The 57,339-nt window shown below is 67.7% G+C and carries 55 protein-coding genes (1 of these 55 running past the window's edge); 32 read left to right on the forward strand and 23 right to left on the reverse strand.

All coding sequences use genetic code 11. The features are described from left to right. The 6 genes from RH90_RS10605 to RH90_RS10630 form a co-directional block, all read right to left on the reverse strand. The coding region (locus tag RH90_RS10605; RefSeq protein ID WP_010185595.1) for a Fur family transcriptional regulator at positions 1-422 on the reverse strand (422 nt) is incomplete at its 3' end. A gap of 111 nt (positions 423-533) precedes the next feature. After that, positions 534-956 carry a MucR family transcriptional regulator gene (locus RH90_RS10610; RefSeq protein ID WP_029625227.1) on the reverse strand — a complete coding sequence of 141 codons (423 nt, stop codon included), beginning with the start codon at positions 954-956 and terminating at the stop codon, positions 534-536. Positions 957-1,063: 107 nt separating this feature from the next. Next, entirely contained in the window at positions 1,064-1,537 is a 474-nt protein-coding gene (locus tag RH90_RS10615) for a GNAT family N-acetyltransferase (protein ID WP_010185598.1), read from the reverse strand. Further along, on the reverse strand, positions 1,534-2,157 hold the full coding sequence (tsaB, locus tag RH90_RS10620; RefSeq protein WP_010185599.1) for a tRNA (adenosine(37)-N6)-threonylcarbamoyltransferase complex dimerization subunit type 1 TsaB: 624 nt from the start codon (positions 2,155-2,157) through the stop codon (positions 1,534-1,536). Before tsaB ends, RH90_RS10615 begins: the two co-directional genes overlap by 4 nt. A gap of 5 nt (positions 2,158-2,162) precedes the next feature. Next, positions 2,163-2,750 carry a malonic semialdehyde reductase gene (locus RH90_RS10625; protein ID WP_010185603.1) on the reverse strand — a complete coding sequence of 196 codons (588 nt, stop codon included), beginning with the start codon at positions 2,748-2,750 and terminating at the stop codon, positions 2,163-2,165. A gap of 2 nt (positions 2,751-2,752) precedes the next feature. Next, positions 2,753-3,325, reverse strand: a complete 573-nt coding sequence (locus tag RH90_RS10630; RefSeq protein ID WP_010185604.1) for a NifU family protein — start codon at positions 3,323-3,325, stop codon at positions 2,753-2,755. A gap of 107 nt (positions 3,326-3,432) precedes the next feature. Here RH90_RS10630 and RH90_RS10635 point away from each other — a divergent pair, with 107 nt between their 5' ends. Both RH90_RS10635 and RH90_RS22080 read left to right on the forward strand, forming a co-directional pair. Beyond that, positions 3,433-6,342, forward strand: a complete 2,910-nt coding sequence (locus RH90_RS10635; protein WP_037493339.1) for a M16 family metallopeptidase — start codon at positions 3,433-3,435, stop codon at positions 6,340-6,342. A gap of 1,916 nt (positions 6,343-8,258) precedes the next feature. Then, entirely contained in the window at positions 8,259-9,989 is a 1,731-nt protein-coding gene (locus RH90_RS22080; protein WP_010185609.1) for an ABC transporter ATP-binding protein, read from the forward strand. 12 nt (positions 9,990-10,001) lie between these two features. Here the strand turns inward: RH90_RS22080 and RH90_RS10645 are convergent, their stop codons facing one another. After that, positions 10,002-10,472: a lasso peptide biosynthesis B2 protein gene (locus RH90_RS10645; RefSeq protein WP_010185610.1), complete on the reverse strand. Its 471-nt coding sequence runs from the start codon at positions 10,470-10,472 to the stop codon at positions 10,002-10,004. Between the two features lie 277 nt (positions 10,473-10,749). On the opposite strand from RH90_RS10645, the gene RH90_RS10650 reads away from it, so the two are divergent. The 3 genes from RH90_RS10650 (at position 10,750) to RH90_RS10660 (ending at position 13,377) form a co-directional block, all read left to right on the forward strand. Beyond that, entirely contained in the window at positions 10,750-11,940 is a 1,191-nt protein-coding gene (locus tag RH90_RS10650) for a Nif11-like leader peptide family natural product precursor (protein WP_010185611.1), read from the forward strand. Positions 11,941-12,111: 171 nt separating this feature from the next. Further along, on the forward strand, positions 12,112-12,699 hold the full coding sequence (locus RH90_RS10655; RefSeq protein ID WP_010185612.1) for a phage tail protein: 588 nt from the start codon (positions 12,112-12,114) through the stop codon (positions 12,697-12,699). A 90-nt stretch (positions 12,700-12,789) separates the two neighbouring features. Continuing rightward, positions 12,790-13,377, forward strand: coding sequence for a phage tail protein (locus RH90_RS10660; RefSeq protein WP_010185613.1), 588 nt, complete (start codon positions 12,790-12,792; stop codon positions 13,375-13,377). 42 nt (positions 13,378-13,419) lie between these two features. Here RH90_RS10660 and RH90_RS10665 read toward each other — a convergent pair whose 3' ends face one another. The 3 genes from RH90_RS10665 to RH90_RS23415 form a co-directional block, all read right to left on the reverse strand. Beyond that, positions 13,420-13,734, reverse strand: a complete 315-nt coding sequence (locus tag RH90_RS10665) for a DUF6916 family protein (protein WP_010185614.1) — start codon at positions 13,732-13,734, stop codon at positions 13,420-13,422. 77 nt (positions 13,735-13,811) lie between these two features. Continuing rightward, positions 13,812-15,563, reverse strand: coding sequence for an asparagine synthase-related protein (locus tag RH90_RS10670; RefSeq protein ID WP_010185615.1), 1,752 nt, complete (start codon positions 15,561-15,563; stop codon positions 13,812-13,814). A gap of 88 nt (positions 15,564-15,651) precedes the next feature. Then, positions 15,652-15,876, reverse strand: a complete 225-nt coding sequence (locus RH90_RS23415) for a hypothetical protein (protein WP_157134568.1) — start codon at positions 15,874-15,876, stop codon at positions 15,652-15,654. 21 nt (positions 15,877-15,897) lie between these two features. Between RH90_RS23415 and RH90_RS10675 the strand changes: the two genes are divergently transcribed. From RH90_RS10675 to RH90_RS24260, 4 genes are read left to right on the forward strand one after another with little or no spacing between them, the layout of a single operon-like run. Then, positions 15,898-17,139, forward strand: coding sequence for a putative 2OG-Fe(II) oxygenase (locus tag RH90_RS10675; protein ID WP_010185616.1), 1,242 nt, complete (start codon positions 15,898-15,900; stop codon positions 17,137-17,139). Continuing rightward, on the forward strand, positions 17,136-17,987 hold the full coding sequence (locus tag RH90_RS10680) for a hypothetical protein (protein ID WP_010185617.1): 852 nt from the start codon (positions 17,136-17,138) through the stop codon (positions 17,985-17,987). Before RH90_RS10675 ends, RH90_RS10680 begins: the two co-directional genes overlap by 4 nt. Then, the gene (locus tag RH90_RS10685) at positions 17,984-18,253 is read left to right on the forward strand and encodes a PqqD family protein (RefSeq protein ID WP_010185619.1); all 270 of its coding nucleotides are present in this window, start codon (positions 17,984-17,986) and stop codon (positions 18,251-18,253) included. Before RH90_RS10680 ends, RH90_RS10685 begins: the two co-directional genes overlap by 4 nt. Before the next feature lie 16 nt (positions 18,254-18,269). Further along, positions 18,270-19,187 (forward strand): HPr kinase/phosphorylase, encoded by a 918-nt coding sequence (locus RH90_RS24260; RefSeq protein ID WP_010185620.1) that lies wholly within the window; start codon positions 18,270-18,272, stop codon positions 19,185-19,187. Positions 19,188-19,241: 54 nt separating this feature from the next. On the opposite strand, the gene RH90_RS23420 is transcribed toward RH90_RS24260, so the two are convergent. Then, the gene (locus RH90_RS23420; protein ID WP_157134569.1) at positions 19,242-19,382 is read right to left on the reverse strand and encodes a hypothetical protein; all 141 of its coding nucleotides are present in this window, start codon (positions 19,380-19,382) and stop codon (positions 19,242-19,244) included. Positions 19,383-19,876: 494 nt separating this feature from the next. Here RH90_RS23420 and RH90_RS10695 point away from each other — a divergent pair, with 494 nt between their 5' ends. After that, a complete protein-coding gene (locus tag RH90_RS10695; protein ID WP_010185622.1) occupies positions 19,877-20,950 on the forward strand; it encodes a hypothetical protein in 1,074 nt (357 codons plus the stop codon). Here the strand turns inward: RH90_RS10695 and RH90_RS10700 are convergent. Continuing rightward, the gene (locus tag RH90_RS10700; protein ID WP_157134570.1) at positions 20,881-21,561 is read right to left on the reverse strand and encodes a class I SAM-dependent methyltransferase; all 681 of its coding nucleotides are present in this window, start codon (positions 21,559-21,561) and stop codon (positions 20,881-20,883) included. The genes RH90_RS10695 and RH90_RS10700 overlap by 70 nt on opposite strands. Before the next feature lie 53 nt (positions 21,562-21,614). Continuing rightward, complete coding sequence (locus RH90_RS10705) at positions 21,615-22,109, reverse strand: hypothetical protein (RefSeq protein WP_010185625.1); 495 nt, start codon at positions 22,107-22,109, stop codon at positions 21,615-21,617. A gap of 138 nt (positions 22,110-22,247) precedes the next feature. Here RH90_RS10705 and RH90_RS23425 point away from each other — a divergent pair, with 138 nt between their 5' ends. Then, the gene (locus RH90_RS23425; RefSeq protein WP_157134571.1) at positions 22,248-22,481 is read left to right on the forward strand and encodes a hypothetical protein; all 234 of its coding nucleotides are present in this window, start codon (positions 22,248-22,250) and stop codon (positions 22,479-22,481) included. 30 nt (positions 22,482-22,511) lie between these two features. Further along, the gene (locus RH90_RS10710) at positions 22,512-22,871 is read left to right on the forward strand and encodes a hypothetical protein (RefSeq protein ID WP_029625228.1); all 360 of its coding nucleotides are present in this window, start codon (positions 22,512-22,514) and stop codon (positions 22,869-22,871) included. Between the two features lie 48 nt (positions 22,872-22,919). Here the strand turns inward: RH90_RS10710 and RH90_RS10715 are convergent, their stop codons facing one another. Continuing rightward, positions 22,920-24,092, reverse strand: coding sequence for a nucleotidyltransferase family protein (locus tag RH90_RS10715; RefSeq protein WP_081476921.1), 1,173 nt, complete (start codon positions 24,090-24,092; stop codon positions 22,920-22,922). A 117-nt stretch (positions 24,093-24,209) separates the two neighbouring features. On the opposite strand from RH90_RS10715, the gene RH90_RS10725 reads away from it, so the two are divergent. The 6 genes from RH90_RS10725 to RH90_RS10750 all read left to right on the forward strand — a co-directional run bounded on the left by RH90_RS10725 (position 24,210) and on the right by RH90_RS10750 (position 31,972). Then, entirely contained in the window at positions 24,210-25,493 is a 1,284-nt protein-coding gene (locus RH90_RS10725) for a nucleotide sugar dehydrogenase (RefSeq protein WP_010185630.1), read from the forward strand. Between the two features lie 64 nt (positions 25,494-25,557). Next, the gene (locus tag RH90_RS10730; RefSeq protein WP_029625229.1) at positions 25,558-26,343 is read left to right on the forward strand and encodes a metallophosphoesterase family protein; all 786 of its coding nucleotides are present in this window, start codon (positions 25,558-25,560) and stop codon (positions 26,341-26,343) included. Positions 26,344-26,436: 93 nt separating this feature from the next. After that, on the forward strand, positions 26,437-27,135 hold the full coding sequence (locus RH90_RS10735; protein ID WP_029625230.1) for a polysaccharide biosynthesis/export family protein: 699 nt from the start codon (positions 26,437-26,439) through the stop codon (positions 27,133-27,135). Positions 27,136-27,163: 28 nt separating this feature from the next. After that, positions 27,164-29,416, forward strand: coding sequence for a GumC family protein (locus tag RH90_RS10740; protein ID WP_029625231.1), 2,253 nt, complete (start codon positions 27,164-27,166; stop codon positions 29,414-29,416). Then, positions 29,403-30,629 carry a hypothetical protein gene (locus RH90_RS10745; protein ID WP_010185635.1) on the forward strand — a complete coding sequence of 409 codons (1,227 nt, stop codon included), beginning with the start codon at positions 29,403-29,405 and terminating at the stop codon, positions 30,627-30,629. Before RH90_RS10740 ends, RH90_RS10745 begins: the two co-directional genes overlap by 14 nt. Continuing rightward, positions 30,626-31,972 carry an O-antigen ligase family protein gene (locus RH90_RS10750; protein WP_010185636.1) on the forward strand — a complete coding sequence of 449 codons (1,347 nt, stop codon included), beginning with the start codon at positions 30,626-30,628 and terminating at the stop codon, positions 31,970-31,972. Before RH90_RS10745 ends, RH90_RS10750 begins: the two co-directional genes overlap by 4 nt. Here the strand turns inward: RH90_RS10750 and RH90_RS10755 are convergent. Next, positions 31,969-33,060, reverse strand: coding sequence for a glycosyltransferase family 4 protein (locus RH90_RS10755; protein ID WP_232280338.1), 1,092 nt, complete (start codon positions 33,058-33,060; stop codon positions 31,969-31,971). The two genes, RH90_RS10750 and RH90_RS10755, sit on opposite strands and share 4 nt — an antisense overlap. A 29-nt stretch (positions 33,061-33,089) precedes the next feature. Continuing rightward, positions 33,090-35,063, reverse strand: coding sequence for an asparagine synthase (glutamine-hydrolyzing) (gene asnB / locus RH90_RS10760; RefSeq protein WP_010185639.1), 1,974 nt, complete (start codon positions 35,061-35,063; stop codon positions 33,090-33,092). A 324-nt stretch (positions 35,064-35,387) separates the two neighbouring features. Between asnB and RH90_RS10765 the strand changes: the two genes are divergently transcribed. The 3 genes from RH90_RS10765 to RH90_RS22085 are packed head-to-tail and all read left to right on the forward strand — an operon-like array spanning position 35,388 to position 38,445. Further along, positions 35,388-36,845, forward strand: coding sequence for an O-antigen translocase (locus RH90_RS10765; RefSeq protein ID WP_010185640.1), 1,458 nt, complete (start codon positions 35,388-35,390; stop codon positions 36,843-36,845). A gap of 14 nt (positions 36,846-36,859) precedes the next feature. Further along, positions 36,860-37,411 (forward strand): acyltransferase, encoded by a 552-nt coding sequence (locus tag RH90_RS24610; RefSeq protein ID WP_269724300.1) that lies wholly within the window; start codon positions 36,860-36,862, stop codon positions 37,409-37,411. Next, positions 37,408-38,445, forward strand: coding sequence for a glycosyltransferase family 2 protein (locus RH90_RS22085; protein WP_010185643.1), 1,038 nt, complete (start codon positions 37,408-37,410; stop codon positions 38,443-38,445). Before RH90_RS24610 ends, RH90_RS22085 begins: the two co-directional genes overlap by 4 nt. 25 nt (positions 38,446-38,470) lie before the next feature. Here RH90_RS22085 and RH90_RS10780 read toward each other — a convergent pair whose 3' ends face one another. The 3 genes from RH90_RS10780 to RH90_RS10790 all read right to left on the reverse strand — a co-directional run bounded on the left by RH90_RS10780 (position 38,471) and on the right by RH90_RS10790 (position 41,763). Continuing rightward, entirely contained in the window at positions 38,471-39,358 is an 888-nt protein-coding gene (locus RH90_RS10780) for a class I SAM-dependent methyltransferase (protein WP_157134572.1), read from the reverse strand. A gap of 96 nt (positions 39,359-39,454) precedes the next feature. Continuing rightward, a complete protein-coding gene (locus RH90_RS10785; protein WP_010185647.1) occupies positions 39,455-40,540 on the reverse strand; it encodes a glycosyltransferase family 4 protein in 1,086 nt (361 codons plus the stop codon). Further along, a complete protein-coding gene (locus RH90_RS10790) occupies positions 40,540-41,763 on the reverse strand; it encodes a glycosyltransferase (protein WP_010185648.1) in 1,224 nt (407 codons plus the stop codon). Before RH90_RS10790 ends, RH90_RS10785 begins: the two co-directional genes overlap by 1 nt. A gap of 230 nt (positions 41,764-41,993) precedes the next feature. Here RH90_RS10790 and RH90_RS10795 point away from each other — a divergent pair, with 230 nt between their 5' ends. The 4 genes from RH90_RS10795 (at position 41,994) to RH90_RS24765 (ending at position 45,072) form a co-directional block, all read left to right on the forward strand. Beyond that, complete coding sequence (locus RH90_RS10795) at positions 41,994-43,070, forward strand: EpsG family protein (protein WP_010185649.1); 1,077 nt, start codon at positions 41,994-41,996, stop codon at positions 43,068-43,070. Between the two features lie 88 nt (positions 43,071-43,158). Then, positions 43,159-44,154 (forward strand): GDP-mannose 4,6-dehydratase, encoded by a 996-nt coding sequence (locus RH90_RS10800; protein ID WP_010185650.1) that lies wholly within the window; start codon positions 43,159-43,161, stop codon positions 44,152-44,154. A 126-nt stretch (positions 44,155-44,280) separates the two neighbouring features. Further along, on the forward strand, positions 44,281-44,517 hold the full coding sequence (locus RH90_RS24760; protein WP_010185651.1) for a hypothetical protein: 237 nt from the start codon (positions 44,281-44,283) through the stop codon (positions 44,515-44,517). Positions 44,518-44,745: 228 nt separating this feature from the next. Then, positions 44,746-45,072, forward strand: a complete 327-nt coding sequence (locus RH90_RS24765) for a J domain-containing protein (RefSeq protein WP_442852471.1) — start codon at positions 44,746-44,748, stop codon at positions 45,070-45,072. On the opposite strand, the gene RH90_RS10815 is transcribed toward RH90_RS24765, so the two are convergent. The 3 genes from RH90_RS10815 to rfbC form a co-directional block, all read right to left on the reverse strand. Continuing rightward, on the reverse strand, positions 45,073-46,368 hold the full coding sequence (locus tag RH90_RS10815) for a sugar transferase (protein ID WP_029625235.1): 1,296 nt from the start codon (positions 46,366-46,368) through the stop codon (positions 45,073-45,075). It lies immediately after the preceding gene. 408 nt (positions 46,369-46,776) lie between these two features. After that, complete coding sequence (rfbD, locus tag RH90_RS10820) at positions 46,777-47,631, reverse strand: dTDP-4-dehydrorhamnose reductase (protein ID WP_010185654.1); 855 nt, start codon at positions 47,629-47,631, stop codon at positions 46,777-46,779. Continuing rightward, the gene (gene rfbC / locus RH90_RS10825; protein ID WP_010185655.1) at positions 47,628-48,170 is read right to left on the reverse strand and encodes a dTDP-4-dehydrorhamnose 3,5-epimerase; all 543 of its coding nucleotides are present in this window, start codon (positions 48,168-48,170) and stop codon (positions 47,628-47,630) included. The genes rfbD and rfbC overlap by 4 nt, the downstream gene beginning before the upstream one ends. A gap of 575 nt (positions 48,171-48,745) precedes the next feature. On the opposite strand from rfbC, the gene tssK reads away from it, so the two are divergent. The 4 genes from tssK to RH90_RS10845 are packed head-to-tail and all read left to right on the forward strand — an operon-like array spanning position 48,746 to position 51,057. Next, positions 48,746-48,928 (forward strand): type VI secretion system baseplate subunit TssK, encoded by a 183-nt coding sequence (tssK, locus tag RH90_RS10830; RefSeq protein ID WP_010185656.1) that lies wholly within the window; start codon positions 48,746-48,748, stop codon positions 48,926-48,928. Next, positions 48,925-49,896, forward strand: coding sequence for a 2-hydroxyacid dehydrogenase (locus tag RH90_RS10835; protein WP_010185657.1), 972 nt, complete (start codon positions 48,925-48,927; stop codon positions 49,894-49,896). Before tssK ends, RH90_RS10835 begins: the two co-directional genes overlap by 4 nt. Next, positions 49,886-50,698: a kinase gene (locus tag RH90_RS10840; protein WP_010185658.1), complete on the forward strand. Its 813-nt coding sequence runs from the start codon at positions 49,886-49,888 to the stop codon at positions 50,696-50,698. Before RH90_RS10835 ends, RH90_RS10840 begins: the two co-directional genes overlap by 11 nt. Positions 50,699-50,712: 14 nt before the next feature. Next, positions 50,713-51,057: an L-rhamnose mutarotase gene (locus tag RH90_RS10845; RefSeq protein ID WP_010185660.1), complete on the forward strand. Its 345-nt coding sequence runs from the start codon at positions 50,713-50,715 to the stop codon at positions 51,055-51,057. Positions 51,058-51,066: 9 nt separating this feature from the next. On the opposite strand, the gene RH90_RS10850 is transcribed toward RH90_RS10845, so the two are convergent. Beyond that, positions 51,067-51,783 (reverse strand): FCD domain-containing protein, encoded by a 717-nt coding sequence (locus RH90_RS10850; RefSeq protein ID WP_010185662.1) that lies wholly within the window; start codon positions 51,781-51,783, stop codon positions 51,067-51,069. Between the two features lie 216 nt (positions 51,784-51,999). Between RH90_RS10850 and RH90_RS10855 the strand changes: the two genes are divergently transcribed. The 3 genes from RH90_RS10855 to RH90_RS10865 form a co-directional block, all read left to right on the forward strand. Next, a complete protein-coding gene (locus tag RH90_RS10855) occupies positions 52,000-54,888 on the forward strand; it encodes a TonB-dependent receptor (RefSeq protein WP_010185663.1) in 2,889 nt (962 codons plus the stop codon). 112 nt (positions 54,889-55,000) lie between these two features. Next, a complete protein-coding gene (locus RH90_RS10860) occupies positions 55,001-56,110 on the forward strand; it encodes a mandelate racemase/muconate lactonizing enzyme family protein (protein ID WP_010185664.1) in 1,110 nt (369 codons plus the stop codon). Further along, positions 56,107-57,339, forward strand: partial view of an MFS transporter gene (locus RH90_RS10865; protein WP_010185665.1) — the 5' portion only. The gene runs 51 nt beyond the window's last position; 1,233 of the gene's 1,284 nt are visible here — the first part of the coding sequence; its start codon is at positions 56,107-56,109; its stop codon lies off the right edge, out of view. Before RH90_RS10860 ends, RH90_RS10865 begins: the two co-directional genes overlap by 4 nt.

Below are 57,339 nucleotides of genomic sequence, written 5' to 3' on the forward strand. Positions count from 1 at the left end.
CAGCTCTTGCGGTCAAGGACGACGCCGTACAGTTCCATGCGGTGGTCGACGAGGCGGAAGCCCAGCCGTTCGGCGATCGCCTTCTGCAACTGCTCGAGTTCGGGATCGACGAATTCGATCACGTTTCCGGTCTCGACGTCGATCAGATGATCGTGATGCGCCTCGGGCGCGGGCTCGTAGCGCGAACGGCCATCGCCGAAATCGTGGCGGTCGAGGATGCCGGCTTCCTCGAACAGACGCACCGTACGGTATACGGTCGCAATCGAGATGCCCGGGTCGATCGCCGACGCGCGCTCATAGACCTTTTCGACATCGGGATGGTCTTCGGCATCGGACAGGACACGCGCGATGACGCGGCGCTGGTCGGTGATGCGCAGCCCCTTTTCGGCGCAGAGGGCTTCAAGATCGATATGACGCGGCATCCGCCCGATGTAGGCGCTTCAGGCTTGTTGCGAAAGGGGATAGTGAGTCGCAACAAGCCGGTTCGCCGGCGGTGCGGGCCCCTCCCCGGCAGGGGAGGGGCGGTCCTTGGATTAGCGTGCAGCGACCTTGCGGCGCTTGGTGCCAAGCCCGATCTTCTTGGCGAGCGTGCGGCGCTGCTCGGCATAATTGGGAGCGACCATCGGGTAATCGGCGGGAAGATTCCACTTCGCGCGATATTGCTCCGGGGTCATCTGGTAATGCGTCATCAGATGACGCTTGAGCATCTTGAGCTTCTTGCCATCCTCGAGGCAGACGATGAAGTCGGGCTTGATCGAGGCGCGTACCGAGACAGCGGGTTCCTGCTTGACGGTTTCGACGGGAGCCGGGCCGCCAAGACCCGTCAGAGCACCGTGAACGTTTGCGATCAGTACCGGAAGATCCGAAACCGCCACGCTATTGTTGCTGACATGGGCGGCAACGATGTCGGCGGTTAGCGTTATCAACGTCTCCTGCAGTTCGTCCATTACGTCCATAATAATCCTTTCACCCCAACACAGGCGGCTACCACATCGCGCCTCACCGCGGCCTATCGGCGCTCCATTCTCGCGACGCAAGCACGAATAAGCGGATGACAAAAGAGTTAAGCCAGTGTTCGGCGATATGTCAGCGCGTCGTAACTCTGTCCGCCATGTCCGCGATAGTAGTCGCTGCGCCGCCCGACCATCATAAAGCCTTCGGAACGATACAATTTAATCGCATCGTTGTCGCTGCGGACCTCAAGGTGGACACTGCTCGCGCCGTGCGATCGAGCATCCGCAAGAACCGCGCGCAATACTGCTGCGGCGACCCCGCGACGGCGCAAGTGCGGCGTGGTCGCGAGCAGCAACAGTTCGGCTTCGTCGAGAACGCGCCGCGATAAAGCGAATCCGGCGGCTTCGTCATTAACTTCGGCGATCGTCAGCCACACCCCGGGCATCGCCATCAGGCCGAGCACTTGATTGTGCGTCCAGGCTTCGCCGAAGCGGGGATCGAACGCCGCCTGCATGATCCGGTCGACGCTCGTCAGGTCCGCAACGCCGCCGCCGCGCAGCGCAATGCCGACGGTTGCGCTCATACGGGGGTGACAAGCGGTTTGGCGTCGGGGGCGCGCCCGTAGATCGGCGTCGGCGCGAGCAGCCTCCATTGCGGCGGCAGGGAGATGGCATCGGCGGCGTCCGGCAAGCTCGCGGTGCCGCTTATGCTGGGATCGAGCGCGGCGAGGAAGCGCACCCCGGTGCCGATCGCGCTATGCCCGTCGAGCGCGACGAGCGCCGCCTCGGGGCGGAGCGAGACGAAGGGACCCGTCTCGCGAAAGGGCATCGCAAAGCCTTGCATGAAGACCTCGCCATGCCCGCCTTCGAGAATGATCGCAAGATCATCGGTCGCGCCGGCGGCGAAAGCAGCGGCGGCGAGCAAAGAGAGCGAGGAATAGCCCGTCAGCGAAGCGCCCCAGCCGAGCGCGAGCCCGCGCGCCGCGGCGACTCCGACGCGGATTCCGGTGAAGCTGCCCGGGCCGCAATCGACCAGGATCGCGGCGGCGCGGCCACCCGCGGGCAAGCTCGCAATCATCGGGATCAGCCGCTCGGCATGGCCGCGCCCGACGACTTCGTGCGCGCGGGCGACGACCGTGCCGGAGTCGATTAGCGCGACCGAGCAGGCAGCGGTCGCGGTTTCGATGACGAGGGTGCGCGGCAAGGGCGTCAGGCGAGCGTGTTGAACTTTTCGAACGCCGGGCGGGGCAGGCGGCCGAAGATCGTCGCGGGGTCGCCGTAGCCGAGCGTGGCGATGAAATTCGTCGTGATGCCGGGCGTATCGGCGAAGAACGCGGCATCGACCGCGGGGCCGTCAAACCCCGACATCGGCCCGGTATCGAAACCGAGCGCGCGCGCTGCGATCAGGAAATAGGCGCCCTGCAGCGTCGAGTTGCGGAAAGCAGACTCGGCGCGGCCGTCTTCGCTCGCGAACCATGGCCGCGCATCGACATGCGGGAACAGCTCGGGAAGGTGATGGTGGAAATCGCGATCCATCGCGATGATCGCCGTGACCGGCGCCTTGCGCACCTTGTCGGCGTTCGAATCCGAGCAGCAGGCGGCGAGCTTGGCTTTCGCCGCATCGCTGGTGCACCAGACGAAGCGCGCGGGCAGCTGGTTGGTCGCGGTCGGGCCCCATTTCATCAGGTCCCAGATCGCGTGCAGATCTTCGGCGCTGACCGGCTGATCGGTATAGCCGTTATAGCTGCGGGCGTTGCGGAAGATTTGGTCGAGCGCGGCGTCGTCGATCGGGGACATGCTCAGACCGCTCGCACTTCGGTGACTTCGGGCACGTAATATTTGAGCAACTGTTCGATGCCGTTCTTAAGCGTCGCGCTCGACGACGGGCAGCCCGCGCACGCGCCCTGCATCGCGAGGAACACTTTGCCCTTGTCGAAGCCGCGATAGACGATGTCGCCGCCATCGTTGGCGACTGCGGGGCGGATGCGCGTCTCGATCAGATCCTTGATCTGCGAAACGATGTCGGCATCGGCGGGATCGTCATCGAACGAGTCCTCGGCCGGCACCGCGATGCCGCCGGCATTGCCGGGGATGAACAGCGGCATGTTGGCGCTGAAATGATCGAGCAGCAAGCCGAGCACGTCGGGCTTGAGCGCCGACCAATCGACCCCCGCCGCGGCGGTGACCGAGACGAAGTCGCGTCCGAAGAACACGCCTGTCACATCGCCCAGCCCAAACAACGCGTCGGCAAGCGGGGAGGCCTCGGCTTCCTCGGGCGTGACGAAGTCGCGGGTGCCCGCTTCCATCACGATGCGGTTGGGCAGGAATTTGAGCGTCGCCGGGTTGGGCGTGGTTTCGGTCTCGATCAGCATGCGTGCCATGTGGCGCGCGCGTGCGGCGGGTGCAAGGGTTGATCTGGGGTCGATATGGAAACGCTGGGGTGCTGGCGGTCGCGGCATTCCGCCGCTATCTACGCCAGATGATCTCGCCCTCGCGTATGACGCGCTTCACCTTTGCTTCCCTTCTTGTCCTGGGCGCCGTGCCACAGGTCGTCGCGCAGACCGCGCCCGCGCAGCCCGCGCTGCGCACCGCTAATGCGCCGGTCGACCCGCAGAGCGCGATCGCGAGCCGCGATGCCTGGCTCTACAAGGGCAGCGACATCACGCCCGATCCGGCGTGGCATTTCGGGACGCTCAAGAACGGCCTGCGCTATGCGGTGCGCAAGAACGGCGTGCCGCCCGGGCAAATCTCGATGCGCGTGCGGATCGACGCGGGGTCGCTCTACGAGACCGATCCCGAGCGCGGCTTTGCGCATATGATCGAGCATCTCTCGTTCCGCGGCTCGCAATATGTCCCCGATGGCGAGGCCAAGCGGATCTGGCAGCGGATGGGGACAACCTTCGGCTCGGACACCAATGCGCAGACAACGCCGACGCAGACGGTCTACAAACTCGATCTGCCGAGCGCGACCGAGGCGGGGATCGACGAGAGTCTCAAGATCCTGTCGGGCATGGTTTCCAACCCCAACATCACCCCGACCGCGCTCAACGCCGAGCGTCCCGCGGTGCTCGCCGAGCAGCGCGAGCAGCCCGGGCCGCAGGTGCGCGTGATCGACGCGCTCAACGCGACCTTCTTCGCTGGGCAGCCGCTCGCCGACCGCTCGCCGATTGGACACGTCAAGGAGCTCGAGGCGGCGACCGCCGAGACCGTCCGCACCTTCCACGACCGCTGGTATCGCCCCGAGCGGACGCTCGTTGTGATCGCGGGCGATTTCGATCCGGCCAAGCTCGAGGCGATGGTCGCGAAGAATTTCGGCGGGTGGAAGGGCATCGGCCCCAATCCCGCCGATCCCGATTTCGGCAAGCCCGACCCCAAGCAGACCACCACCAAGGCGGTGGTCGAGCCCGGCATTCCGACGCGGATCGAAATGGCGATCGTGCGGCCGTGGCAGTACAATGACGACACGATCGTGTTCAACCAGAAGCGCCTCGCCGATTTCATCGCGCTCGCGGTGATCAACCGGCGGCTCGAGACGCGCGCGCGCTCGGGCGGCAGCTATATCGCGGCGGCGGTGCGGCTCGACGACACGTCGCGCTCGGCCAACGGGACCTTCGTGACGATCCTGCCGGTCGGCTCGGCATGGGATCCGGCGCTCAAGGACGTCCGCGCTGTGATCGCCGATGCCCAGGCCTCGGCGCCGACCAAGGCCGAGATCGAGCGCGAACTCGCCGAGCAGCGCGTGTCGTTCAAGACGCAGGTCGACACCTATCGCGCCGAGGCGGGCTCGAAAGAGGCCGACGACATGGTCCAGGCGCTCGACATTCGCGAGACGACGACCTCGCCTGCGGTGATCCAGGGCGTGTTCGAGGATGCCGAGAAGAAGGGCTTCTTTACCCCCGACAAGATCCTCGCGGCGACCAAGCGGCTGTTCGAGGGCACCGCGACGCGCGCGCTGATCTCGACCCCGACCGCCGAGCCGGGGCTCGAGACGACGCTCGCTAATGCGCTCAAGGTCGACGTCAAGGGCAAGGTGGGCAAGCGTGCGCGCCAGTCGAACGTCACCTTCGCCAATCTGCCCAAGCTCGGGCCACCCGCGACGATCCTCTCGAACACGCCGATCAAGGAGTTCGAGATGCAGGAATACAACCTGTCGAACGGCGTGCGCGTGCTGGTCTATCCGACGACGTCGGAGGACAGCCGCGTCTATGTCCGCGTGCGCTTCGGCGCCGGGTACAATGCGCTGCCGTCGAACAAGGAGACGCCGGCCTGGGCGGCGGATCTCGCGCTCACCGCAGGCGGGATCGGCAAGCTCAACCAGGGCGATCTCGACGCGCTGACCTCGGGGCGGCGGATCGGGCTCGATTTCGGGATCGACGAGGATGCCTTCACCTATAACGCGCTGACCTCGCCGACCGATCTCGACGACCAGCTGAAGCTGATCGCCGCCGCGCTCTCCGCCCCGGCGTGGGATCCGGCACCGGTGCTGCGCGCGCGGGCGGTGGCGGTGTCGTCTTATGCCGGATCGAACTCTTCCCCGACGGGTGTGCTGTCGCGCGATCTCGATCGCCTGCTGCGCGATGGCGATCCGCGCTGGGGCACGCCGAGCCTCCCCGCGATCCAAGCGACCACGCCCGCCGCGTTCCGAGCCTTGTGGGAGCCGCTGCTAAAGACCGGGCCGATCGAGGTGATGGTGTTCGGCGACGTCAAGGCCGAGGTCGCGATCGCCGCGGTGCAGAAGACGCTCGGCGCGCTGCCGCCGCGCGCCGCCGCGACCGCGCTGACCCCGCCGCCGCATTTCCCGGCGCACAATACGACGCCGGTCACGCTGACGCATGACGGCCCCGCCAACCAGGCGGCGGCGGTGATCGCCTGGCCGACCGGGGGCGGCGTCGCGGGCTTGAGCGAGGCGCGGCGGCTCGAGGTGCTCGCCGCGATCTTCAGCGACCGGCTGTTCGACCGGCTGCGCAGCCAGGCGGGGGCGAGCTACAGCCCCAACGTGTCGAGCGACTGGCCGACCGGTTTCGCGAGCGGCGGCAAGCTCGCCGCGATCGGCCAGGTCGCGCCCGAGAACATCCCGTTGTTCTTCAAGCTCTCGCGCGAGATCGCGGCCGAGCTGGTATCGACGCCGATCGATGCGGATGAACTGAAGCGGACGATCGGGCCGATGCAGCAATCGATCCAGCGCCAGTCGACCGGCAATCAGTTCTGGATGAACCAGCTCGACGGCGCGAGCTATGATCCGGCGCGGATCACCGCGCTGCTGCATCTCTATTCGGATATCTCGAACCTCACCGCGGCGCAGTTGCAGGAGACGGCAAGGAAGTATCTGCGGCCCGACAAGGACTGGACGCTGCAAGTGGTGCCGAAGGCGGGTGACGCCAAGAAATAGCGGCGCTTATTGCGAACGGTCGCAACTGGCTTGACTCGATTGACCCCTGGACGTGGTGTTTACAGTGGCGATCGTTTCCGTTTCTGTACGAATACGTGCACGAATGCCGACGATTTCAAAGAGCGTCATGCCTTATAGCATAACGAGGGTCTTGTAGGACAGAGCCATGTCGCACGAGGACTATGACGAGAAGCTGCCCTTCATCGCCGGTCGCCCCGGCGGGAGCCGGGGCCGCTAATGGCTTGGTGGGCGGCCCGACACGGAGAGGGAGGCCCCGGCCTCCGCCGGGGCGACGGTTGCTGGGGAGTGCTGCTCCCTTTCGACGCTTGCCGTTCTGCTCTCGATTGAGCGTGCCCATCGGCCCGATAGCAGGCAGTCGGCTTTCAGAAAGGGCGATCGCGCTGGCGGCGCTCGAACGGCGATAGTCGGTGGGGAGCGGCCCTAACGCATAACCGTCGCCCCGGCGAAGGCCGGGGCCCCCCCTTGATGTCCAGCCGCCCGCCAGCCCATCCCAAGGCCCCGGCTTCCGCCAGGGCGACGGCCGAGGCTATGTCTGAGTTTGGTGGTCAGTCGGCGTTGCGGCAACGACGGTCGAGGCGGAATGTCTTGAAACCCGTCCGTCATTCCCGCGCAGGCGGGAATCCATTAGCACCGGCCGCCCTGTGCTGCGCAATCAGCCAGTATGGATCCCCGCCTTCGCGGGGATGACGGCCGGGGGGCCTTTTAAAGGCGGCCCGCGATACCCCAGACTGAACGGCGAAAATTGGTGGGAAGCGGAAGATCCGCTGCTAGGCGGAAATACTAAGACACCCGACGTTCTGGTTCGACGTCCTCATCGAACACCGCTCGGCTCTGGCGATCAACGCGGAAATGACCAATCAGGCTTGAGCAAACAGCTTGGCCGGGCAAGCAAGGACGGCTGGCGTGAGCTTCGAAAAAGAAACTGGTCTTGTCAGCGTGATCGAGTCTCAGAACAGCGTCTGACCCGTTTTGATTAGCCGAATGGCTCAGCCTTTGCCGGGCGACAGCAAGCACCTCTCGACGACCATCGATTTTGGTCAAAGTCGGGAACGCGACAGCGGCCGAGCCGCAGACTAACCCCGCGGCGGTTAGGCTGAGCAAGAGACCCGAACGCATATTAGCCTCCATAACCAGCTGCGTCCGCTTTTAGGATGGTTGGCGGAGCCTTCAAACGGCAATCTTTGGTCGAAGGCGGCTCGACCGCTTTCGCGCTTGATAGCCGCCAGTCAGCTATCGGGCCAAAAAGGGGACCGGGGGAAATCGACCCGTTGACGACGGTCCGCCGTTCTGCCCCCGCCCTCGAACCGGTCGCTTCCGGCGGACATGGGGCCGGGCTTCATTCAAAAAGTGATGAACGCGGGCGACTTTATCTTCGCGGATGGGAGCAGACTGTAGGCAAAGGGCTTTAGATCCCGGAAGCATGAAACGACGGGCGTCTCGCCTGCCTGAAACGGGCGAGACCGGGGCGCGGCGCGCACGTGGCACCTGGCGCGAGGGACGGCACGATGCCGCGTCTTGGCCGCTGAAGCCGAAGGCTCACCGAATCGTCTGCGGCAGCGCCCCGCGACTGTCCGTGCGATCGCCGCTTCCCGAGCGTGGCCGGCCCGCGCTGGCGACTACCGACTGGGGCACCGCCATGTGGCTTCGGTTGTGCACGCGACCGAGCGCCCACCGGATTTCAAGCGCTCGCGATCGCGGCACAGCGCGCGGGCGAGCCGACCCGACCGCCACCGTGCCTGTGCGAGGTCGTCCATGGACGTGGTTGCCGCTTGCGCGGGCGCGGACACGCCCGCATTCTCCGCCGATGACGCGATTTCCTCTCGAACGCTCAAGCACATCGCGTGGCGCCGATGGCTAGGCACCCGATCGTCGGCAGGAGCGCGCTATCCGCTGACATGACTGCGCTCGTGCGGGACTTCGCGCGGTTCGGTGGGCGCAAACTCGTCGTGGCGATCGTGCTGATGCTCGCAGGCGGCGTGTTCGAAGGCGTGGGCCTTGCCATGCTCGTTCCGATCTTCGCGCTGTTGACGCCACAGATCGGCGGGCGGTGGCAGGCGCGCGTCCATACCCTGTTGACCGGGATCGGCGCGCGCGACCCGCTGATCCAGCTCGCGGTGTTGCTCGCCGTGTTCTGCGCAATGGTCGGCGTGCGGGCGGTGGTGCTTGCGGTCCGCGATCGTCGCGTCTCCGATCTGTCGCTGGGGTATGTCGATCATCGCCGGCTCATCGCCGTCACCGATCTTGCCCACGCGCGTTGGGCGGCGCTGTCGCGGCTCGAACATGCGCGGATCGGGCATATCCTGTCGAGCGAGATCGGTCGGCTGGCGATGGCCTGCTCGCTGATGCTGTACATCCTGATGGCGAGCATCATGCTGGCGGCGCAGGCGGTGCTGATGATCGTCCTGTCGCCGCTCGTCGCCGGGTTGATGCTGTGCCTCGCGCTGATCGGCGTCGTGGCGGTGCTCCCGCTGTCGCGCCGCGCCGCGATCGTCGGCACGTCGAGCGCGCACTTCGGCTTCCGCATCGCGGGCGAGGCCGCGCAATTTCTGGGCGGGCTGAAGATCGCCGTGGTGCATGACCGGGTCGATGCCTTTGTCGGCCAGATCGCGCGCGAGAGCGCACAATTGCGGTCGCTTCAGACCGAACAGCAGCGTCTGCAGTCGCATGCGACGATCGCCGGGGCGACGATCGCCGCGATCCTCGGCGCGGCGATGATCTTCGGCGCGGTGCTGGTCGGCGCTTCGACGGTGACGCTGCTCGCCGCGCTCGTCGTGCTGCTGCGGATGAGTGGCCCGGTGCGGTCGCTTCAGCTCAGCGTGCAGCAATTGTTCGGCGTTCTGCCCGCCTTCACCGCGCTGCGCGCGCTCCACGCCGATCTCGGCGCGCCGGCCCCTGCGCTTGGCGACGAGGCCGATCGGGGAGGGGGCGCATGCCTTCCATCCTACGGCGTGATCCGCTTCGAGCGCGTGAGCTTCGGCTATCCCGGTGCGACGGTCCCGGTGTTTCGCGCGCTCGACGTCACGATCGCACCGGGGACGACGGTCGGCATTACCGGTCCTTCCGGAGCCGGCAAGACGACCTTCCTCGATTTGCTGACCGGGCTGCTCGAACCGGGGACGGGCCGGATCAGCGTCGGCGACGTTCCGCTCGGGCCGGCGACGCTTGCCGATTGGCGGCGGCGGCTGGCGTACGTCGCGCAGGATTCGTACCTCGTCAACGACAGCATCCGCCGCAACCTCACATGGACCGCCGAGCCGGCGCCCGAGGCCGACCTGTGGCACGCGCTGGCCCAGGTCGGCGCGGCCGATCTGGTCGCCGCGATGCCCGAGGGGCTCGACACGCGGGTCGAGGAACGCGGGACGCGGCTGTCGGGCGGCGAGCGCCAGCGGATCGCGCTCGCGCGCGCGCTGCTGCGCCGTCCCGCGCTGCTGATCCTCGATGAGGCGACGAACGCGGTCGACATCGCGACCGAGCGCGCGGTGCTCGCGAATCTGCGATCCGCGCTGCCGGAGGCGACGATCCTCGTGGTCGCCCACCGCGCGGAGACGCTGCGCGGCTGCGCGCGGGTGATCACCCTTGCCGGCCGGACGGCGGCCGATCCGGGCGTTGGCGATTCCGGCGCCTGACGCCCCGGTGCTTCAGGCGGTACGCGATTCCGACGTTTCCGGCTGGTCGCGTGGGTCCCAGACGAAGCAGCCGACTTCGGCCAAGGCCGGGTCGACGGGATAGCCGGTCACCTTCAGCGCACCCGCGTCCAGCCAGGCATGCGCCTCGAGCACCGTACCCGACGGATCGCCGACGCCCAGCCGCAATACGCTGCCGATGGCGCGCCGCCGGAGCATCGCGCGCGCGGCGATCGCCTGTTGCAGGCAGGCCGTGCGAAACGGCATCCGCCGGGCGGCCGCCGCGATCGCCCAGCGCACCGTCCGGATCGTTTCGGCGGTGGGCGGATCGACCGGCACGGCGCCGGGCGCGGCAGCGGCAGGCTTGAGGCCCCCGAGATGGCGCGCGAGCCGACGGAACGGCCAGAGCCCGCAGCGGAGCCGAGCATCGAGCAGCGCGAGCGACGCTTCGGCCAGCAGCGCGCAGCGTCGCGGGCCACGGCGCATACCCCGCCAGAAGGCGTGTCTTCCGCGCGACGCGACGGGGCGGCCGATGCTCGTCCTCATGCGACGCGCGGGGCGCAGGCGGGGGCGCGCGACCTTCGCGACCGGCCGCGCGAGCGTCCTTCGGGGGCGGTCCCGATGATCCCATCCGGACCGGCCGGCCGACGGGATATCCGGGGGCCTGGAAGTGGCTCTGGTTGTCGGACGACGTCGGTCACGGTACCCTCCACGGCGGTGAGCCTATGCGGGGCCGTCGCCGCTGCCAAGCCGAGAGGATGCTTTGGATACCCCAGCCGATCCGCTTACCGCTTTCTATCGGCTGGTTCTCGGCAATCCGGCGCTCCACGCCAGGCTCGGCGCGATCGAAACGCGCGAGGACTTCGTCGCCGCTGCGGTCGCGCTGGCGGGGGAGCATGGCGTTTCGCTCGATCGCGCCTGCGTGGCGGCGCTGATCCGGCCCGATCCGATCGGGGTGAGCCGCTGGCTGCCGAGCCCGATCGTGCTCGATCGCTGGCCGGCCCGCGGCTGGCGCCCGGCGTGGAGCGTGCCGACGGAGGGCGCGCCGGGGCTCGATTGGGCGTGGTTCGGGGACGACCGGCTGACCGCGCCGTTCTACGAGGCGTCGGCACGGCGCAGCCTCGACCGGCCGTTCAGCGCGATGTTCCGCACGCGCACCGACCTCGCCGCGCTGATCGCGGGCAGCCCGGAGGCGCCGCCCGTGCCCGCCGGGTTGATCTACCATATGACGCGATGCGGCTCGACGCTGATCGCGCAGATGCTCGCCACGGACGCGGCGCATTGCGTGCTGTCCGAACCCGAGCCGCTGGAGGCGGTGCTGAGCTGGGCCGCGGTTTCGGACGCGCCGCTTGACCGCAGGATCGCCGCGATCCGTGCGGTCGTCGCCGCGCTCGGTCGCGACATTGGAGGGCGGCGGCTGTTCGTCAAGCTGGCTGGGTGGAACACGCTCGTCCTGCCGCTGCTGCGCGCGGCGTTTCCCGATACGCCCTGGGCGTATGTCTGCCGCGCGCCGAGCGAAGTGCTCGTCTCGCAGCTTCGCCAGCGCAGCCCGTATCTGATCGCGGGGGCCCTCCCGGGGGCGATCCTCGACATTGCCGATGCGCCGTCGCGCGAGGATCTCGAATTTCTCTGCGCTGCGCTCGGAGGGATCGGGCGTGCGGCGCTCGACCATTGGGCGCTCGGCGGCGGGCTGCTGGTCGATTATGCGGACCTGCCGAACGCCGTGACGGACCGCATCGCGCCGCACTTCGGCCTCGCCCCCGACGAGTCGCTGCGCGCCGCCATGCTGGCGACGGCGACGCGTGATGCCAAGGTGCCGGGCCAACGCTTTACCCCCGATACCGCTGCGAAGCGGGGGGCGGCCGCGGGCGAGGTCCATGCGGCAGCCACGGCGGCGCTCGTCCCGCTGCACGCAGCGTTGCTGGCGCTGCGTCACGACCTTCGGGGCGAATAAGCGTGAAATACACAGATCGGCTATAGTATAATAATATAAACGACGACCAAGATGGATGTAATATAGGCGAAACGTGGAGTTGACTCGCTAGAACCGAGCTTCCATCATTCGCGCAGCACGCAACGACATGTCTTCGGTACGTGATCGCTGCATAGCAGGTGGGGATGGGGCATGTCGGAGAACTATATCGGTGAACTCCTGACGGTCGCTTTCAACTTTGCGCCGCTCGGAACGCTGCCCTGCATGGGGCAGTTGGCAAGTATCCAGCAATATACCGCGCTTTTCACGCTGATCGGCACGACCTACGGGGGGGACGGCCAGACCAGTTTCGGACTGCCCAATTTGCAGAGCCGGGTGGCGATCGGGTTCGGTCAGGGGCCGGGCCTGTCGCCGTATGTCCTGGGCCAGATCGGCGGCGCGGAGACCGTTACCCTGTTGACGACGCAGATGCCCGCGCACACCCATGGCTTCACCCCCACCGGCACGCTGAACGCGGTCCAGACCAAGGCGACCGATCAGGCGCCGAGCGCCGGCGCGCTGCTGGCGCGCTCGGTCGACGGCGTGACGGGCAGCAGCTCGCTGCCGCAAGTCTATGTTCCGGCGGGGACGGCGGGGACGACGGTTGCCTTGGGTGGACTGAACCTGGCCGCCGGCACCACCGCCCCGGCTGGCGGCAGTGCGCCGCACGCCAACCTCCAGCCGTATCTCGCGATCAATTACTGCATCGTCACGGAAGGGATCTTCCCCTCGCGCAACTGACCGCGAAGACCGGCCGGCCCGCCGCGGCAGCACCGGCCATGCCTCGACCCAGACGCCGCCCGGCCGCGGAGCAGCATAGGAGAGCAGATCATGTCGAACGGCTATATGGGGCAAATCCGGACCTTCGGTTTCAACTTTGCCCCGGTCGGAATGGCGCTTTGCAACGGTACGATCATGGCGATCTCGCAAAACGCGGCGCTGTTCTCGTTGCTCGGGACAAACTTCGGTGGCGACGGGCAAAGGACGTTCGCCCTGCCCAATCTGCAAAGCCGCGTTCCGCTCGGCATGGGGCAGGGGGGCGGCCTGTCGCCCTATACCATGGGCGAGGCGGGCGGGGTCGAAAGCGTTACGCTGTTGAGCCAGCAGATGCCGATGCATGGCCATGGCTTCGCGCCCACCGGCGCGCTGTCGGCGGTCCAGACCAAAGCGACCGACCAGGCGCCCGACGCGGGCGCGCTGCTCGCGCGCTCGGTCGACGGCGTGGTGGGCAGTACCTCGCTTCCGCAAATCTACGTGCCCGCTGGCACCGCGGGAACGTCGGTCGCGCTGGGCGGCCTCAACCTGGCGGCGGGTACCACCGCCGCGACCGGCGGCAGCCAGCCTCACCCCAACCTCCAGCCCTATCTGGCGGTCAATTACTCGATCGTCCTGGCAGGGCTTTTCCCCTCGCGGAACTGATCTCCCGCAGCATCGCGCGGTGGGTTTGCGCGAGGCCTGATGTCAGTTGAACACGGCCTGGTAATAATGGCCCGCTTCGCCCTTGGCGGGGCGGGCGATCTGGATGATATCGACGACATCCGGCCCGAAGCCCTTGGCGCGCAAGACATAGCTGGCGGAGGTGAGCAAGGCGCTCGGTTCCGAGCGCAGGATCAGGATGAAGGGCGGCCGATCGAGCTTCGCGTGATTGACGAGCGGGGTCGCCGACACGAGCTCGAGCGCGACCGGTCGCGGATCGCAGTCGGCGTTGAGCTGCTTGCCGACCAGCGGCAGGAATTCGTCGATGCCGATCGGGCGGGGCGGGGGCGTGTCACGCATGTCGCAAGCTTACCAGTGTCGATCCCCCGTTCAAGGGCGTTGGCGGCCCGCCGCCGGCAGCGGTTCGGCCGCGCGGGTCACGCGCCATCCGGCGTGCCCGTCATCCAGTCCGCCAGGAACGCCGCAGCGATCGCGGTCGCCTGTGCCGCGAAGGCGAGTTTGAGCGGCACCACCGGTTGCTCGGCGATGGAGCGGAGCGCAGCATCGAGCCAGACGAGATCGACGAGCTCGCCCACGCCCGCGCGGCGATACGCGGGGAGACGGTTGCGCGCATCGTCTGCCTGCCGGTGCAGGCGGCGATCGTAATCGGGCGAAAAGGGAAGTCCCGCCGGGCGGAGGCGAACCTGTTCGGGCACTTTCCCGGCGAGTAGCGCGCGGCCGGGCGCACGCGGCAGGCCGCCTTCGGTCAGGAAGCGATAGGGCATGCCGGCGAACAGCGTCAGCAGCCGGCGGTCGCGCAGCGGCAGCAGCTGACGCAACCCGGACATGCCGGTCTGCGTCGGTTCGTCGAGATTGGTGTCGATCGCCCGGGCGTAGCCACAGGGGTCGTTCGGCCGCCGCATCCGCGGCGGCGGCTCGTGCTGGCGCAGCGCCCGTGTCAGCGCGCGCTCGGCCACTGCCAGCGTCGCCGGGCCGAGCCGGACATGCGTCGCGTCCTGCGCGGAATGTCCCCGCACCCGGCCCGGAACGCGATGCAGGCCATCGCGCAGCCACGGGCGCCAGCCGCCGGCATCGGGATGGCAGGTGACGGTCCATTCGCCCTGCGCGCCGTCGAAGACCCCGGACGCGCCCGAATCCACCGCCGCGGCGTAAAGCGCATCGTACAGATAGTGGCGCGGCGAGGCGAGCGGCTGCTGCAGGTGACGCAGCCTGGCAGCTGAGGGGAGATAGGCATCGGCCGCTTCCGCGGGGACGACCGGGCGCAACGCAATCCCGGCCTGGTCGGCCACCGCGCGCGCGAAGGCGACCTCGTCGGCAAGTCCGCTGCCGGGCGGCGCGGCCGAGGTCAGCGCGAGCAGCGTGCCACCCGGCGGCAGAGCCGCCGCGGCGATCACCGCGTTGATCGACGAATCGAGACCGCCGCTCAGCAGCACGGCGGCGTTCGGATGACGCGCGAGCTGCGCCTGGACGATCCGATCGAGCAATGCCTCGATTTCCGCGATGGCGTCGGCGAAGCTCCCCGACCAGTGGGCGGGCGCCGGGAGCGGCGGGCGGGCGCCGACCCGCACGCCGTCTCGTCCGATCGTCACGCGCGTCCCCGCTATGACCTGTCGCACATCGCGCAGGATCGTCGCATTCCCGATCCCCCGTCGTAACGGCGCGCGCCCCATGTGAAGGACGAGGCTGCGCAGGTCGGGCGCGGCATCGACCCAGTCGAGCCGCCGCAGCACGCGGATCGACGGCGCGACCGCGACGCATCGTCCGTTCGTGGCGAACACCAGCGGATCGCGCAGCGTATCGGAGGCGGCAAGCGTCAGGACTTCCGCCGCCGCGTCCCAGGCGACATAGCCCCATTCGCCCGCGATCCGCGCCGGCGCGGCATCGCCCCAGCGCAGCAACGCCGCGCCGACGAGCGCGGCATCGGACGCGGCCGGGACGGCGGACGGCTTTGCGAGACCCAGCGCAGCGGCCAATTCCGTGGCTGCGTCGAGATGCCCCAGCACCAGGGCGGTGTCGCGAACGGCCGTCCGCTTCGCGCCATCGCAAGACGCCAGGGCATATCGGGTATCGGTGGCCTGTGTCAGCCCGAGCGCCGCCAGATCGCGCGCCGCAAGCGGGGCACCGTCGAGCGATACCAGCGCATAAAGACCATCGCACGCCGCCGTCATCGCCCGTCGTCCCCCGGTCGTGGCGCCGTCGGTGCTCGATGACGCCGGCCACCGATCGCCCCGCCGCGCGCCGGCAAGCCTAACCGAGCTACACTGCCGCGTATATCGAATTGCCGACAAGACCTGCTGATCCGGCGCGTCGTAAATGAAGGAAGGGTTCGAGCGTCGTGTCGGCGTTGCTATGACATTTTTGTGAGAACGCTCCTGACGAACCTTGTTCCTCGACTTTCACCGTGGTGGCGTTGCAAAGCGATTTACGACGATTGAATGTATTTGGCGTGCCGGACGATGTAATCATGCTGACGAACAGCATGCTTGCGACTATCGTGTTGCGATGACTGATGATCGCTTCCAGCATATTTCCGAAGCACAGCCTCCGTTTCGAATCGAGATCGAGCCGGCGCGGTTCCTCAGCGAACACCAGGAGCTGGCAATTCTCTGGGCGGCGCATCGGCATCGCCCGCATTCGCCGCTGGTGCGCGCCCGGTTGGCGGGTGCGCTGCTGCTCGACAACGACTTCGACGCGACGATCGATCTGCTGACCGGCGTGGATGACCTCACCGCAGATGAGTCGCTGATCCGGATCCAGGCGCATTTGTCGCGCGAGACGCCCGCCGACAATCACAGCGTTCTCGCGATCGCCGATCGGCAGTTGGCGCGGGTCGCGGACGCGGCGACACGCGCGCAGTTGCTGGCCGACAAGGCCAAGGCCAGTCGCCGGCTCGGGCAGCCCGATGCGGCGCGGGCGTTGCTCGACGCTGCGCTGGCATGCGATCCCGCGAACAAGGATGCCTGCAAGCGGATCGCCGCGCTCGATCTCGAGGCGGGGCGGGTCGAGCAAGCGCTCGCGACGCTCGAAGGGCTGGGCGACGACGGCGCGTCGCATGCCCGCTTCCTCGCCGCGCAGGCGCTGGCGCAGGCCCGAGCCGGGCGGATCGCCGTGGCGCGCGAGATCGTCGCCTTCGATACGCTGCATCATGCCGAAGCGATCGATCCGCCGCCCGGCTTCGCGACCGTGGCCGCGTTCAACACAGCGCTCGCGGCCGAGTTGCTTGCCCATCCAAGCCTGCGGTTCGATCGATACGGCACCGCGTCCGAACAGACCTGGCGGATCGACACGCCCCTGCTCGGCGAAACCCCGATGCTGCGACTGCTGTTGGACCGGATCGCCCGCATCATCGAGACGCATGTCGGGCGGATCGCCGACCGCGACCATGCGTGGATGCGCGCGCGACCGAGCGTCGGGATGCTGCACTGCTGGTGCGTGATGACCGACCGCGACGGGTTCGAGACATGGCATGTCCATCAGTTCGGCTGGCTGAGCGGAGTCTATTATGTCCAGATTCCCGCGACGGTCGGCCCGGGCAGCGACGCGGCGGGCTGCATCGCCTTCGGTCTGCCGGAGGATCTGGCCGGCGCCGAAGCCGCCGCGCAATACGGAACGACGATCGTACGGCCGCAGGCGGGGATGGTGATGCTGTTTCCCTCGCACGCCTACCACCGCACCTTTCCGCATGGCGCGGATGCGCGGCGGATTTGCGTGGCCTTCGATGTCTGGCCAGGCCAAGCGCGGTGACGTGCGGATACGGCTTCGGTCAGCCGATCGCGTGCGATCGCCCGATCCGCGGGCTCGTCCCGATCCCCGAAGCCACCGCCGCGGTGCCGTCGATCGCGGTGACGTGGCGCGCGCCGCGAAGCGGCAATTCGGCGAGCCCCGACGTGCCGATCTGGGCGCGGGTCGGCGATGCGCTCGACTTTTCGCCGCCTGGCGTCGGGCATTACCGGTGTACCGCCCGGACGATCACGGTGACCCCGATTCCCCGGGCGGACCCTGACGCGGTCGAGGCGTTGCTGATCGCCACCGCATTGCCGGCGGTAATGTGGTTGCAAGGGCAGTTCATGCTGCATGCCGCAGCGATCGTACCGGCGCGGGGGAACCGCGCGCTCGCCATCGTCGGCGCGTCGGGCAGCGGCAAGTCGTGGCTCGCCGCGGCGTTTCTCGCGCGCGGCGCACGACTGCTCGCCGACGACAGCCTCGCGATGCGCTGCACCGGGGACGACGCTGTCGGCTCGGGTCTTGCCGGGGGCTACCATCTTGCGGATGCGGAGGCCGAACAGCGGCGATTCCACGGCGTTCCCGCGACCGACGCCTGCGTGTCCGCCCGTATCGGCGCGATCGTCATTCTCGCGGACGATGCGCCGCTCGGGGGCGGCCGTCTCGTTGGCGTCGAGGCGCTCGCGGCGCTGCTTCGGCACCGCCATCGCGTCAGTGTGCCGCGCGCGATCGGGGGCGAACCCAAGACCCTGATCGACGCGGCACAGGTTGCACGATCGACACCGGTGTTTACATGGCGGAGCGCCGAAGGGGACGCTCTGTTGGACCAAGGCGTCGGCATGACGCGCGACGCGAGGGGGAGCGGATGAGCGACACGATGTGGCAGCGCAGCTCGGATTGGGTCGGGACGGCCGTCGACGACAGTTTCGTCATGATCCATCTGGCGACCGGCACCTATCTGACGCTGAACCGAACCGCGAGCGCCGTCTGGGCGGCGCTCGAGACCCCGCAGACGCAGGAGAGCCTCGAGGAGGGCCTGTTGCGGCGTTTCGAGGTGTCGACCGAGCAATGCCGCACGGCGGTGGGCGATCTGCTCGAACGCATGCGCGACCTGCAGATCGCCGCCCCGCTGTGATCGCACAGCCGCGCAGGTGACGCGCCTTCCCCACGCTGCGAGCGCCTTCGGGCTGGTCTGGCGCTCCGACGTGCCGCTCGACGGCTTCGAGTCGGTTTCGCCGGCGATGGGTGGCCCCGAGGTGGCGGTCCGCCGCGTATCGCAGCTGGACGCGCGCGTCGGCGGCAGGGCGATCAATCGCGGTAGCGTGCATGCCGATGGGATCCGCTTCGTCTGGGGGGACGAAGTCGCCTTCGACATGACCGACGGCCAGCGGATCGGCTATTGCCCGGGATCGGATTGGCGGGGGCGATTGCCGGTGAGTTTCTACAGCACCGTCGCTGCGCTGACCGTCGCCTGGCGCGGCATGCTGCCGCTGCATGCCTGTACCGTCGAGCTCAGCGGCCGCGCGGTGTTGATCGCCGGCCGGGCGGGGGCGGGCAAGTCGACGCTGGCCGCCGGGCTGATCGCGCACGGCGCGCGTTTCGTCGCCGACGACCTCACCGTCGTGGCGTTCGGCGATGGCGGCGAAATGCGGGTGCCGTCCGGCCGGCCGACGATGCGGCTGCACGCGGACACCGCAGCCCGGCTGGCGACACGGCATGCCGAGCCGGCCGCCGATGATCCCCGCGGCAAGTGGCTGGTCCGCCCGAGCCACTGCTTCACGGGGGCGCCACTGCCCCTCGGTGCGATCCTGCTGCTGGGCGACCACCCTTTAGGCGGCGGATCGAGCGACCTCGCCCGACTGCTTCCGCACGTCTTCCGTCCGCGCTGGCTGGCCGCGCTCCCCGCGTACGCGCGCCTTGTCGGGCAGTTGACCCGGCTTGCCGAACAAACGCCGCTGCTGGCCTTTCCGGCCCTTGCCGGTGGCGATGAAACGAACCGGCGGGACCATGCGGCGCAGGCGCTCGCCTGCATCGCACAGGTGCTTGCCCATCGTTCGACCCCGTCGTGACGCAGACCGCGCCTGTCGTCCGGACGCAACCAGACGCGCGTCGCTCCGTGACGTTTACGAGCGCGAGCAATCGGGGAAGCGCGTGTTGCCGTCAGGACCCATACCGGGGAAACGCTCGGTCTGCGCGACATCGAGCGTCTTGATCTCGGGAGCGATCCAAGCCTCGCGCGGCTGGCGATCTTCGACAACGGTCATCGTACCATCCTGTTGATAATAGCGTATGTGCAGCGCATGACGATCTGTATTCGGTTATCGGCCAAAAAGATAGCATAGCCGTGAGCAGCGCGCCTGCATCAACCAGTCGGCAAAGACACGGCGCGTGCTCTCGCAGCAAACCGGCCCAACGCGATCTTCTGGGGATGAGCCGATGTCGAAGATGAACGCCGTTCGATCACGGCGGTGACTGTCGGCGATCCGTTAGTCGTGCAAACCGGGCCGCCGCATTTCGCACTCGGCTCCTGCGTCGTGACATCTCTACCCGCTGCGGCGCCTCGATTTCGCGCGGTCCTTGGCCAGCCGCGGCGAATAGTCCGACGCCGCTACCAAGACGCGAGTCCACGCGATCAGACGCCGCGGATACGGCGTGACGGGCCGTCGCGTCGGACCTTGCGTGTTGCGGTACGGTCCGCATTCCTCCAGCGTAAGCGAAGCATGAACACGGACGGGTAGCCTCCTTGGTGTCGAACGGCATGGATCACGGATCGGCGGTCGGCGGGGTGCAGCGGAGCTCGCCGTTCGCCGCGCCGAGCGCGATCCGTTACGCGCTCGCGCGCGAAGCCTACCGGACCGGGACGGTGAGGCTGGTCGATCCCGACCTGTCGGGCTGCGACCGGCTGGTGGCGACACGCGGCGGCATGTTCGCGATCGGTCCGGGAAAGGTCCGCCTCGTGGCGCACGGCCTGTATTTCGGGCTTTGCGTTCACGACGACACAATCTTCGCGTTCGAGGCCGGCGATCGGCCGGCGGCCGAGACGTATCGCGGGCGGATCGTCCGTTTCCGGCGCGTCGGCGCGCGGATCGTCTCGGCCGAGGTGTTCGCGACCGATCTGGACAATGGCTGTCACCAGATCGACCTGATCGACGGGGCGCTCTGCGTCGTCGACACGTACAACCAGCGCATCGTGCGCCTGCCGCTCGACGGCGGCGCGCGCGACACGCTCCAGCCGCTCGGATCCGCCGCACGCAATGACTGGGCGGGCGGATATGTCCATGTCAACGCGCTGCTCGCCAGCGGACCCGACATCCTGCTGCTGCTCCACAATGGGGCCGGCAAGACCGGCCGCGCCAGCGAAGTGCTGCGGCTCGACCGCGCCTGGCAAGTCGTCTCGCGGGAGACGCTCGCGGGATCGGGCTGTCACGACCTGGCGCTGCTCGAGGACGGCACGCTGCTCAGTTGCGGCTCGTCGGACGGCGAACTCGTGACGAGCGATCGTGCTCGGCTGAAGGTCTGCGACCTGATGACGCGTGGCCTCTCGGTCGATGCGCACACCATCGCGGTCGGCGGGACGGCCTTCGCCGCGCGCGACTTGCGCGACGAAGCGGCGGGGCGGGTGTTCCTGCTGGATCGTGCGGGGCGCCATCTCGAGACGTTCGAGCTCGACGGACCGCCGACCGAGATTTGCCGGATCGATGGCCTCGATCGCTCGCTATCGCCCTATCTCGCGTCGCTGCCGTCGCCGCCCGCGCTGCGCCTTCACCCTGCCTTGACGAATAGGAAGGCGGAGGATTCGGCAATCGGCAGCAGCTGGTCGTCGGGGCCGTAGAAGGGACCCGGCTGAGCGTTTTGCCCCGGCACGGTCAGCGCGCGATAGCCCGCCGCGACCGGGCTGTCCGCGAAGCGGAAATTGCATCCCCACAGGACCAGCAATCCACCCGGACCAAGACAGCGATCGAGCGCGTCCACGGCCTCGGCGAACCGGGCGAAGGGCAGGAGATCGGTGCAGGTCGGCGGACGCTTCGCCTCGAGATCGCCATGCCGCAGCACCGACAGACAGAAAACGGCATCGTAGCGCGTCCCGGCGAACGCGTCGGGCCGGTCCGCACAGGCGAAGCGGATCGTGGGGGCGTCCGCACGGGCGCTCCGCTTCGCCCGGGCGATGCACGCGGGATTTGCATCGATCGCGTCGATCCGGGCGTGCGGCAGATAGCATGCGAGCGTCAGCGGCTCCTCGCCCGTCGAGCAGCCGAACGACAACAGCCTTACGTCGGCGCGATCGCCGAGCAGCGCGGCGACATAGGCGAAGAGCGCGGGATGCCGGTCCGGCCGCGTCACCGTCGCGGGTTGATACAGACGGGCACCGTGCCACAGCGCTTCGAGTCGACCGCGCCCCAGCGGCGTCGCCATCGCGCGGACAAGCCGGACCGCGCGTACCAACGGCGCGATCCGTTCGAGACGCGCGCGCAGAGCGGCGCGCCTGCGCCCGCGCGTCACCGCCGCAACCAGCGGCGCAGCACCGGATAGGGCGGCCCGGGTTCATCCGCGCGGCGGGCCAGTCCCCAATAGCGCAGCATCGGCAGGCCGATGGCGTGTCCGCGCGCGAAGGCGTCGATCAGATAGTCGGGGCTGTCGCGATAGCCGGAGTGGAACAGCGTCGTGACGGGCAGGCCGATCGCGAACGCGGCCGCGTAGGACCAGCAGATCGCCGCCATCTCCTCGGCGGGATCATCGGCGACCGCGGTTTGCGCGGCTCGCGTGTGCGGGTCGCCGACCGCGATATGGCCTGCCTCGTGCAACAGATCGCCAACCCAGCCAGCGCGCGCGGGGTCGTAGCACAGCGTGCCGCCGACCACCGTCATGCCCGGCAAGACGGTGTCCCCGGGCAGCGGGCGCGCCAGCGTCGCAATGCCGACATCGCCCAGAAACGCGAGGATCGCGGCGAGTTCCGGTGCGTCGCGCAGTGGCCGGGGCGTGGCGATCGTCATGCCGCGCCGTTCTAGTCCGCCAGGCAATGGCGCGGCAAGCCGCTGGCGCCCGGTTGCGAAACGTTGGGCGATGACTGATCATCGCGGCACGCCGGAAGCGAGGGGATCAGTGTCCGTGCCGCCTCGGGGGGATGGGGAATGACGACCTTCAGACCGTTCGGACCAGCGGCGGTACCGGCGGCCGCGACGGTGTTGCTGCTGTCGGCGGCTTGGGCGATGCCTGTTGCGGGTCAAGCCATCGGCGAACGCGCCACACCAGCCGGTCTCGGTGGTCCGGTCGCGCCGCCCGGCCTGGTCGATCCGATCCCGCCGCCGTTCGGGCAGGTGCGGCCACGGGTTTCGCCTTCCGCTCGGCCGTGCAATCGCCGATAAGCGACCTGTCGGTTGGTCGGGGGGCGCGGGATGGTCCAAATCGTATTGGATTGGGAGGCATTCAAGGTGTGGCTGTCGGCCACGACCGGGCTCAGTCACCACGACATCCATCTCATTGTGGGCGTGCTGTTGACGATGGCGTTCACCGTGGTGCTGCGCGTGCCGCTGTGGTCGTGGCGACCGCTGTCGATCGTCCTTGCGCTCGAACTGGTCAACGAGACTTTCGATTTCGCGCGATATTCCATCGGCGGCTATCCTTGGGGGCCGGTCCCGTCGCTGATCGACATCGCGCTCACGATCGTCCCTGCGGGGCTCATCGTGTCGGCCGCGCGGCTTGGGTCGCGCGACCGTCGGCGCCAGCGGCGGAGCGCCGAAGCCGGCCCGCGCTGAACTAGCGCGGAACGCCATTGCGCAGCACGGCCGTGGCGCACACCCGCGTCACGTGCCGCGCCTGCGGTGCAGGATCAGCATGACGGGGCGTAGCGGCAGTCGCATCCAGCCGAAGCCCTTGGGCAGTGTCCGAACGTCGAAATCGCGCGGCGCGAGGATCAGCGCCTGGGCGAGCCGAGCGCGATACCGCCAGCCCCCGCTCAGCGCGAACTGGACGGGCACCTTGCGCAGGATCGCACGCAGCGGTGGGCGCGACGCATGCTCCGCGGGCGCCGCGAGCGCGCGTTGCGAGAGGCGCGCCAGCGCGCGGCTGGCGCGCGTGCTCGGCAGCGGCGCCCCGGGCGGCGAGATCCCGAACAGCGCGTCGACCAATGCCAGTGCACCGAGCACGACCGCCTCCGCGCCTTCGCTCCGCGCGATGGCGCGCGCCACCGCGATCGCTTCCGCATCGCCGATCGCCACGATCCGAGCGATATCCTCGAGCCATTTGAGCCTGAACCAGAGATGCGAAGCGCCGTGCGCGCAGAGGTAGAGGAGCGTGTCGACCTTCGACAGCGTGGCGATCGAAACGCCGCCGATCGCCACGCTTTCGCGCCGGCCCCACACCGCGTCGAACCCCAGCGGCAACAGCGCATCGATGTCGATGAGCCGGGTATGCAGCTCGATCTCGAAACCGTCGCCGATGAAGCTGCGATGCTTGTTGGCGAACGGATCGCCGGCCGCCCCATCGTCGTCGCCCCCGATTTCGGCGAAGCCTTCGTCGCGCAATATCGCCGCGGCCCGATCGATCGAATCGGGATCGATCAGCAAATCGATGTCCTTGCTGTCGCGCGCGGCGACATCGCCGTGGAGCTGCTGGGCCAGCACCCCGCCTTTGATGGCCAGGTGCCGAACATCTCCCGCGTGCAAGGCCGTGGTCAGCGTCGCGAGCGCCGCAGCGTGGCGCAGCGCCTTGACGCGCAGGCGCGCGGCGTATTCGCTCACCTGCTCGGCGACGATCGGATCGTGCGCGCGCATCCGCCGCGCGAGTTCGGCGAGCGCCAGGGGGCTGATCCGGTGTCGCCTGGCGAGGCGAAGGCATTCCTCGGCCTGCAGGCGATGCGCGTCATCGCGCAGCGGCGGCATCGCTCGGCCGGTGCCGCGCAAAGCGACCGCGGCACAAGCGTCGGCGAGCTCGTCGAACGCCCCGATCTGCTGTGCTGGTAGACCGTTTCGCCGCATCTTCGGGACAATGGATCCTGTTCCTGCGACGTGCAACTGCGGACCGTGTCAAATTGCGTTTCGTCGTTTGATAATAACGCGCTAGACGAAGACGAAGAGGAGCGGGGGAGTACGGCGTTGGGGGAAGACAAAACGTCTGTCGTCGTCATCGGCCTTGGCTATGTCGGGTTGCCGCTGGCGGTTGCTTTAGCCAAATCGTTCGACACTTGGGGGCTCGATATCGACGCCGATCGTATCGCGCAGCTCGAACGCGGGTACGACCGTACCGGCGAAATAGCGCCCGATCGTCTCGCCGCCTCGCGCCTTGCCCTGACGACCGATCCGCGCGCCTGCCCGGGGGCGGATTTCTATATCGTCACCGTTCCCACGCCGGTCGACGCGGCCAACCGGCCGGACCTCGCCATCGTCATGGCCGCGACGCGCACCGTCGCGCGCATGTTGCGGGCTGGGCGCGGTTCGATCGTGATCTATGAAAGCACCGTCTATCCCGGTGTCACCGAGGAGCTGTGCGGGCCCGAACTCGAGCGGCTGAGCGGGCTCGTCTGCGGCGAGGACTTCTTCCTCGGCTATTCGCCCGAGCGGATCAATCCGGGTGACCGCGAGCACACCGTCGATTGCATCACCAAGGTGGTCTCCGGCCAGACACCCGCGGTTCTCGAGTCGATCGCGCGCCTCTATGGGCAAGTGACCTCGGGCGGGGTGTTCCGCGCCGCTTCGATCAAGGCGGCCGAAGCGGCCAAGGTCATCGAGAACGCGCAACGCGACATCAACATCGCCTTCGTCAACGAAATCACCCAGATCTTCGCGAAGATGGATCTGTCGATCTGGGACGTGCTCGCCGCGGCCGGGACCAAATGGAACTTCCTCAAGTTCGAACCCGGCCTGGTCGGCGGGCACTGTATCGGGGTCGATCCCTATTATCTCGCGCACCGCGCGACCGAACTCGGCTGCGAGCCGCGCATCATCCTGGCCGGGCGCGGCACGAACGACGGCATGGCGCGGTGGGTGGGGGAATCGATCCATGCCTGGAACGGCAGCGCGGCGGGGCGAATCCTCGTGCTCGGCCTAGCGTTCAAGCAGGACGTTCCCGATCTGCGCAATTCCAAAGTGGCCGATCTGGTCGCGGCCTTCGACTCGCTCGGCCATACCGTCGATGTCCACGACCCGCTGGTTTGCGTCGACGCGGCGCGTCACGAATATGGTCTCGAGCTGATCGCCGAGCCGGTCGGCGCGCGCTACGATCTGATCGTGCTCGCGGTGCCGCATCGGCGATTGCTCGAGGGCTTCGATCGCTTCCTCGCGCTGCTTGGCGACGGCGACGGCGGCGGCGTCGCCGATCTGAAGAACGCCTTGCCCCGAACGATGCGTCTTCCCGACGGGGTCCGGGTTTGGACGATGTAGCATGCTGCACTATAGGGAACAATGCGTGGTGCCGCCGCCGCGAACATCTTGCTGAGGGGTTCGGGTGTTTTCCAAATTGGTCCGCCGCCTGAAGGGGGATGTGGCGGCGAGGCGCGTCTTCCACGGGCCACCCGACGCGCGGCTTTATGCCGTTGGCGACATCCATGGTCGCCGCGATCTGCTCGACGCCATGCTGGATAGCATCCGCGAAGACATCGTCAGCCGGCCGATCGGCAGTGCGGTGATGGTCTTTCTCGGGGATCTGATCGATCGCGGGCCGGACTCGGCCGGCGTCGTCGAGCGGTTGCTGACGCTTGGCGACGATCCCGCCCGCGGACTCTTCCTGCTCGGCAATCACGAAGAGGTGTTGCTGCGGGTGCTCGCGGGCGAGCCGGGGCTCGCTTATGACTGGCTGGAATATGGTGGCGCCGCGTGCGCGGAAAGCTATGGCGTCGCGGCCTCGATGCTCCAGGCGATGGACGAGGCGCGGATCGCGCGCACGCTCGCCGCGGCGATTCCGACCGAGCACGTCGCGTTTCTCGAGATGTTCGGCGACACCGTCCGGTTCGGCGACTATCTCCTGGCGCATGCCGGGATCCGCCCCGGCGTACCGATCGACGCGCAGCAGCCGCAGGATCTGCGCTGGATCCGCGAGCCCTTCCTGTCCGATCCGCACGACCACGGTTTCAAGGTGATCCACGGTCACACGATCAGCAACGGCGTCGAGCAGCGCGCCAACCGCATCGGCATAGACACCGGCGCCTATCGCTCGGGCGTGTTGAGCGCCGCGGTCGTGGAGGGCAGGGAGGTCCGCTTCCTGTCCACCGCGGGCCAAAAGAACCGCAAGTAATCAAGGCCGCACGACTTGCGGCGACTTCGCGATGAATGTAGACCCGTAAAAGGTTGCATCGTTTGGATGAACGTGCGCCGGCGGGGGGCATTTATGCCGAAGAATAAAGCGATACGGCAATTGGCGGTCTTCGGCCTGGCGCTGTCGCTTGCGGCATGCGCTGCTACGCGCGGTGGCGACATAGCTTATGACCGCAAAGATTTCGGCGCTCCGGATGCGCCGACGGTCTCTGCCGTCGACGACACCTACAAGCTCGCGCCGCTCGACACGGTGAGCGTCGTCGTCTTCCAGGCGCCCGACCTCAGCCACGATTATGCGATCGATCAGAGCGGTCGCCTCACCATGCCGCTGATCGGCAGGGTCGATGCGGTCGGCGTCAGCACAACCGAACTCGGCCGCACCATCGCGACGCGGCTGAACGAGCGCTATCTGCGCGATCCCAATGTTACCGTCGCGCTCAAGGACTCCGCCAGCCGCGTGGTGACGATCGACGGTTCGGTGAAGCAGCCGGGCACCTATCCGGCGATCCGCCCGTTGACGCTGGTGCAGAGCATCGCGCTCGCGCGCGGCACCGACGAGGTCGCGAACCCGCGCCGCGTCGCGATCTTCCGCACGATCGGCGGCAAGCGGATGGCGGCCGCCTTCGATCTGGTGAGCATCCGTCGCGGCAAGCAGGACGACCCGCCGGTCTACCCCGGCGACACGATCATCGTCGATGGATCGAGCTTGAAGAAGACCCAGAAGGATCTGTTGCAGGCTCTGCCGCTCGCGTCGCTCTTCGTCGCGCTTTGACACTTCGGGCGATGGGGGTGTCGATTTGATGGCGAGCGGCGAAGGAGCGGATCACCCGCCGTTGGCGGTCCAGGCCGAACGGCGTCAGAGCATCGCTGCACCGATCCCGGACCATGGCTACCATAGCTATGGGGGCTATGGCGCGACGCAGTCGCGCGAGCTGTCGCTGGCGTTGCTGTGGCGCGTCGCCTTGGAATGGCGCTGGCTGATCCTCGCGGCTGCCGGCGTCGGCACCGCAGGCGCCGTCCTGCTGACGCTGCTGTCGCCGCTGCTGTACCGCTCGACGGCGACGATCGAACTCAATCCGCCCTCGGTCGAAGTCCTCGCGGACGAGAGCACCAAGGGGGGGCGTCAGAGCGCCGCCCGCAACGACGTGACGTTCCTCGGCACGCAGCTGGAACTGCTCGGCAGTCGCGCGATCGCGGAGCGCACCGCGCAGAACCTCGACCTGGCGGCGGACCCGACGCTGAACCCGAAGCATCGCGACCGTGCTGCCGCGACCGAGGCCGCTGCCGGCTTCGTGCAGGGCGGCACCAGCGTGCACCTTCAGCCGCAGAGCATGGTGGTGCGGGTGTCGTTCGTGGCGCGGGATCCGCAGCTTGCCGCCAAGGTGGTGAACGGCGTCGTCGATGCCTACATCGCGACCAATCTCGAACGACGGTATCAATCCTCGTCCTACGCACGCGAGTTCCTGCAGCGCCAGATCGCCAACACCCGGCGCGATCTCGAACGCTCGGAGCTCCAGCTCACCGCCTATGCGCAGCAGCAGCGTCTGATCAGTACCGGCAGCGGCCCCAACGGTGGCGATGCCGGGGATACCAACTCGCTGATGGGAAATTCGCTGATCGCGCTCAACAATGCGCTCGCCGCGACGCAGGCGCGTCGCATCGCCGCCGAGCAGCGCTACCGCGAAGCCGTGGTCGGCGGCTCGACGACCGAGAGCAGCGCGAACGCCGCGCCGCTGCGCGCGCAGATCGCGGCGTTGCAGGCGGAATATCAGCAGAAACTCCCGACCTTCCGGCCCGATTATCCCGAGATGGTGGCGCTGAAGGCGCGGATCGACGCGCTTCAGGCCTCGGCCGTGGCCGAGACGCGAAATGCGGCGAGCGACCGCGTCGGGTCGCTCCGGCAGGAGTATCAGGCGGCGCGCGCCGAGGAGGATCGCCTGCGCGCGCGGGTCAACGGTCTGAGCTCGTCGGTGCTCGACCAACGCGGGCGCCTGATCCGCTACAACATCCTGCGCCGTGACGTCGACACCAACCGCACGCTCTATGACGCCCTGCTGCAGCGCTACAAGGAGATCGGTGTCGCCGGCGGTGTCGGCACGGCGGTCGCTTCGGTGGTCGATCGCGGCGTCGTGCCGGGCGGCGCCTTCTCGCCGCGTCTTTCGCTCAACGTGATGATCGGCGCGGTCCTGGGCTTGGTCGCAGGCCTGCTCGCGGCGCTCGCGCTCGAGTTCATCAACGACACGATCAAATCGCCCGATGACGTGCGCAACAAGCTCCAGATCCCCTTCCTGGGCGGGATTCCCAGCGTGCGCTCGGCGCGACCGATCGACGAGCTGAAGGACCTCGCCTCGCCGCTCACCGAGGCGTATCTGTCGACCGCCTCGGCGATGCAGTTCGTGACCGACGGGGGGGCGCCCAAGACCCTGCTGGTCACCAGCACGCGCGCCGCCGAAGGCAAATCGACCTCTGCCTGGGCGCTGGCATGGAGCTTCACGCGGCTCGGCAAGACCGCACTGCTGATCGACGCCGACATGCGCCGACCGGCCTTCGTCACCGGCCGCGAGAACATCGGCCTGTCGCACGTCCTGACCAGCACCGGCTCGCTCAGCGAGCATGTGCTCAAGACCGAGGTCGAAGGGCTCTGGATCATGCCGGCCGGAGTCGTCCCGCCCAGCCCGCCGGAGCTGATCGCCTCGTCGCGGTTCGCAGCTTTGCTCGCCGACGCCGCAGCGACCTTCGACGTCGTCGTCATCGACGGGCCGCCGATCCTCGGCCTCGCCGATTCGCCGTTGCTGTCCAGCCTGGTCCACGCGACGCTGATGGTCGTCGAATCGGGCAGGACCCGCACGCGGCCGGCGATCGAGGCGCAGAACCGTGTCCGCACCGCCGGGGCACACATCGTCGGGGCGATCCTCACGCGGTACGCGCCGCAGGCGTCCTACGGTTATGGCTATGGCTACGGCTATGGCGGCGCCAGGGACGCGTACAGCTATGTCGGCGACAGCAAGGACAAACAGCGTCGGATCATGCTGATGGTCCATGATGCGGACTGACCCGTTTGCGGGGCCGCGCAATGTGGTTTCGGCCGGGGTGCTTGTCCTTGCCGGTGTTCTGCTGAGCTGGCTGTGCGTCCGTTCGGCCGCGCTGCAGTTGCTTGCGCCCGACGCGCCAGCGCTGGAACGCCTTGCCCCCCGTAACCCCGAGCGTGTCCTCGCGGCGGCGACGCTGGCGATCGTGCAGCGGCGCGGCCTGCTCGACGCTGCCACCCTCGACGCGGTGCGCGCCGCCGCACGCGCTGCGCCGCTCGACGCGCGCGCCTTTCTGATCCTCGGCCATCAGCAGCTGCTCGACCGCCGCCCCCGCGACGCCGTGGCGACCTTGCGAGCCGGTCAACGGCTCGATCCGCGGCAACGGCTCATCCACCTGCTTCTGCTCGACCAATATCTCAGAACCGGTCGGTATGGCGCTGCCGCCGAGCAATTTTCGGTGCTCGCACGGCTCGTCAGCACGGCGCAGGCGCCGATCGCGCAGGCGATGGCGGTGATGAGCCAGGCACCCGCGACGCGGGACGCGGTCCGGCGCACCCTGGCGACGAACCCCAGGCTCGAGCGCGACGTGCTCGTCGCACTGGCGCGCGCGGACACCCCGCCAGCGTCGCTCTTCGCGCTCGCCAGCCCCGCCGCCATCGCCGACGCGGGCGATGCGGAAAGCTGGGGACCGGTGTTGATCGCGCGTCTCGTCGCGCAGCAGCGCTACGGCGTAGCGCGCGCGGCGTGGGCGCGCGTCTATTGGCTTACGGCGGCGCAGACCGATGCGCCGATCTTCGACGCGGCGCTGCGCACCGTGCCGAAGCGGTCGGCGTTCGACTGGTCGCTCGCGGCGGGCAGCCTGGGCGCCGCCGATATCCGCGACGGCGCGCTCGCGATCGACTATTACGGCCGCGACAGCGGAGACCTGGCGAGCCAGCTTCTCGTCCTGAAGCCGGGCCGATACCGCTTCGCGTTCGGCGTCGACCCCGGCAGCGGCGATACCGCGCCGCGGCTGTTCTGGTCGCTCGCCTGCGCGTCGGGGGACAAGGCGAAGCTGATGGACGTGCCGGTCCTGGCCGCGGCCGGGCAACGGCGGATCGCCGCCGAGGTCGTGGTTCCGGCCAGTTGCCCGGCGCAGATGCTGGCACTGCGCGGCGAGGCGGGTGATCTCCCCGCGCCGGTGAGCGTCACGATTCGCGACGTGACGATGCACGCGCGGCCGGGCGCGGGGTCGTGAAGCGCCACGCGCTGGCGCCGGCCTATCTGCTCGCCTGCCTGCTGCTCGGCGGTGCGAGCGCGGCGGGCTTCCTTGCCAATCTGGCGCTTCAGCTCGCCGCTCTTCCGTTGATCGGTTGGGCGCTGTGGCGGCTGTCGGTGGGCGGAGTGCCGCGGCAGTTCAGGGCACCGCTGGGTCTGCTCGCCGCGCTCGTGGCGGTGATGCTGCTCCAGCTCGTGCCGCTACCACCTGCCATCTGGACGATGCTGCCCGGGCGCGGCCCGGTCGTCCAGGGCTATCGCCTGCTCGACCTCCCGCTCCCCTGGTTGCCGCTCACCTTGACCCCGAGCGGGGCCTTGTCGGATCTGCTCTGGCTCCTGCCAGCGTTTGCCGCTTTCCTGACCGTGACGGTCGTCGGCGCGTTCCGCGGCCGGAGCATCGCCGCGGTCATCGTCGGTGTGACGCTGGTTTCGGTCGCGCTCGGCGCGATGCAGGTCGTCGGCGGGAGGAGTGTCTATTTCTACGACGTGACCAATGTCGGGGTCGCCGTCGGCTTCTTCGCCAACGGCAATCACAACGCGACGCTGATGCTGACGTGCATTCCGTTCCTTGCGGCACTGCAAGCGACGTTGCTGCGCGCGAGCCGCTCGCGGCGCAGCGTGTCGGCGCTCCACTTGCTCGTGGCGGCGGCCTATTGCGTCATCGCCGTCGGCCTCGTCATCAACGCCTCGCTCGCCGGGATCGGGCTCGGCGTTCCCGTCGCGCTGACCACCTGGCTCACCTTCGGGCGGCAGCGGCCGGCCGTGCGCCGCCTCCTGCTCGCCGTCACGATCGCCGGAACGCTGGCGACGCTGGTGCTGATCGCGACAGGGCCGTTCGGCAACAATCTCTTCGGTCGGCAGACCCAGAACGTCGCGCTGTCGCGTCAGACCTCGTTCGCGCTGACGGCGCGCGCGGCCAGTCAGTATCTGCCGGTCGGATCGGGCAGCGGAAGCTTCCAGTCGGTCTACCGGACGCAGGAGCCGCTCAGCAGCGTCACGACGACCTTCATGAACCACGCGCACAGCGACTGGCTCGAGCTGCTCCTCGAAACCGGCCTCGTCGGCAGCGTTCTGGCGGCGCTGTTCGTGGCGTGGTGGTCGGCGCGCGTGCGGGCGAACTGGCGCGTAGACCTGCCCGATCCGTTCGCGCAGGCGGCGGCGATCGCCTCGGCGGCGATCCTGCTCCACAGCATCGTCGATTATCCGCTGCGCACCGCGGCGATCTCCGCGATGTTCGCGATGTGCCTCGCGCTTCTCGCGGGCGCGCGTCCGTATCTGCGGCCGAGCCGGTCGGCCGCCAGCGCGCGGCATCTGACGCTCTAGCCGGTCGCGCGGGCGATCGCGTCGAGATAGCGTTGCTCGACCAATGCGACATCGAACTCGGCTTCCGCGATCGCGCGACTGCGCGCGCCCATCGCCGCGCGCGCGGCGGGTGAGAGCGCGATCATCGCGCGCATCGCATCGGCGAGCGCGCGCGCATCGCGCACCGGGCAGAGCATCGCGTTCTCGCCCGCGCGCGCGATCTCGGTGCACCCGGGCACGTCGGTCGCGATCAGCGGGCGGGCCATCGCCGCGGCTTCGAGCAGCGAGCGCGGCATGCCTTCGCGGTACGACGGCAGTACCACGACCGATGCGGCGGCGAGATGCGGGCGAACGTCGGTCGCTTCGCCGAGATAGTCGAGCACGCCGTCGCGCTGCCAGCCTTCCACCTCGCGACGATCGATCGCCGTGCGATTGGCGACATCGAGGGGGCCGAGTAACCGGAACACCGCGTCGCTGCGGTCGGCCCGCACGATCCGGGCGGCCGCGGCGAACTCGAGCACGCCCTTGTCGCGCAGCAATCGCGCGACCATCAGGAAGACCAAGGGCGAGGCGGGCAGGGGCGCCGGCACGAAGCGCGCCAGGTCGATGCCCGATCCGGGCAGCAGCGCGGCGCGCTGCGCCGCGACCAGCCGCTCTTCGACGAACTGGTCACGATCATGCCGGTTCTGGAAGAAGACGGTCGAGGAACGCGCCAGGGCGAGCCGGTAGAGCGAACGGACCAGCCGCGTCAGCAGGCCGATCCTGATGAAGGCGGTGCCCAGGCCCGAAATGTTGTTGATGACGGGGATGCCCAGCGCGTGCGCCGCGAGCGATCCGTAGATGTTCGGCTTGATCGTCCAGCCGAGGAAGGCGACCGGACGCAGGCTGCGCAATACGCGCCAGTAGCGCAGCGCGAGTACGATATCGCGGAGCGGCGAAAGGCCCTTGCTGTCGATCTTCACGGGGATGTGGCGCACACCCAGCGCGATCAGCGCGTCGCGGTGGCCGTCGTCGGGCGAGAGCGCGACCACCGCGTATCCCTCGCGCTGCAGGCGCGCGATGAGGTTGCTGCGGAAATTGACGAGGTTCCAGCTCGTATTGATCGACAAGGCGATCGTTCCGCGACGCGGGGCGCCCATCAGCCGACCGCGCCGCCCTGCCGCAGCCACGCCTGGAACATCAGCACCGCCCACAGCGCCGGCGAGTCCTCCGTACTGCCGGCGAGATGCCGTTCCCAGCGCTGCCGGATCGGGGCCGGATCGAGATATCCCTCCTGCCGCATCCGCGACGGATCGAGCAGATCCTCCGCCCAATCGCGCAGCGGCCCGCGCAACCATGCGCCGAGCGGCAGCGCGAACCCCGCCTTGGGGCGCTCGAACAGCGTGCGCGGCGCGTGCCGGTAGAGGATCTGCCGCAGGACGTGCTTCGTGCTGCTTCCCACGATCTTGCGCGAGAGCGGGACGCGCGCCGCCACCGCTGCGAGATGATGGTCGAGAAACGGCACGCGCGTTTCCAGGCCGACCGCCATCGCGGCGCGGTCGACCTTGGTCAGGATGTCGTCGGGAAGGTAGGTCGTCGCGTCGTTGAACATCATCCGCACGGCGTCGGGCGCCGCGCCGACCTCCATGTCGAGCGGACGCCGCGCGTGCGCGTCGATCCCGAGCACGGGGGTCGCCGCGAGATGCCATTCGTCGAGCAGCGAGGCGAACACGTCGTCGAACCCGCGCGCGGCGATCGCGGTGCGGAGCGTCTTGCGCACCTTGCTGCCGAAGGCGGGCGGGCGCCTGCCACCCGCCGCGACCGCGCCGATCGCGTTCCAGACCGCGTCGGGCAGCCGCGCCCCGCCGGAAGCCGCGACCCGCCGGACCCCGGCGGGGAGGCGCGCGAAGGCGCGCCAGAGACGCATCGCGTGCAGATAGCGATTGTAGCCGCCGAACAGTTCGTCGCCGCCGTCGCCGGACAGCGCGACGGTAACATGCTGCCGCGCGAACGCGCTGACCAGATGCGTCGGCACCGCCGAGGAATCGGCGAACGGCTCGCCGTACATCGCCGCGAGCCGCGGGATCACGGCGAGCGCCTCCGCCGCTCCGATGTAGAGCTCGTGATGCTCGGTGCCGAAGTGCCGTGCGACCGCGCGGGCGTACACCGCCTCGTCGAAGCCGGCTTCCTCGAAGCCGATCGAGAAGGTGCGGATCGTGCCGCGCGACGCAGCCTGGTAGAGCGCCACCACGGTCGAGGAATCGAGGCCGCCCGACAGGAAGGCGCCGACCGGCACGTCCGCGACCGACTGGCGGACGATGGCCGCGGACAGCGCCGCCTCGACCGCCGCGATCCCGTCCTCCTCGGTCTCGAACGGATCGGCCAGTCCGTCCTGCACCACCGCGCGGTACGACCAGTAGCTGGCGAGCGTCGCGCCGTCGTGCGCCCCGTCCGCGAAAGGCGCGGTGCGCGGTGCGCAGGCCGCGTCGATCGTCAGCGTCAACAGGCTTGCCGGCGGCAGCTTGAAAATGCCGCGATAGATCGATTGCGGGCAGGGGATGGTGGTGCGCGACAGCAGCGACGACAGCGCGCTCCGATCGACCGGATTGTCGAAGCCCGGGAGCGACCGGATCGCGCCGAGTTCGGAGGCGAAGGCGAACACGCCGCCCGCCCAGCCGTAATAAAGCGGCTTCTCGCCGAAGCGGTCGCGCGCCAGCGACAGGGTGCGGTCGCGGCGATCCCACAGCGCGATCGCGAACATTCCCGTCGCGCGGCGAAGCGCCTGCGCGAGGCCCCAGGCATCGATGGCGGCGAGCAGCGTCTCGGTATCGGAATGCCCCCGCCACTGCGGCGCCTTCCGCTCGGCCGCGAGCTCCGCCCTGATCGCGCGATGGTCGTAGATCTCGCCATTGAAGGCGATCCTGTAGCGCCCGGAGGCCGACGCCATTGGCTGATGTCCGAGCGGCGACAGGTCGATGATCGACAGGCGGCGGTGCAGCAACGCGACGCGGCCATCGTCGGATCGCCACAGGCCGGCATCGTCGGGTCCGCGATGCGCGAGACTGTCGCGCATCGTCGTCGCAACTTGGAGGTCGACAGGCCGGGTGCCGATAGCCCCCGCGATACCGCACATCGTCAGCCCCCCCGGCAAAGCCCCCCCCTTACCGCGCCGGTGAGGAAGCGGCAACCTGGCGTCGGGCTGGCGCACTATCGCAATTGCCTCGATTGCCGGGCGCTGATAGCCTCGGTGCGGCGGAAACATCGGCCGCGATCGCATCGACCGGCCTGCGATCCGCGGGTCGCTATGGCCGATCAGGGGCGGTCGGCGCGCGCATCGAACAGGCGGAGATACGTTCTGGAGTCTTGCCGCCCGCTACGATCGCGTCGTCCGCTTGCGATATCGCCTTCGATCGGGCGGATGCGACGTCGCCTGCGCACCGCGCCGCGGCGCTGAGCGGTGGTGACCGAACGCGTTCCCGTCGCGGTCAGCCGGGCGATCCTGCGCGCGACCGCGATCGTCGGCGGGGCGTCGGTGCTGAACATCGCGATCGGCATCCTCCGCAACAAGGTCGCAGCGCTGCTGCTCGGCCCAGCGGGGGTCGGGATCATCGGCCTGCTGCTGAACCTCGTCACCATGCTCGCGAGCCTGGCGGGGCTCGGCGTCGCGATGGCCAGCGTGCGCGCGCTGGCGAGCGCTATCGACGAACCGGCGCGTGCGCAGGTGCGGCGGACCGTGCTGGAACTGACGACGGTGCTCGCCATCGCGGGCGGGGTCGCAACGTGGCTCCTCGCCCGGCCGATCGCCCGCTTCGGGCTTGGGGCGGTGGCGTCCGGCTGGCAGGTGGGCTGGCTGGCGCCCGCGGTCGCGCTGACGATCTGGTCGTCGATGCAGTTCGGGCTGCTGAACGGGCAGCGACGGCTCGGCGACCTCGCCCGTGCCCAGGTCGGCGGCGCCGCACTCGGCAGTGCATTCGGGATCGCGGCGTTGGTGGCGTTCGGCGCGCGCGGCATCACCGCGTTCGTCGTCGCCGCGCCGCTCGGCATGGTGATCATCGCCGCGCGCTATGTCGGGCGCGCCGAACGGGCGGCGCGCGGGGCCGTCCCCGCCGCGCCGGGACGCCCCCGCGCGCGGCGGTTCGATGCCGCGACCGGACGCGACCTGATCAGGCTCGGGCTTCCGACGATGCTGGGGGGACTCGCGCTGCCGCTCGGATTGCTGCTGATCCGGGCCGTGCTGGGCGATCGGCTCGGTGCGCCGGCGCTCGGACAGTTCACCGCCGCCTGGACGCTGTCGGCGACCTATGTCGGCTTCGTGCTCGCGGCGATGGGGACCGATTACTTTCCGCGGCTGAGTGCCGTCATCGCCGAACACGCCGTCGCGCGCAAAATGGTCGCCGACCAGACCGAGGTGGCGCTGCTGCTCGCGCTTCCCGTGATGCTGGCTGTGCAAGCGACCGCGCCATGGCTCGTGCGTTTGCTCTATTCGGACGCGTTCGCGCCGACCGTGACGATCCTGCGCTGGCAGATCGCCGGCGACGTGCTCAAGCTCGCGAGCTGGCCGCTCACCTTCATCGTGCTCGCGCAAGGGCGCGGCAGGCTCTACTGGCTGGTCGAGACGCTGCTCATGGCAGTGATGGTCGCCGCCGTATGGGGGCTGATGCCGCGGTTCGGACTGGTGGCGACGGGAATCGCCTATTGTCTCGCTTATGCGATCTATCTGCCCGTGCTGCTGATCGCGGCGCGACGCATGATCGGCTTCATCCCGCCCCGGCGCACGCTTGCGATCGCGGGGCTGGGGTTTGCCGGAGTCGTCGCCATCGCCCTCGTCGATCAGCTTTCCGCGCCCGCCGCGACGGCATTCGGCATCGTCCTCGCCGCGATCAGCGCCGGCGGCGCGTTCCTCCGCCTGCGATGACGGGGCGCGCAGCCTTGATCGACGTCGCCCCTGTTTCGATCGTACCGCCTGCTCTATCAGGGCGTTGGGGCAAGCCTCAGGGCCTTGGCACAAGGGAGTCATCGATGCGCGCGCGCAGCCTGCTTCGTCCGCTGATGGCGCGCTTCTGGCAGGCCTATGCCTTTTTCAAGCTCGGCCAACGGGTGCATGCGTTCGGAACGTTTCGCGTCGGCAATCGCCGGAACATCGTTCTCGGGCCCGATTGTGCGATCAACCCCGACGTCTATCTCGCGGGGCACCATGCGATCCGGGTCGGCCGCAACGTCGTCTTCTCGATCGGCTGCAAGGTCATCGACACCGGCCTCGACGTGGAACGTTTCCTCGAGTCCAAACGCCCGCCGCATCTATCGAAGGCGATCGTCATCGAAGACGACGTATGGATCGGGGCCGGCGCGATCATCCTCTCGGGCGTGACGGTCGGGCGCAAGAGCATCGTCGCGGCCGGCGCCATCGTGACGCGCGACGTGCCGCCATACTGCGTGGTGGCGGGGAATCCGGCGCGGGTGATCCGCCGGCTCGACGCATGACGCCCGCGGCCGTCAGCCCGGCGACCGTCAGCGTCATCATCACCTGCTACAATCTCGAACGCTATATCGAGGGCGCGATCCGATCGGTGCTCGATCAGACGTGCGCAGCGGCGGAGATCATCGTGGTCGACGATGCGAGCATCGACGGCTCGCGCGAACGGATCGCGACGTTCGGCGATCGCATCCGACTCGTCGCGCTCGCGCGGAACGAAGGCGTGCTCGGCGCGACCCTCGCCGGGCTGCAGGTCGCGAGCGGCGAGATCATTGCCTTTCTCGACGGCGACGATCTGTGGCGCCCGCACAAGCTCGAGCGCGTCGCGGCGGCGTTCGCGGCCGATCCGCACCTCATCCTGCTGTCGCACGATTACGCCATCATCGATGCCGACGGTGTCGCGACCGGGGCGATCGACGCGACGAAACGCAACACGCGCAGGCTGTTGCAGGGCCATCCTTCGCCCGAGCTACTTTCGGAGCGGCTCAAGGACTCGATCACCGGCTATCGCGGCGTGTGGCTCGGCAGTGCGTACAGCATCCGGCGCGCGGCGATCGATCTCCCCGATCTCGAACGGTTCATCGCCAGCGTCGCGATCCCGCAGTTCCGCCGGCTCAGCTATCAGGATCATCTGCTCGCGCAATATGCGATCGTCTCGCGACCGGACGGTGTCGTCGGCTTCATCGACGAAGCGTTGTTCGACTATCGGATCTTCGCGGGCAACACGAGCGGTCTTTCGGCGACGCGCGCTGCGGCACTCCGAACGCTGACGCGCGCGCACGTCAATGTTCTTGGCACCCAGGCGCTGCTCCGGGCCTTTCCGCGGTTCGATCGCCCATTGCGTCGGCAACGGCGGCTTGCGTCGGAATATCGCTACATGACCGCGCTCTACACCGGGCGATGGGCCGCCGCGCTGGGGCTGGCGTGCCGGCTCGCGTTCGGCTTCTGGGCGCCACGCCGGACCAGCAAGGAAATCGCGCGGATCGCAGCAGTCCTCGCGCTGGGGGCGGACCGCTTCTTGGACATCAAGCGATCGCGATAGGGGAAGGTTTCCGCAGCCTCCGGCGTCACCCAGCGTCGACGACCGGCGCCTGCAACCAGATCGTGAGATCCCGCCGGCTTTCGTAGGGAATGAAGGGCCGGACGAGCTCCTTGACGGCATTTTTCGGACGCCGCGTCGAGACGGTTCCGGCCGTGCGCAGAAAGGCGAAGCGCTGCGCGAGCGTGGGGGTCACGCGCTGCAGACCGAATCGCTCGCCGAGCGCGAGCAACCCGGCGCTGGTAAACGCGTTGACATGTTCCAGCGGGAACGCCGGCATCAGCCGATTCGCGTCGGGGACCTTGCCCGACGCGACCTCCGCGATCGCTTCGTCCACCGCCGCCTGGGCCGGAACGGCGATCTTGAGCAAGCCGCCGGGCCGGAGGCCGCGCGACAGCTGCGCCATGACCGCCTCGACCGCGGTGACGTGCTCCATCACCTGCTCGGTGTTGACGAGGTCGAAGCGGCCGCCCTCTATGTCGCCATAGCCGATCGTGGCGACGCCATGCTCGCGCGCGGCGCGCATGCGGGTTTCCGACAGGTCGAACCCATGCGAAGCCGCGCCGAGCCCGAGCGCCACGCGCGCCCAGAGGCCCTGGCCCATGCCGTAATCGAGCGTCTTCAAGCCCCGCAGCGGCATCTCGAGGAACGATGCGGCCGTCATGATCTCATGTCCGTCCCGGCTCTGTCGCGGATGCGCGACGAGCCAGTCGAATTCCGCCCGATACGCCGCGCCGACCGCCGCGCCGAGCCACACGTCGTACAGGTCCGTAAGCAGCGCCTCGCCCGCGACCTCGGTGTGATAGATCGTGGCGCAGGCGAGACACCGGGACACCCTATATCTGCCACCCGCCAGCACGACGGGGTCGACCGCGTAATGCCGCGCGATGACGGGCCCCAGCGCGATGCCGTCCAACGGCGCATCGCACAACGGCTCGCGGTTCGTGCCACCACAGGCCGGGCATTGTGCGCGCTGAGTGAAGTCATAGCCCATCGGCGGCTCCAGCTTGCATCAATCGGTCGCCAGGACCGATGCCAACACGCTCAGATACTGTTGCCCGGTCGCCTGGCGCGAATAAGTGGCGACGGCCACCTGCCGTGCGGCGGCGCCGACGCGGTGGCGCAATTCCGCATCGTGGCAAAGACGTTCGAGCATGGCCAGCCACTCTTCATCGGTACGGACGAGAAATCCGTCGACACCGTCGGTGACCTGCAGCGTGGCGGTCCCGATCGCGCTTGACACGCTCGCAATGCCGAACGCCATATATTGGATGACCTTCAGCCCGGCCTTGCCGAGCACCCAATCGTCATCGGGCAGCGGGTAGAGGCCCACGTCGAGCCGTTGCATCTGCGCGACCTCATCGGCGGCCGACCAGGTCAACACCTCGAGATCGACACCGGGCAAGTCATAGGCGAAATTGCCGATCACCACGAACCGATAGTCGATGCGGCGCGCGAGTTCGCACAGCACGGGCCGCAATAGATCGAGATAGGGCCGCGAGCTGAACGTGCCGGTCCATCCGATCACGGGCTTGGCGGGGTCGCGCGGCGTTGCGCTCGGGCGGAAGGCATCGGTGTCGACCGACGGGTAGATCAATGTCACCGCGCCCCGCCGGTTGATCGTGCGGTAGCGCTCGACCATGAACGGGGAGGCGGTGATCACCTGGTCGGCGCGCTCGAGCAGCAAGCGCGCCTTGGCGCGCCCCTTCAGGAGCTGGCGCAGGCCCGATGGCGCGCCTTGTTCGCTCAGCAGATTGTCCTCGATGTCGTAAACGATCCGCTTGGCCAGCCGCCGGGCGAGCCATTCGAGCAAGGGGGTGCCGAACGGGGTTACCCACATCGCGACGTAGACGATGTCGTAGCGGCGGATGCGCGCGAGATCGCGCAGGCGGCGCAGGTGACCGCGCAGCGTGCCGAGCGCTTTGCCGAGGTAATGGCCGCGCCGATAGGCGCGATCCCACAGCGCGAGGTCCATGAAGGACGAGACGGTGACGTCGAACCCGGCGGCGCGCCATTGGTCGAGATATTGTTCGTATTTGAGCCGCTGACCCGCCGCGACGCCTTGCGGATAGGGACACAGGATCAGGATGCTCGGCATCACGTCGCGCCATCGGTCAGCGAGCGGTAGATGCTTCGGTAGCGTTCCGCCCCCGCATCGAGCGCGAAGTGCCGATGCGCGGAGGCGACGCACCGCGCGCCCAGCGTCGGATCGGCGAGGCATTCGAGCAGCGCGGCGGCGGCCGCCTCGATCGTCTCCGGGCGAGTGTCGGGCATCGCGACGCCTACGCCGTCGTCCGCGATGATCCGCGCCATGTCGCCGCAGCCGGCGTTGCCGACGACGGGAACGCCGCAGCCGAGATATTCGGCGAGCTTGGTCGGCGCGCTCGCGATCTTCGAGAAGAAGGGAGATATCAACGCGAGGCCTGCGTCCATGCGGCGGATGTGGGCGGGCACCGATCGATGGTCGGAGGCGACGATTTCCACCGCGCGCGGGGCGATGTCGTGTCGCTCGCATGCGCGGGCGATCTGGTCCTGCTGGTGCTGGTTGACGATCACCAGCCGCGCATCGGGCCGCAGGCGATGCACCGCGGCGAAGAAGGCGAGCATTGCGTCGAGCATGTACCAGGTGCCGATCTGCCCGACATAGCCGATCGTCAGGTCGCGCGCGCCGGGCGCGGATAGCGCGGGCGAGAACAGCGCGAGATCGGCGCAGGTCGGTATCACGGTGATCGGCGCGAGGGTCCGACCGAATCGCGCGTCGTCGCGCAGCAACGGCACCGACGCGCGCGTCAGCGTCACGATGTGATCGGCCCCGACGAGCATCGTCTTCTCGAGATGCTTGAGCACCCGGTAAACGGCGCCCCGCGCGGCGATCATTCCGCCATCGACGCGTTCGTCGACCCAGAAACCGCGAATGTCGACGAGCAGCTTGGCCCCGCCGACGAGTTTTGCCGGAAACAGCATCGCCGCGCACAGCACGCTGCGTGCATGCAGCAGCAGGGCGCGATGGCGGAGCGCAAGGACCAGAGCCAGCAGCATCGCTCTGGTCATGTCCCAGAGCGTCGAGAGGATTTTGGGGCGTCTGTGATAACGCCGCGGATGCCAGACGATTCCCGCCGCGCGAAGCCGGGTCTCCATCCGCGCCATCGACTCACGCTGCGCGATGTCGCCGGGTTTTTCGAAGCTGATGATGTGGATGATATAGTCGTCGGCGAGGATTTCGAGATACGCGACCACCTGGCTCTCGCCGAGCGGTTCGAGCAGGCCATCGTAGCTCATGTAGAGGACGGTCGGCCTCGCGCTCGATGCGTTCGGCGCCATGTCAGCGACGCGCTTCGTCTGTCCGACTGCTGGCTGGGACCAAATGAGGCGTCAGGGTAAGATCCTCCGACAAAGCGCAAAAATAGTCTAGGGTAGGGGGCGAGGCTTGGCAACGGTCGCCGCGCATCGGCAATGACCCGCGTTCGCGTTTTGCCGTTCGCGCCGGCCTTCGCTACGCCGTTGCCAGGTGCAGCCGGGGCGTGATCCGATGGTGGGGAGGGCTCGATCGAGTGATACCGTATTTCGCGCTGCTCGGTCTCTGGATCGTGGGCACCATCCAGTTCTCGGGAAAGGGGCAGGTGGTGGTGGAGCGCATCCTGTACGGCATCGCGCTTGCCGTCACGATCCTGATGGTGGGTCTGCGATATCGCGTCGGTGGCGACTGGGCGACCTACGAGGACCTGTACAGCGACATCGCGCTTCAGCCGCTCGGTACGGCGCTGACGCTCGCCGAACCCGCCTACGCGTTGCTCAATTGGCTATCCGCCACGGTCGACGGCGGAATCTATCTCGTCAATCTCGCCTGCGCCGCGGTGTTCCTGGTGGGTCTCTCGACACTCCTGCGAAGACAGCCCAACCCGTGGCTGGCGATGGCGGTGGCGGTGCCGTATCTGGTGATCGTCGTCGGGATGGGCTACACGCGGCAGGCGGCGGCGATCGGCATCCTCTGCTGGGCGATCTCGGGCACCGGACGCGACCGGTTGCTCGCGGTGGTGGCCAAGGTCGTGCTGGCCGCGCTGTTCCACAAGACCGCAATCCTGTTCCTGCCGATCCTGCTGGCCCCGATCGCGCGGCGCAACGCCCTGATGGGCATCTTCGGGGTGCTGGCGTTCGCGCTGCTGGCGCTGTTCGCGCTGCAGGGGTCGACCGACAGGCTCGTCGCCAACTATGTGAACAGCGATTATCAGTCGAGCGGTGCGACCATCCGCATCGCGATGAATGTCCTGGCGGCAGTGCTTTTCCTCGTCTTCCGCCGGACGTTCGCGCTGTCGTCGTCCGAACGGCTGATCTGGACGATCATGTCGGCGATGGCGATCGCCTCGGTCATCGCCTTGCTCTATTCGTCATCGTCGGTGGGGGTGGACCGGCTGTCGCTTTTCATCATCCCGTTGCAGGTGTTCGTCTATGGCAATCTGGGGTCGACGCGGTTGGCGCGCCGGGCGAGCATCCTCACCACCATCTCGGTTCTGGGGTACTGCTGCGCGGTGCAATATGTGTATCTCGCCTATGGCACCTTCTCCTATACCTGGCTGCCGTATCGCAACGTCGTCCTGACCAGCGATGACGCCGATCGCGACGGGGGATGACGGTCGTACAGCGATCGCGATTCCGGGGGCGCCTTGCCCTGCGCGGGGATCTCATCCAAGGACGCGAACGGGTTTTGGGAGGGGTGGAATGCGGGTTCTCGTCACCGGCGTCGCGGGATTCATCGGCTTCACCGTCGCCCGGCAGCTCCTTGCGCGCGGCGACACGGTGTTCGGCATCGACAGTATCAACGACTATTACGATCCGCGGCTCAAGCGCGATCGCCTCGCGCTCCTGACACGGTCGGGCGAGCGGTTCGCCTTCAGCCAGCTGGACTTTTCGGATCACGTCGCGCTCGAATCCGCGTTGGAGGACGCGGCGTTCGACCGGATCGTCCACCTCGGCGCACAGGCCGGGGTGCGCTACTCGATCGAAAATCCGCGCGCCTATCTCCAGGCCAATCTGGCGGGGCATCTCAACCTGCTCGAGCTCGCGCGCCACCGCCGCGTCGAGCATATGGTCTATGCCTCCTCGTCCTCGGTTTATGGCGGCAACACCACGCTCCCGTTCCGGGTCGAGGACCGTGTCGATCAGCCGCTCTCGCTCTACGCCGCCACCAAGAAGGCCGACGAGCTGATGAGCGAGACCTATGCCCATCTCTACCGCCTGCCGCAGACCGGCTTGCGGTTCTTCACCGTCTACGGCCCGTGGGGGCGGCCCGACATGGCGATGTGGCTCTTCACCAAAGCGATCCTGGCGGGCGAACCGATCAACGTCTTCGGTGAAGGCAATATGCGTCGCGACTTCACCTATATCGACGATATCGTCGCGGGGATCGTCGCGTGTCTCGACTCCGTGCCGCCGGACGACGGCGTGCGCAAAGCGGGCGGCAGCGTCAGCCCGCACCGGCTTTACAACATCGGCAACAGCCGGTCGGAGGATCTCGGCGAGATGATCGGCTTGATCGAGCAAGCGTGCGGCCGCCGCGCAGAGCGGCGCCTACTGCCGATGCAGCCGGGGGATGTCCGCGACACCTACGCCGATATCGGGGCAATCCAGCGCGACCTCGGCTTCCACCCCCGCACGGCGATTGCCGAAGGCGTTCCGTTGTTCGTGAAGTGGTTTCGAGCGTATCATAGCATTTAGATCGATCTGCGCTGCCCGATCCGAGAAGCCGTCAAATATTCGTTCGCGCGAATCGTATCGACATCATGCGTCATCTGTGCGTATAGACGGTGTTGAACCTCGTAAGACACCACGAAGGGACAAACCGTGAAGTTCAGGGCATTCCATACGGCGCTTGTCGGACTTTCACTCGTGGCGGTGCCCGCGATCCTGGTCGCTGCACCCGTCCAGACCCCCTTGACCGATCCGTCCGCAGAGAGCGCCGAAGGGGTCGCTGACGCGTCGTTGGCCAGCCGCCTCCCGATTTTCCTGGCCGCGCTCGGCGCAGCCGGTGCCGGTATCGCTGCTGGCGCCGGTGGCGACGACGGCCCCAACAGCCCGTAATCGCGCGATCGGGGTGTGATAGCGGGAGGTGGCTTCGCTCCTGCGCGTGTTCCCGTGACCGCCACGCAATCCGACCGCTATGCGTGAAAACCTGCATCGATACGCGGGGATGCCGGCATCTGAGTCGCAGGTGATCGCCGGATGCGAATGACGCGTGGCTCCACGGTTCGTGTGTCTCGGACCGATTATTACCAGGTGCTCGGCGTGCCGCGAGATGCGCCGCACGGCATGATACGCGATGCCTTCGTCCGGCTGAGCCGGCGCCATCATCCCGATCATAGCGGGGATCTTCCACGCCGCTTGCAAGAGGTTCAACAGGCCTATCGCTGCCTTTCCAACGGGGTGACGCGTGCCGAGTACGATCGCCTGCTCGAGGTCGGGGACAGCGAGCATCAGCGCCGGCAGGTTGCCGTGCTGCGCCGCCTCCACCGGCACGATCGGCGACGCGGGGCATCGGCCTCGCGGGTTTCGCTCCGGCGGCAGCGGCGGATCGCTCTCGCGGTTCTGGCCGGGCTGTTCGTGGCAACCTTGCTGATGCAGCAACTGTCGGCGTGACTATTTCGCGCCGAAGCCGGTCAGGATGATCCCGATCGTCCTCAGCGCGATCAGCAGGTCGAGCCAGGACGAGAAGAATTTGATATAGTAGAAATCGTAATGGAGTTTGACATGCACATCGTCGAGCCCCGAAACATGGCCCTGGTTCACCTGCGCCCAACCCGTGATCCCCGGCCGCACGATGTGGCGATAGGTGTAGAACGGCAGCTCGCTCTCATACCATTGCGACAGCGATACGGCCTCCGGTCTCGGGCCGATCAGGCTCATCTCGCCGCGCAGGATGTTGATGAGCTGGGGGAGTTCGTCGATCCTCAATCGCCGCAGGACGCGACCGATCCTGGTGATGCGATCGTCGCCGGCGGTCGTGATCGCGTTGAGCCTTGCGGCGCTTTCGTCCGGATCGGCCTGCCGCTCGAACATCGTGCGGAACTTCAGCATGTCGAACGGCGCGCCGCGGTATCCGACCCGGCGATGGCGGAAGAGGATCGGCCCGGGCGAACTGTGGTGGACAAGCACGGCCACGACGACGAACGCCGGCAGCAGCAGCGGGAGAAGCGCGATGCTCACGACGACGTCGATCATCCGCTTGACGCTGCGGTATCCGAGCGCGGGGAGCAGCGAGCCGAAACTGTTTTCGGACAGATGTTCGATCTGCACCCGGCCGGTCAGCGACTCGTGCAACTGCTTCGTGTGGTAGACGGGGATGCCCGATATCGCCGCCCGGGCCAGCATCCGCTCCCAATCCGGCGAATGCTGCGATCGCAGATCCGCCACGATCGCGGCGCCGGGATCGTCGGGCACGACCGGCTCGACGAGCTTCACCCAGTGGATCTCCGGTGCGTCGGAGACGATCCCGGTCGCCCCGCTCGGAACATAATACATGCGTTGTCGGGCACCGCGTCGGTCGAAATAGCCGAGCAGGAAAGTCGCCGATATCGACGCGACGTATCCCGTCAGCAACATCGATCCGCTATAGCTTATCCGCGATACGAGCAGGATCGTCACGGCAAGGCCGAACGTCGTCGAGAATGCCGGCAGGATGAAGCCGAACGCGCGCGTTCCCGGATAGGCCGTGATCCGATGGAAGATGAGCAACGCGGAGAGCGCGGCGATCAAAGAGGTGATCTGCGTATTGCCGGTACTCGCGAGATCGCCTGCCAGCGTTCCGGAGGTGATGAGCGGCGCGATCAGCGGGATGGCGTAGGAGGTCCCGCTAAGGACGAGGACCGGCAAGAGCAGGCGGACGCGCGGCGCGGCGGTCCGCACCGACCGGTCCTGCTCGCCGGTTATCAGCATCGGGCCATACACTTTACCCAGTGCATGATCGCAAGATCCTCTGTCGTCAGGGAAAAGACGAGTACCGCAATTACGGGTAGATCTGTAAATTATCGTACTGCAAAGTAATCGACGAGCTGGTATATGCAATGCGAAAATTTATCGGAATGTGGATCGCTAACGTTTATACCAAGATATATGACTGTGATGGTACGAGTAAGACGCTTACTTCCACTATCGTGACGAAGACATTTGCGGAAATTAGAGGTCGCGGTTCAAGGACGGATCCGGACATCGACGTTTTCACTTTCCGCGTTGTGGGAGATTCGGCCGGCGGTCCGTCCTTTTGACCGTTCGGGTGCCGCGAAAGTCGCGCTTGGGATTGGGGAGTAGGTGCCGCTGCCGAGCTATGGCCAATAGAGCTCCGCGCTAGCCGTTGTGCAGAAGCGCGTTCAGCACGATGCGCAAATTGCTACGCCAGTGCGGCGCCACGCCTAATCGTGCGGTGGTCGCGCTCGTATCGAGTACCGAATAGAGTGGGCGCCCTGCCGGGGTGGGAAATTGGGTGGTGGCGATCGGCGTCACGGTCACGTCGTCGACGAGAAGCCCCAAAATGCGCGCTTCTTCCGCGATCGCGACCGCAAAATCGTACCAGCTCGCACTCCCCGAATCGGTATGATGGAATATCCCGGTCGCACCTTGCCCCGCGAGCGCCCATAAGGCCGCAGCCAATCCGGGCACATAGGTCGGCGTGCCGATCTGATCTGCCACGACTCGCACCTCGCCGCGCTCGGCCATCAGCCGCAGCATCGTCCGCACGAAATTGTTGCCGGTCGGGCCATACACCCGAGCGGTGCGCACGATCAGCGCGTCTTCGCCGGCCAACACTTCGCCCGCGCGCTTGGTGCGTCCATAGACGCTGAGCGGGGCCGTGGCGGCGGCGGGCGAATACGGCACCGCCGCACGGCCATCGAAGACATAGTCGGTCGATACCTGAATCAAGCGTGCGCCCGCGGCGCGGGCGGCCGCGGCAAGGTGGCCCACCGCGGTCGCGTTCACCGCCTTGGCCAGCGCGGTGTCGCTTTCCGCACGATCGACCGCCGTGTAGGCGGCGGCGTTGATGATGATGTCGGGCCGAACGCGTGCGACCATCGCCTCGACCGCCGCGCGATCGGTAATGTCCAGCGTGCTCCGATCGACCGCAATGACCTCGACCCTATCGGGTGCGGCGCGCCGCAACGCGGTGCCGACTTGGCCATCCGCCCCGGTGATGAGCGCCTTCACGGGTAAGCCGGCGTATCGGCCAGACCCGGCGCGACGGTGTCCTTCGCAGAGAGAATAGGAGCGCGGTCGATCGGCCAGGCGATGCCGATCGCGGGATCGTTCCAGAGCAACGCGACTTCGTGTGCCGGACGGTAGAATGCGGTACATTTGTACAGAAAGTCGGTATCGTCGGCCAGGCTGAGGAAGCCGTGCGCGAAGCCGGGCGGGATCCAGAGCATCCGCTGGTTGTCGGCGTTGAGCTCGATACCGAACCATTTGCCGAAATGCGCGGAGGAGCGGCGCAGATCGACCGCGACGTCAAAAGCTGCACCCGCGACCACGCGTGCGAGTTTCCCCTGCGGTTCCGGATTCTGGTAATGCAATCCGCGCAGAACGCCCTTCGCCGATCTGCTGTGATTATCCTGCACGAAGGTGTGGTCGAGCCCGGCATCGCGAAAGGCTTCGGCATTCCAGGTTTCCAGGAAGAAGCCGCGCTCGTCGCTGTGCACGCGCGGCTCGAGGACGAGCAAGCCGGGCAGGGGGGTTTCGACGATCTTCAAAGCGGTGCCGATTTGCCGGACAAGAGCTGCATCAGATATCCGCCATAGCCGCTTTTCCGCAATGGCGCCGCGATTCGTTCGCTAAGAGAAACAATAAACCGCATACGCCACGCAAATGCGGTCGGGGCCGCAAATCTCGGAGACTTGGCGCTCAGGTACCTTCACGAAATGCGCGCTATCGATTAGCGACGCGTGCGTGCCGGTATGGAGCCACACTTCCACCGTCAGTCCCCTGAACCTCCCGCGAAGGACGAAGTTGACGGCTTTTTGGTCGCTTTCGAAGCGTATTCGACCGCGGCGTCTTCGGGCAGGATATCGATCCGCTCGATCGCCTGCGGTGGCCAGAGGCGCGGTCGATCAGCCGACTGTCTCGGCCGAAATCATTGCATCGCTCGACCGCCTGGCCACCGAATCGGCAGCGGCCCATCGGTTACAGGCGTAGCGCAACGACGCGGTGGCGACATGACAATGAAGCGGGAAGATCGTCAATGCCGCGACGACCCGACGATATTGCCCGGAGCTACCGATGGATCGCCATGCTACCCCTTTAGTCGGTCGAAAGGCACGCCGGCGCCATGCTCGGTGAAGGCCGCGTCGCCTGGCGCGAAGGCCTGTTCCTGCGGCAACAGCATTTCCAGCAGCAAGACCGGGCCTTCGCGGCGCTGATCGGCGCGCAGGCGCGGGTGGCGCGACCCTATCCGTGGGGCGTGACCGATGCGCCGGTGCCGTCACCCGCCGGGGCGGAGGCGGGGGCGTGATCGCGCGCCATCGCGTCCGTGTCACCCGCCGCTTGCCCGAGGCGGTCGAGGACCGGCTCGCCGAGCGGTACGACGTCGTCTTCAACCGCGAGGACGTTGCGCTGAGCCAAGCCGAACTGCGCGACGCGCTGCGCGACTGCGACGCGATCCTGCCGACGATCACCGACCGGATCGATGCCGATCTGCTCGCCACGTCGGGCCGCCGTGCCGTGATGATCGCCAGTTACGGCGCCGGGGTCGATCATATCGACCTCGCCGCGGCGCGCGCGGCCGGGATCGCGGTCAGCAACACCCCGGGCGCGCTGACCGAAGCGACGGCGGAGCTCGCGGTCCTGCTGATGCTGATGGCCGCGCGCCGCGCCGGCGAAGGCGAACGCGAGCTGCGCGCGGGGCAATGGACCGGCTGGCGGCCGACGCATCTGATCGGGCAATCGCTCGACGGGTGCACGCTGGGGCTGATCGGCTTCGGCCGGATCGCGCAACGCACCGCGGCGCGCGCGCGCGGGCTCGGCATGCGCATCCGCTATTTCTCGCGCAGCCCCGCCGCGCCCGCGGTCGAGGCGGCGCTCGGGGCGAGCCGGGTCGACTCGGCCGAAGCGCTGATGGCGGCGGCGGACGTCGTGTCGCTGCACATTCCGGGCGGCGCCGCGACGCATCACTTCGTCGACGCGGCGTTGCTTGCCAAGGCGAAGCCGGGCGCAATCCTCGTCAACACCGCGCGCGGATCGGTGGTCGACGAGGCCGCGCTGGTCGCGGCGCTGGCGGAAGGGCGGATCGCGGCGGCCGGGCTCGACGTCTATGAGAACGAGCCGACGGTCGGCGCGGCGCTGCTCGCCAGCCCGCGCGCGGTGCTGCTGCCGCATCTGGGCAGCGCGACGCGCGGCGCGCGCGAAGCGATGGGGATGCAGGCGGCCGACAATCTCGACGCCTTCTTCGCGAATCGCGCACTGCCCGACCGTGTCGCCTGAGACGATCCTCGCCGCGGCGATTGGGCAGGCGCTCGCGCAGCCGCGGCGCGTTCCGCTCGTGCTCGGCCTGTGCGGCGCGCAGGGCAGCGGCAAGTCGACCGTCGCGTCTGCGCTCGCGACGCGTTTTGCGGATACCGTCGTCCTGTCGCTCGACGATCTCTATCACACGCGGCGCGAGCGCGCGCGGCTGGCCGCGGACGTCCACCCCTTGTTTGCGACGCGCGGCGTTCCGGGCACGCACGACGTCGCGCTCGGGCTCGACACGTTCGCGCGGCTCGACGCCGGACAGGCGGTCGCGCTGCCGCGCTTCGACAAGGCGACCGACGACCGCGTCGATTCCGCGCTCTGGAGGCCCGCGCCGGTGCCGACGCGCCTGGTGATCTTCGAGGGCTGGTGCGTCGGCGCGCGCCCGCAGGATGCGTCCGCGCTGAGGGAGCCGGTCAACACGCTCGAGCGCGAGCGCGACCCGCTCGGCGTGTGGCGGCGCTATGCCGATGCCGCGCTCGCGGGAGCATATCAGCGTCTGTTCGCGCGGATCGATCTCCTCGCCTTGTTGCGCGCGCCGAGCTGGGAGCGCGTGCTGGCGTGGCGGCTCGAGCAGGAACAGGCGCTGCGGCGCTCGGGCGCGCACGGCGTCGGGGTGATGTCCGATCGAGAGGTGCGCGCGTTCGTCAGCCATTATGAGCGGCTGACGCGGCATATCCTCGCCACCATGCCCGCTTATGCCGATCTGGTACTCCAGCTCGACGACGATCGAAGCTGCAGCGCGGTCGATCGGCGTGAACCGATTTCGCCGTCCTGATCCGGAGGATATCGATGCGCCACGTGCTCCTGCTCGACCTGGACGACGATCCCGAGCTGATCGCCGCCTATCGCCACTGGCACCGCCCCGGCGGTCCGCCCGCGGCGGTCACGGCGGCGATCCGCGCGGGCGGCGTTGCGGCGCTCGACATCTGGCAGGTCGGCGATCGCCTGGTGATGGTGATGGAGACGACGCCCCAATTCGACCCCGCCGCCAATGCGGCGCGCGATGCCGCCGATCCCGAGGTCCGCGCGTGGGACGTGCTGATGGACCGCTTCCAGCGGCGGCTGCCCTTCGCTCCGGCGGGGGAGAAGTGGATCGCGGCCGAGCGGATCTACAGCCTCGCCGAGCAGCCCTAATGCCGGCGCCTAGCGCATCCCGATAAGGCGCTGCAGCGCGAGCTGGAAATGCGTGACCAATGCTGCTTCGGCGGCGTCGGCATCGCGCGCGACGCAGGCGTTGAGGATGTCGAGATGCTCGCGCAGCGTGCGGATCGCCAGCGGGCGCGTGGTCAGCCAGTCGAGCCGGACCAGCGTCACGTAATTCTTGAGGCGGCGCGCGGTGACCTCGATCAGCTGGTTGCGCAGCGACGAGATCAGCGCGCCGTGGAGGTGCTCCTCGACCCGGTCGAGCAGGGCTTCTTCCTCAGCCCCCCATGCCCCGCCTTCCAGCTTGGCGAGCAAAGCCGTGTGATCCTCGACTAGCGCCTGGATTTCGCCTGCGTCGCCGCTCTCGGCAAGCGCGCGCGCCCCCGCGCGTTCGATCAATGAGCGGAATTGATATGTCGATCGCGACAGTTCGAGGTCGGCGCGGATGAAACGGATACAGGAGCGCGCGTGGATCGTCACCAATCCCTCGGTTTCGAGCCGGCGCAGCGCATCGCGCAGCGGCTGCACCGTCATGCCGAACAACCGCACCAGATCGGCCTGCGAGAGTTCCGCGCCCAGCGGAATGGTCCGATCGAACAAACCTTCGAGGATCGCGGCATAGGCTTTGTCGGACAGGCTGGCGTCGCCATCGCCCAGCAGGTCGATCTCGATCGCCTTTACGGGATCGTTCTTTGATTTTCCGGCCAAGGCCCGCATCCATCCTGTTCCTCAGAAAGCTCGGCCCGGACGGGATCGAGCCAGTCGTATCTCACGAAACCCTAGTCGCGCGCTACCCGAAAAGCCAGCCGGGGTGGACGTCGGGCGCGGTGCTCGCGAGTCAGAAGCCCTAATTGAAATACCTAAAAGACGAATTGACATATTTCATATGCGCGGTACTGATATCCCTAACGAGAAAAACTCGAGGAGGGGATTATGGGAAAGATCGCACGACTGAATGGTGGTGTCGCGCTTGCAGCGACCGCATTGGCGCTCGCGTCGCCGGCCTTTGCGCAGGCACAGTCGAACGGGGGAAGCGCGCCGACACCCGGCGACACGAATTCGCCCCAGCAGACCCCGCCCACTTCGACCGGCGTCCGTAACCCCGCTCCGGGCAGCGACGGTGCAGCCGATATCGTCGTCACCGGGATCCGCGCGAGCCAGCGCCAGTCGATCGACGTCAAGCGCAACGCGATCAACTCGGTCGATGCGATCGCCAGCGAGGATCTCGGCAAGCTGCCCGACCAGAACGTCGCCGAATCGCTGCAGCGCGTGCCGGGCATCACGATCGACCGCAATCGCGGCGTCGGCAACGGCGTCACGGTCCGCGGGCTCGGGCCGCAATTCAACACCGTGACGGTCAATGGCCGCGTCATCGCGACCGACGGCGCGGGGCGCGAATTCAATTTCGATATCCTGCCCTCCGAACTGATTGCGGGCGCAAACGTCTTCAAGAGCCCGCAGGCCAATCTCAACGGCGCGAGCATCGGCGCGACGATCGACATCCACACGCTGCGCCCGCTCGAGCAGCACACCGGCTTCGCCGGCGGCGGCTCGCTGCGCGCGAACGTCGACGCGCTCGGCGACAAGGCGACGCCATCGGGGGCGGCCTATGTCACGTGGAAGAATGCCTCGGGAACCTTGGGCGTGTCGCTCGTCGGCTCGTATGACGAGCGCAACGAACGGACCGACAATTTCTTCGTCGGGGCGAGTTCCTATCCGCGCAGCTTCGACGACGGCTATTACGGCCAGGTGAGCAGCGGCGCGAGCGGACTGTGCGTCGGCGCGGCAAGCGGCGGCGGCTGCACGCCGCGGATCGACCCCAGCAAGGTCACGCTGTTCCGCAACGTCGATATGTATCACAACTTCATCAACCAGGTGGAATTCTCGCACCGCAAGCGGATCGGGCTCGACGGCACGGTCCAGTTCAAGCCGACCGACAGCCTGCTCCTGACGCTCGACGGGCTCTATTCGCACGACGACGAACATTATCATGGCAGCGGGATCGGGCCCGATTTCAGCGGCGGGACGCTTGTCAATCAGGTCGTGTCGGGCGGCACCAACACGACCGAAATCGTCGGTGGCCAGAGCCGCACCGTGCATGTCGGCGGCACCGCGACATCGGAGACCTTCCACGACGGCACGGTCGACGTCGTGGTCGAGGACCGGCCGGCCAAATCGACCACCTATCTCATCGGCTTCAACGCGAAATGGGACAGCGGGCCGTTCAGCGTCGCGCTCGACGTCGATCGTACCAACGCGAAATATGACGATTCGCAAGGGCTCTTCACCACCTCGCGCCTCAAGCATCTCGATTATACCTATGACCGCAATACCGGCTCCCCGCTCGCGAGTTTCACCGTCAGCAACCCGACCTATGCCAATGCCGCGACCGACGTGAACCATCGCCTCGGCCATTACATTCAGTCGGAGGGGCAGATCCTCGAGGACACGATTAACGAGGTGCATCTCGACGGCGCGTATAAGGGCGAGCAGATCACCGTCTATGGCGGCGCGGGCTATTCGTCGCGCACCAAGGCGACCACCGGCTTCACCGAGCCCAACGCCTGCGCCTATTGCGGTAGCGACGTGCTGACCCCGTCGAGCCTGTTCTCCCCCACGACGTACAATTTCTTCGGCGGGGCAGCAGGCGGCAATACCGCCAACTGGGTCGATTACAACGCGCAGAGCCTGTTCCAGTCCCTGGTCGGCCTCAACAGCACCGCCGACCCCGCGCTGCACTCGGGCAACCTGCTGCCGATCGCGCAGGATCCAGCCGCCAGTTCGTCGGTGAAGGAGAAGGTCGCGCTCGGCTATCTGATGTTCGAGTTCAAGGGCAATCTCGGCTCGCTGCCACTGGCGATCAACACCGGCGTGCGGGTCGAGGATACCAATTTCAGCTCGATCGGCGCGGGCCAGACCGTGCTGAGCGCCAGGCCCAACGGGACTGGGCAGAACGTCATCGTCCTGTCGGGCCTTACGCCGCTCAGCTTCAAGGGCCATTACACCGATATCCTGCCCTCGGTGAACGTGCGGCTCAACATCACGCCGAGCCTGGTGTTCCGCACCGCGGCGTCGCGCGTCATCTCGCGACCGACGCTGACCGATCTCTCGCCGGCGCAGACGATCACCAGCAACCCGGGCAACGAGCGCATCACGCACGGCAACCCCAATCTGCAGCCGTTCCGCGCTTCGCAGGCGGAAGCCGGGCTCGAATGGTATTACAATCGCGACTCGCTGCTGTCGGCGACCTTCTTCTACAAATCGATCGACTCGTTCATCACGCGCGGGGTGACGCCGCAGCAAGTCGATCAGGTGACCTTCATCGTCGATCAGCCGATCAACGGCAAAGGCGCGACGGTGAAGGGGATCGAGGTCAGCTATCGCACGCTGTTCAAGTTCTTGCCCGGCCTGTTGAGCGGGTTCGGCACGCAGCTCAGCTATACCTATACCGACAGCAACGCGACCTATACCAACGCGGCCAAGGCTTCGACGTCCTACTCGCTCGAAGGCCTGTCGAAGAATTCGTACGCCGCGGTGCTGTTCTACGAAAAGGGCCCGGTGCAGCTGCGGACGTCGTACACGCGGCGCGACGGCTATCTTTTCGCGCCGCAGACGCAGACCGGCATTCCCGAATTCGTGTCCAGCTACGACCAGCTCGACGCGGGGGTCCAGCTGTCGCTGACCAAGAACGTCATCCTGACGGCCGACGCCACCAACCTGACCGACTCCAAGGAATTCCACTACGCCAATGTGGTCGCGGACACGCAGGAATATCGCCAGGTCGGGCGGCGCTATACCGCGGGCGTGCGCGTCCGCTTCTGACCCCGACCGCCTCGCCGATCTCAGGCGGGTTCAATGCGCGCACCAGTTCGGAAGCGCTTGTCACCCGCCCGATACTGCCGCAGAGACTGATATCTCAATAAGGAGCTAAGAAATGTCGTCAGTGCCCATTGTTGCGTATCGGCTGACGCGCTTGGCGTTTCCACGGGACCGGACGATCGGCGACTCGCAGGTGCGCGCCACGACCGCGCAGATCATCGCGGTCGAGCTGATCGATGCGAAGGGAAATGTCGGGCTTGGCTTCGCGCAGGCGCTGTTCACGACGTTGCCCGACGCGGCCGAGATCGACCGCATCTTCGCGGCAGAGGCCTGGGGCGGTCTCGAGGGGCGGCATCCGGCGTCGCTTGCGCTCGCGGTGTACCGCGTGCGCGGTGGCAATGCGCGGCGGATGGGCCTGCCGTTCGAGGAATCGCTCCAGCATGCGATCTGGGACCTGTTCGCCAAGCAAGCGGGACTGCCGCTGTGGCGCATGCTGGGGGCGGAGCGGACGAAGGTCGGCGTCTATGCCAGCGGGCTCGACTATCACCTGTCGGATCATGACTTCACCGAACTGTTCGGCAAGGCGAAGGAGCGCGGTTTCCTCGGCTACAAGATCAAGGTCGGGCATCCCGATCTCGAGCGCGACCTGCACCGGCTCGATCTGCTGCGCGATGTCGTCGGCACCGACCGGCCGGTGATGATCGATGCCAACGAAGCCTGGACGGCACAGGAGACGATCCAGGCGGTCCGCCGCTTCGAGCGCGCCGGGCACAGCATCTACTGGCTCGAGGACCCGATCCCGCGCGAGGATTTCGACGGATTGCGGATGCTGCGCCAGCTCGGCGTCAGCCGGATCAACGCTGGCGAATATCTCGACCTGACCGGCAAGCGCAAGCTCGTCGAGGGGCGCGCGTGCGACATGCTCAACGTGCATGGCCAGGTGTCGGACGTGATGCGCGCCGGCTGGCTCGCCAACGAGGCCAATGTCGAGGTGACGCTCGGCAACACCTTCCTCGAGCTCGGCGTCAACATGGCGCTCGCGCTGCCGGGCGTGCGTTGGCTCGAATACAGCTTCCAGAATTTCGACCATCTGGTCGAGGAGCCCTATGCGATGGCCGACGGCTTCATCCACGGGCGCGACGCGCCGGGCCACGGCCTCGTGCTCAGCGCCGAGGCGCGCGCGACGGGTGGCGCGCTGCCGCCCGCGATCGGTGCGGCCGCGTGACCGCGAGCGTGGGACTCGGAGCGCAGCCGATCGTCGCGCCCGTCGACGAAGGGCGCAAATGGGGGCTGATCGTCAGCCTCGGCATCGTCCTGTTCGTGCTGCTTGCGCTGTATGCGTCGATCCTCGGCGTGCTGCTGCCCAACCAGATCGAGAATCTCGATCCGGTCGGCAAGCTCGGGACCTTGGGCGTGATCTACGCGATCACCTCGGTGTTCAGCACGATCACCACCCCGGTGTCGGGCGCGCTGTCCGACCGGACGCGCTCGCGCTTCGGCCGGCGCACCCCGTGGATCGCGATCGGCGGCGTCGCCGGGGGGATCGCGACGATCCTCATCCCGTTCGGCGGCGGCATCGTCGGCGTGACGATCCTGTGGCTGGTGGCGACGGTCAGCCTCAATTCGATGCAGCCTGCGATCACCACGATCGTCGCCGACCGTTTCGTGCCGGGCGAGCGCGGCATGGTATCGGGCGTGGTCGGCGCAGCGATGACCGCGGGCGTCTCGGCCGGCACGATCTTCGGCGGGCTGATGGCGGCGCACCTGTTCGCGGCGTATGCGATCGTCGGCGGCGGGATCATCGCCGCCTGCCTGATGTTCGTGACGGTCAATCGCGAGCCACCGCTGCCGGCCGGGCTCGCGGCGCCGGTGCCGTTTCGGCTGGCAACCTTCCTGCGCGGCTTCTGGGTCGATCCGCGCGCCAATCCCGATTTCGCCTGGGCGCTGTTCGGCCGCTTCTCGATCTATATGGGCTATCAGGCGATCCTGACCTATCTGCTCTACATCCTGGAGGGGTATATCGGCCTCACGCAGAGCGCCGCCAATCTGACAATCGCGCGCATGTCGTCGATCACCTTCATCGCCTTGGTCATTTCGGCCTTGCTGTCGGGCTGGCTGTCGGATCGGCTCGGGCGGTTGAAGCCTTTGGTGTTCATCGCCGGCGTCGTGATGGCGCTTGCCGAGATCGCGCCGTTGCTGTCGCCCGACCTGCGCGGGATGTTCCTCTATGCCGGGCTGATCGGGATCGGCTACGGCTCGTTCATGTCGGTCGATCTTGCATTGATGACGCGCGTCTTGCCGGTGGCTGCACCGGGCGAGGATTCGACCGGCAAGGATCTCGGCATCCTGACCACCGCGATCAACGTTCCGCAGATCCTCAGCCCGGTGATGGCGGCGGCGCTGCTGCATGCCACCGGCAACAACTACCCGCTGCTGTTCGTCGTGTCGGGCGCG

The organism is Sphingomonas sp. PAMC 26605 (genome assembly GCF_000241485.1).
Classification (GTDB): domain Bacteria; phylum Pseudomonadota; class Alphaproteobacteria; order Sphingomonadales; family Sphingomonadaceae; genus Sphingomonas.

Bases quoted from the DNA above. Each gene is read 5' to 3' on its own strand.
- RH90_RS10610 (WP_029625227.1), bottom strand. From the start codon at position 956: ATGGACGTAATGGACGAACTGCAGGAGACGTTGATAACGCTAACCGCC.
- RH90_RS10615 (WP_010185598.1), bottom strand. From the start codon at position 1,537: ATGAGCGCAACCGTCGGCATTGCGCTGCGCGGCGGCGGCGTTGCGGAC.
- RH90_RS10625 (WP_010185603.1), bottom strand. From the start codon at position 2,750: ATGTCCCCGATCGACGACGCCGCGCTCGACCAAATCTTCCGCAACGCC.
- RH90_RS10630 (WP_010185604.1), bottom strand. From the start codon at position 3,325: ATGCTGATCGAGACCGAAACCACGCCCAACCCGGCGACGCTCAAATTC.
- RH90_RS10635 (WP_037493339.1), top strand. From the start codon at position 3,433: ATGATCTCGCCCTCGCGTATGACGCGCTTCACCTTTGCTTCCCTTCTT.
- RH90_RS22080 (WP_010185609.1), top strand. From the start codon at position 8,259: ATGACTGCGCTCGTGCGGGACTTCGCGCGGTTCGGTGGGCGCAAACTC.
- RH90_RS10645 (WP_010185610.1), bottom strand. From the start codon at position 10,472: ATGCGCCGTGGCCCGCGACGCTGCGCGCTGCTGGCCGAAGCGTCGCTC.
- RH90_RS10655 (WP_010185612.1), top strand. From the start codon at position 12,112: ATGTCGGAGAACTATATCGGTGAACTCCTGACGGTCGCTTTCAACTTT.
- RH90_RS10660 (WP_010185613.1), top strand. From the start codon at position 12,790: ATGTCGAACGGCTATATGGGGCAAATCCGGACCTTCGGTTTCAACTTT.
- RH90_RS10665 (WP_010185614.1), bottom strand. From the start codon at position 13,734: ATGCGTGACACGCCCCCGCCCCGCCCGATCGGCATCGACGAATTCCTG.
- RH90_RS10670 (WP_010185615.1), bottom strand. From the start codon at position 15,563: ATGACGGCGGCGTGCGATGGTCTTTATGCGCTGGTATCGCTCGACGGT.
- RH90_RS23415 (WP_157134568.1), bottom strand. From the start codon at position 15,876: ATGCTGTTCGTCAGCATGATTACATCGTCCGGCACGCCAAATACATTC.
- RH90_RS10675 (WP_010185616.1), top strand. From the start codon at position 15,898: ATGACTGATGATCGCTTCCAGCATATTTCCGAAGCACAGCCTCCGTTT.
- RH90_RS10685 (WP_010185619.1), top strand. From the start codon at position 17,984: ATGAGCGACACGATGTGGCAGCGCAGCTCGGATTGGGTCGGGACGGCC.
- RH90_RS23420 (WP_157134569.1), bottom strand. From the start codon at position 19,382: ATGACCGTTGTCGAAGATCGCCAGCCGCGCGAGGCTTGGATCGCTCCC.
- RH90_RS10695 (WP_010185622.1), top strand. From the start codon at position 19,877: ATGGATCACGGATCGGCGGTCGGCGGGGTGCAGCGGAGCTCGCCGTTC.
- RH90_RS10705 (WP_010185625.1), bottom strand. From the start codon at position 22,109: ATGACGATCGCCACGCCCCGGCCACTGCGCGACGCACCGGAACTCGCC.
- RH90_RS23425 (WP_157134571.1), top strand. From the start codon at position 22,248: ATGACGACCTTCAGACCGTTCGGACCAGCGGCGGTACCGGCGGCCGCG.
- RH90_RS10710 (WP_029625228.1), top strand. From the start codon at position 22,512: ATGGTCCAAATCGTATTGGATTGGGAGGCATTCAAGGTGTGGCTGTCG.
- RH90_RS10715 (WP_081476921.1), bottom strand. From the start codon at position 24,092: ATGCGGCGAAACGGTCTACCAGCACAGCAGATCGGGGCGTTCGACGAG.
- RH90_RS10735 (WP_029625230.1), top strand. From the start codon at position 26,437: ATGCCGAAGAATAAAGCGATACGGCAATTGGCGGTCTTCGGCCTGGCG.
- RH90_RS10740 (WP_029625231.1), top strand. From the start codon at position 27,164: ATGGCGAGCGGCGAAGGAGCGGATCACCCGCCGTTGGCGGTCCAGGCC.
- RH90_RS10745 (WP_010185635.1), top strand. From the start codon at position 29,403: ATGATGCGGACTGACCCGTTTGCGGGGCCGCGCAATGTGGTTTCGGCC.
- asnB (WP_010185639.1), bottom strand. From the start codon at position 35,063: ATGTGCGGTATCGCGGGGGCTATCGGCACCCGGCCTGTCGACCTCCAA.
- RH90_RS22085 (WP_010185643.1), top strand. From the start codon at position 37,408: ATGACGCCCGCGGCCGTCAGCCCGGCGACCGTCAGCGTCATCATCACC.
- RH90_RS10785 (WP_010185647.1), bottom strand. From the start codon at position 40,540: ATGCCGAGCATCCTGATCCTGTGTCCCTATCCGCAAGGCGTCGCGGCG.
- RH90_RS10790 (WP_010185648.1), bottom strand. From the start codon at position 41,763: ATGGCGCCGAACGCATCGAGCGCGAGGCCGACCGTCCTCTACATGAGC.
- RH90_RS10800 (WP_010185650.1), top strand. From the start codon at position 43,159: ATGCGGGTTCTCGTCACCGGCGTCGCGGGATTCATCGGCTTCACCGTC.
- RH90_RS24765 (WP_442852471.1), top strand. From the start codon at position 44,746: ATGATACGCGATGCCTTCGTCCGGCTGAGCCGGCGCCATCATCCCGAT.
- RH90_RS10815 (WP_029625235.1), bottom strand. From the start codon at position 46,368: ATGCTGATAACCGGCGAGCAGGACCGGTCGGTGCGGACCGCCGCGCCG.
- tssK (WP_010185656.1), top strand. From the start codon at position 48,746: ATGCTCGGTGAAGGCCGCGTCGCCTGGCGCGAAGGCCTGTTCCTGCGG.
- RH90_RS10845 (WP_010185660.1), top strand. From the start codon at position 50,713: ATGCGCCACGTGCTCCTGCTCGACCTGGACGACGATCCCGAGCTGATC.
- RH90_RS10850 (WP_010185662.1), bottom strand. From the start codon at position 51,783: ATGCGGGCCTTGGCCGGAAAATCAAAGAACGATCCCGTAAAGGCGATC.
- RH90_RS10855 (WP_010185663.1), top strand. From the start codon at position 52,000: ATGGGAAAGATCGCACGACTGAATGGTGGTGTCGCGCTTGCAGCGACC.
- RH90_RS10860 (WP_010185664.1), top strand. From the start codon at position 55,001: ATGTCGTCAGTGCCCATTGTTGCGTATCGGCTGACGCGCTTGGCGTTT.